The 57,671-nt window shown below is 63.7% G+C and carries 34 protein-coding genes (2 of these 34 running past the window's edge); 28 read left to right on the forward strand and 6 right to left on the reverse strand.

The window, feature by feature from the left end:
* The 18 genes from fsa to ACZ1JY_RS01375 all read left to right on the forward strand — a co-directional run.
* A protein-coding gene (gene fsa, locus ACZ1JY_RS01290; RefSeq protein WP_168905692.1) for a fructose-6-phosphate aldolase crosses the window boundary here: on the forward strand, positions 1-597 show its 3' portion. 57 nt of this gene lie to the left of the window's left edge; the window shows 597 of its 654 coding nt (coding positions 58-654); its start codon lies beyond the left edge, outside the window; the stop codon is at positions 595-597.
* Positions 598-624: 27 nt separating this feature from the next.
* The gene (gene cobT, locus ACZ1JY_RS01295; protein WP_465130106.1) at positions 625-2,439 is read left to right on the forward strand and encodes a cobaltochelatase subunit CobT; all 1,815 of its coding nucleotides are present in this window, start codon (positions 625-627) and stop codon (positions 2,437-2,439) included.
* A gap of 43 nt (positions 2,440-2,482) precedes the next feature.
* A complete protein-coding gene (locus tag ACZ1JY_RS01300) occupies positions 2,483-3,154 on the forward strand; it encodes a nitroreductase (protein ID WP_346766788.1) in 672 nt (223 codons plus the stop codon).
* Positions 3,155-3,162: 8 nt separating this feature from the next.
* On the forward strand, positions 3,163-3,834 hold the full coding sequence (locus ACZ1JY_RS01305; protein WP_465130107.1) for a nitroreductase: 672 nt from the start codon (positions 3,163-3,165) through the stop codon (positions 3,832-3,834).
* Positions 3,835-4,004: 170 nt separating this feature from the next.
* Positions 4,005-7,172: a CHAT domain-containing protein gene (locus ACZ1JY_RS01310; protein WP_465130108.1), complete on the forward strand. Its 3,168-nt coding sequence runs from the start codon at positions 4,005-4,007 to the stop codon at positions 7,170-7,172.
* Between the two features lie 3 nt (positions 7,173-7,175).
* Complete coding sequence (locus ACZ1JY_RS01315) at positions 7,176-9,221, forward strand: CHASE2 domain-containing protein (RefSeq protein WP_465130109.1); 2,046 nt, start codon at positions 7,176-7,178, stop codon at positions 9,219-9,221.
* Positions 9,208-9,975 (forward strand): hypothetical protein, encoded by a 768-nt coding sequence (locus ACZ1JY_RS01320; RefSeq protein ID WP_465130110.1) that lies wholly within the window; start codon positions 9,208-9,210, stop codon positions 9,973-9,975. The genes ACZ1JY_RS01315 and ACZ1JY_RS01320 overlap by 14 nt, the downstream gene beginning before the upstream one ends.
* A 3-nt stretch (positions 9,976-9,978) precedes the next feature.
* Positions 9,979-10,746, forward strand: a complete 768-nt coding sequence (locus ACZ1JY_RS01325; RefSeq protein ID WP_465130111.1) for a hypothetical protein — start codon at positions 9,979-9,981, stop codon at positions 10,744-10,746.
* Positions 10,747-10,991: 245 nt separating this feature from the next.
* Positions 10,992-12,734: a ShlB/FhaC/HecB family hemolysin secretion/activation protein gene (locus ACZ1JY_RS01330; RefSeq protein WP_465130112.1), complete on the forward strand. Its 1,743-nt coding sequence runs from the start codon at positions 10,992-10,994 to the stop codon at positions 12,732-12,734.
* A 131-nt stretch (positions 12,735-12,865) separates the two neighbouring features.
* A complete protein-coding gene (locus ACZ1JY_RS01335; RefSeq protein ID WP_465130113.1) occupies positions 12,866-28,339 on the forward strand; it encodes a beta strand repeat-containing protein in 15,474 nt (5,157 codons plus the stop codon).
* Between the two features lie 38 nt (positions 28,340-28,377).
* Positions 28,378-29,859 carry a cysteine--tRNA ligase gene (gene cysS / locus ACZ1JY_RS01340; protein ID WP_465130114.1) on the forward strand — a complete coding sequence of 494 codons (1,482 nt, stop codon included), beginning with the start codon at positions 28,378-28,380 and terminating at the stop codon, positions 29,857-29,859.
* A 64-nt stretch (positions 29,860-29,923) separates the two neighbouring features.
* On the forward strand, positions 29,924-30,862 hold the full coding sequence (locus ACZ1JY_RS01345; protein ID WP_168903133.1) for a D-2-hydroxyacid dehydrogenase: 939 nt from the start codon (positions 29,924-29,926) through the stop codon (positions 30,860-30,862).
* A gap of 162 nt (positions 30,863-31,024) precedes the next feature.
* Positions 31,025-32,680: an acetolactate synthase large subunit gene (locus tag ACZ1JY_RS01350; protein ID WP_118074138.1), complete on the forward strand. Its 1,656-nt coding sequence runs from the start codon at positions 31,025-31,027 to the stop codon at positions 32,678-32,680.
* Positions 32,681-32,802: 122 nt separating this feature from the next.
* Entirely contained in the window at positions 32,803-34,239 is a 1,437-nt protein-coding gene (locus tag ACZ1JY_RS01355; RefSeq protein ID WP_465130115.1) for an aldehyde dehydrogenase family protein, read from the forward strand.
* A 254-nt stretch (positions 34,240-34,493) separates the two neighbouring features.
* Complete coding sequence (locus ACZ1JY_RS01360) at positions 34,494-35,843, forward strand: cytochrome c family protein (RefSeq protein WP_240946569.1); 1,350 nt, start codon at positions 34,494-34,496, stop codon at positions 35,841-35,843.
* Positions 35,843-37,831, forward strand: a complete 1,989-nt coding sequence (locus ACZ1JY_RS01365; protein ID WP_118074136.1) for a heme-binding protein — start codon at positions 35,843-35,845, stop codon at positions 37,829-37,831. Before ACZ1JY_RS01360 ends, ACZ1JY_RS01365 begins: the two co-directional genes overlap by 1 nt.
* Positions 37,831-39,837, forward strand: a complete 2,007-nt coding sequence (locus ACZ1JY_RS01370; protein ID WP_465130116.1) for a hypothetical protein — start codon at positions 37,831-37,833, stop codon at positions 39,835-39,837. The genes ACZ1JY_RS01365 and ACZ1JY_RS01370 overlap by 1 nt, the downstream gene beginning before the upstream one ends.
* 11 nt (positions 39,838-39,848) lie before the next feature.
* Entirely contained in the window at positions 39,849-44,426 is a 4,578-nt protein-coding gene (locus ACZ1JY_RS01375) for an LVIVD repeat-containing protein (RefSeq protein WP_465130117.1), read from the forward strand.
* A gap of 76 nt (positions 44,427-44,502) precedes the next feature.
* On the opposite strand, the gene ACZ1JY_RS01380 is transcribed toward ACZ1JY_RS01375, so the two are convergent.
* A complete protein-coding gene (locus ACZ1JY_RS01380) occupies positions 44,503-44,886 on the reverse strand; it encodes a hypothetical protein (RefSeq protein WP_465130118.1) in 384 nt (127 codons plus the stop codon).
* On the opposite strand from ACZ1JY_RS01380, the gene ACZ1JY_RS01385 reads away from it, so the two are divergent.
* Both ACZ1JY_RS01385 and ACZ1JY_RS01390 read left to right on the forward strand, forming a co-directional pair.
* The gene (locus tag ACZ1JY_RS01385; RefSeq protein ID WP_465130119.1) at positions 44,885-45,076 is read left to right on the forward strand and encodes a hypothetical protein; all 192 of its coding nucleotides are present in this window, start codon (positions 44,885-44,887) and stop codon (positions 45,074-45,076) included. The two genes, ACZ1JY_RS01380 and ACZ1JY_RS01385, sit on opposite strands and share 2 nt — an antisense overlap.
* Positions 45,077-45,184: 108 nt before the next feature.
* Positions 45,185-45,883 carry a S24 family peptidase gene (locus ACZ1JY_RS01390; RefSeq protein WP_168903140.1) on the forward strand — a complete coding sequence of 233 codons (699 nt, stop codon included), beginning with the start codon at positions 45,185-45,187 and terminating at the stop codon, positions 45,881-45,883.
* Here the strand turns inward: ACZ1JY_RS01390 and ACZ1JY_RS01395 are convergent.
* Complete coding sequence (locus ACZ1JY_RS01395) at positions 45,880-46,317, reverse strand: acetyltransferase (RefSeq protein WP_465130120.1); 438 nt, start codon at positions 46,315-46,317, stop codon at positions 45,880-45,882. The two genes, ACZ1JY_RS01390 and ACZ1JY_RS01395, sit on opposite strands and share 4 nt — an antisense overlap.
* Positions 46,318-46,382: 65 nt before the next feature.
* Here ACZ1JY_RS01395 and ACZ1JY_RS01400 point away from each other — a divergent pair, with 65 nt between their 5' ends.
* On the forward strand, positions 46,383-47,063 hold the full coding sequence (locus tag ACZ1JY_RS01400; RefSeq protein WP_118074129.1) for an MBL fold metallo-hydrolase: 681 nt from the start codon (positions 46,383-46,385) through the stop codon (positions 47,061-47,063).
* Between the two features lie 67 nt (positions 47,064-47,130).
* Here the strand turns inward: ACZ1JY_RS01400 and ACZ1JY_RS01405 are convergent, their stop codons facing one another.
* A complete protein-coding gene (locus tag ACZ1JY_RS01405) occupies positions 47,131-47,523 on the reverse strand; it encodes an MAPEG family protein (protein WP_118074128.1) in 393 nt (130 codons plus the stop codon).
* Positions 47,524-47,768: 245 nt separating this feature from the next.
* Between ACZ1JY_RS01405 and rpmF the strand changes: the two genes are divergently transcribed.
* From rpmF to ACZ1JY_RS01430, 5 genes are all read left to right on the forward strand, one after another.
* Positions 47,769-47,948, forward strand: a complete 180-nt coding sequence (rpmF, locus tag ACZ1JY_RS01410) for a 50S ribosomal protein L32 (protein WP_039331452.1) — start codon at positions 47,769-47,771, stop codon at positions 47,946-47,948.
* Between the two features lie 25 nt (positions 47,949-47,973).
* Positions 47,974-49,077: a phosphate acyltransferase PlsX gene (gene plsX, locus ACZ1JY_RS01415; RefSeq protein WP_465130121.1), complete on the forward strand. Its 1,104-nt coding sequence runs from the start codon at positions 47,974-47,976 to the stop codon at positions 49,075-49,077.
* Positions 49,074-50,051 carry a beta-ketoacyl-ACP synthase III gene (locus tag ACZ1JY_RS01420; RefSeq protein WP_465130122.1) on the forward strand — a complete coding sequence of 326 codons (978 nt, stop codon included), beginning with the start codon at positions 49,074-49,076 and terminating at the stop codon, positions 50,049-50,051. Before plsX ends, ACZ1JY_RS01420 begins: the two co-directional genes overlap by 4 nt.
* A 140-nt stretch (positions 50,052-50,191) precedes the next feature.
* On the forward strand, positions 50,192-50,488 hold the full coding sequence (locus ACZ1JY_RS01425) for an integration host factor subunit alpha (protein WP_174544584.1): 297 nt from the start codon (positions 50,192-50,194) through the stop codon (positions 50,486-50,488).
* A 10-nt stretch (positions 50,489-50,498) separates the two neighbouring features.
* Positions 50,499-50,909: a MerR family transcriptional regulator gene (locus ACZ1JY_RS01430; RefSeq protein WP_465130123.1), complete on the forward strand. Its 411-nt coding sequence runs from the start codon at positions 50,499-50,501 to the stop codon at positions 50,907-50,909.
* Positions 50,910-51,087: 178 nt separating this feature from the next.
* Here the strand turns inward: ACZ1JY_RS01430 and ACZ1JY_RS01435 are convergent, their stop codons facing one another.
* From ACZ1JY_RS01435 to ACZ1JY_RS01445, 3 genes are read right to left on the reverse strand one after another with little or no spacing between them, the layout of a single operon-like run.
* Positions 51,088-51,765, reverse strand: a complete 678-nt coding sequence (locus tag ACZ1JY_RS01435) for a hypothetical protein (RefSeq protein WP_465130124.1) — start codon at positions 51,763-51,765, stop codon at positions 51,088-51,090.
* Positions 51,766-51,791: 26 nt separating this feature from the next.
* Positions 51,792-52,337: a SixA phosphatase family protein gene (locus ACZ1JY_RS01440; RefSeq protein ID WP_118074123.1), complete on the reverse strand. Its 546-nt coding sequence runs from the start codon at positions 52,335-52,337 to the stop codon at positions 51,792-51,794.
* Positions 52,334-55,057, reverse strand: coding sequence for an ATP-dependent DNA helicase (locus tag ACZ1JY_RS01445; RefSeq protein ID WP_465130125.1), 2,724 nt, complete (start codon positions 55,055-55,057; stop codon positions 52,334-52,336). The genes ACZ1JY_RS01440 and ACZ1JY_RS01445 overlap by 4 nt, the downstream gene beginning before the upstream one ends.
* A gap of 173 nt (positions 55,058-55,230) precedes the next feature.
* On the opposite strand from ACZ1JY_RS01445, the gene ACZ1JY_RS01450 reads away from it, so the two are divergent.
* Positions 55,231-56,058, forward strand: a complete 828-nt coding sequence (locus ACZ1JY_RS01450; RefSeq protein ID WP_168903146.1) for a flagellin N-terminal helical domain-containing protein — start codon at positions 55,231-55,233, stop codon at positions 56,056-56,058.
* A gap of 125 nt (positions 56,059-56,183) precedes the next feature.
* On the forward strand, positions 56,184-57,671 hold the 5' portion of the coding sequence (locus ACZ1JY_RS01455) for a lysine--tRNA ligase (protein ID WP_465130126.1). It continues 135 nt past the right edge of the window; 1,488 of the gene's 1,623 nt are visible here — the first part of the coding sequence; its start codon is at positions 56,184-56,186; its stop codon lies off the right edge, out of view.

Here is a 57,671-nt window from a genome sequence, read left to right on the forward strand (position 1 = left end):
GGCCTTCTCGATGGCGTGACCACCAACCCGACCCTGATTGCCAAGGCTGGCAAGGACTTCATCGAAGTGACCCGCGAAATCTGCGGTCTGGTCGATGGTCCGGTCTCGGCTGAAGTCGTGGCTCTGGACCACGAAGGCATGATGCGTGAAGCCGAGATCCTGCGGAAGATCGCCGATAACGTCTGCATCAAGGTGCCGCTGACCATCGACGGCCTCAAGACCTGCAAGGCGCTGACCAACGACGGCACCAAGGTCAACGTGACGCTGTGCTTCTCGGCCAACCAGGCGCTGCTGGCAGCCAAGGCCGGCGCAACCTTCATCTCGCCGTTTGTCGGCCGTCATGACGACAACGGCTTCGATGGCATGGACCTGATCCGCGACATCCGCCTGATCTATGATAACTACGCATTCGAGACCGAAATCCTCGTCGCGTCGATCCGCCACGGCGTCCATGTGCTGGAAAGCGCGCGGATCGGTGCCGACGTGATCACTGCGCCGCCCGCCGTGATCAAGGGCCTGTTCAAACATGTCCTTACGGACAAGGGCATCGAAGGCTTCCTTGCGGACTGGGCTAAGACCGGCCAGAAGATCGGCTGATACTTCTGACACACGGGCATTTGCGCATTGGCTGACGAAACTCCCCTCGACCGTTTCCGCTCGGTGCTGACCGGCACCGCGCGGGCGATCTCGCTCGATCCCGAGGTCGAGGTGGCGTGGACGGCCGATGCGCCGGTGCAATCAGGCCAGTCGATGCGTGTGCCGATGCCGGGGCGCTCGCTTCCGGCAGAGCAGGTTGCCGAAGCGCGGGGCCACGCGGATTCAATGGCCCTGCGGCTGCGACACCACAATGCCGCGCTCCATGGCCGCAATGCGCCGGCCGAAGCCTTGGCGCGGGCGTGCTATGATGCGGTCGAACAGGTCCGTTACGAATCGCTTGGTGCCAATGCCTATGCCGGAATGCGCGGCAATCTCGGTGCGGCGCTTGCCATGCGGATGGCTTCAGACCCGATCAGCCGCGCCGCCAAGCCGGAGGACGTGCCCTTGCCGACCGCGCTGGCGCTGCTCCTGCGCGAGAAGCTGACGGGGCAGGAGTCGCCCACATCAACCGACACTGGCATGGCGATGGTGCGCACCTGGATCGAGAGCAAGGTTGGTAACGACATTGAGGGGCTGGCCTTATCGCTGGATAACCAGCGTGCGTTCCAGCAACTCGCTCTCGACATGCTGCAGCACCTCGACCTCACGCAATCGGCGTCAGAACAGGACGAGGACACGCAGGAAGACGAAGGCGAGGATCAGGAAGACGAGGGCGAGGAAGAGCCGTCAAACTCCGACGATCAGGAGCAACAGCCTTCCGAAGTCGCAGGCGATACCAGCGAAGGCGACGAGGATTCGGAGTCCGAGCAGGAAATCGAGCAGGACGACGATGCCGCCGACTCCGACATGGCCGACGAAGGCGAAGAGGGCATGCTGCCCACGCGCCCGAACCGTCCATGGACCGACCTGCCAGAAAACTTCGACTACAAGAGCTACACAACGCAGTTCGACGAGGTCGTTTCGGCCACGGACTTGTGCGACGAGGAAGAACTGACGCGGCTGCGTGCCTATCTCGATACGCAGCTCAAGGGCCTGCAGGGCGTGGTCACGCGCCTCGCCAACCGGCTGCAGCGCCGCCTCATGGCGCAGCAGAACCGCTCGTGGGACTTCGACCAGGAAGAGGGCCTGCTCGATGCCGCGCGCCTTGCCCGCGTGGTGATCTCGCCCGGGCATTCGCTGTCCTACAAGATTGAGCGCGACGTTGAGTTCAAGGACACGATTGTCACGCTGCTGATCGACAACTCTGGCTCTATGCGCGGTCGCCCGATCTCGATCGCTGCGATCAGCGCCGACATTCTCGCGCGCACGCTTGAGCGCTGCGGCGTGAAGACTGAAGTGCTCGGCTTCACCACCCGCGCATGGAAGGGCGGGCAGAGCCGCGAGGCCTGGCTGGCCGGTGGCAAACCTTCCCAACCCGGCCGCCTCAACGATTTGCGCCATATCGTTTACAAGAAGGCCGACGAGCCTTGGCGCCGCGCGCGCAAGAACCTCGGCCTGATGATGCGCGAAGGCCTGCTCAAGGAAAACATCGACGGCGAAGCACTTCTGTGGGCACATACCCGGCTTCTGGCCCGGCCCGAGGATCGTCGCATCCTGATGGTCATTTCCGACGGCGCGCCGGTCGATGATTCGACCCTTTCGGTAAACAACGCCGGTTATCTGGAGCAGCACCTGCGCAAGGTGATCGACTGGATCGAGAAACAGTCGCCAGTGCAGCTTGTCGCCATCGGCATCGGCCATGACGTGACCCGCTATTATCGCCGCGCGGTGACAATCATGGACGCGGAGCAGCTCGGTGGCACGATCATCGAACAGTTGGCGGATCTATTCGAGGACGAGTAGGTCCAGCTTGACGACGCTTGTTTAACCGGGCAGTTAATCCGGCATGAGCACCATGACAGTCAGCGAGGCCGTTCTCTCCCGTCGTTCCATCCGGGCGTTCAAGCCCGATCCCGTGCCGCTTGAAACCCTGCGTCGCGTGATGGACAAGGCGCGCTGGGCGCCGTCGGGGTGCAACTTTCAGCCTTGGGAAGCGACCATCGTGACAGGCGCACCGCTTGCCGAGTTGCAGGCAAAGATGTTGTCGTCACCGATGCAGGATCCGATCGAGTATTCGTGGTCGGACCCCGAGGTCATCCCTGAATGCAAGGCGCGCCTTCATGCGGTGGGCGCTGCCATGTATCAGGCGATGGGCGTGGGACGCGCCGATGCGGATGCAAGGGCTGACTTCGTTCGCAACAATGCCACGTCTTTCGGCGCTCCGGCCGTGCTGCTGTGCTACTTCGACCGTCGCATGGGGCCACCGCAGTGGTCCGATGTCGGGATGTGGCTGCAGACGTTCATGCTGCTTCTGCGCGAAGAGGGGCTTGATTCCTGTCCTCAGGAATTTCTCTCGATGTATGCAAGGCTTATCAAGGAGTTCATTGGCGTTTCTGATGAAACCCACATTTTCTTCTGTGGCATCGCCATTGGCTATCGCGATGAAGGCAATCCCGTGAACGGCTTCAGTCGCGAGCGCGAACCGGTTGACGGCAACGTACGGTTCCTTGGCTTCTGAGTGGCTCCATGGATGTAACCGACGCAGTGCTGACGCGGCGATCGGTGCGCCGCTTCCGCTCGGATCCTGTCCCGCTCGATCTCTTGCGCCGTGTCCTCACGAAGGCTCAGAGGGCTCCATCGGGTGGCAACGTCCAGCCATGGAATGCCCACGTCATTTCGGGTGAGCCGCTCGTCCGGCTGGTCGAGACCGTAGGAGCCGTCATACCACTCGGCCGCAATGCGCATGCGCCCGAATACGCCATCTATCCGCCAGAGCTTGATGGTGCATACGAAGCGCGGCGCTTCGGTGTTGGCGAGGCGATGTACGCCGCGATTGGTATCGAGCGGGACGACAAGCGCGGGCGCCTGGCGCAGTTCATGCACAACTTCCAAGGCTTCGGTGCCCCGGCGCTCATGCTGGTCCATACACCACGCTACATGGGACCGCCGCAGTGGTCTGACATCGGAATGTGGCTGCAGACGGTCATGCTTCTGCTGCGAGAGGCAGGGCTTGATTCCTGCGCGCAGGAAGCGTGGGCAGTTTACCAGAAGCAAGTCCGGGAATGCGTCGCCATCCCCGACGACCACGTATTTTTCTGCGGGCTGGCGATCGGCTATCGCGATGAGGACGCAGCCATAAATTGTTTTGAAGTACCTCGCGCGGCGCTGGAAGAGGCTGTGACTTTTGAGGGCTTCTGACGCCTGACGGCGACATTTTGTCACACATCGTCGGGGTATCACTTGGCATTGCCGGGTTGACGCGCCTATGCTGTGGCAAAGGGCACAAGAGTCTTCGGGATACGCAGTTATTCGATGCAATGGTCTTGGCGTTCACGTGGATCGTGGAGGTCGGGCTGAGGGAGCAGGCGATGCGTAACCGACTGGCGAGCTTCGGAATCAGACTGGCGACGGGCGTTGCTGCGCTTGCGTTGGTGTGCGGCCCTTCGGTTGGGCACGCAGTGGCGGCTGAGGAATCGCTGCTCCTGCGCGACAGTTTCCCGCTCGGATCGGGTGGCAGCAAGGCGCTCTGCCAGGTCCAGTCACGCACGACGGATCAGGCCAACCGGTCGCCCCTGGACAGGACATGGGCCATCGTCTGCCGGGATTCGGCCCTGCCGGTCGGATATGTCTTTGCGCTGCGGCACGGACAGGATGACGAACTGGCCCGCCTTGCGGATCGGCGTCGCCAGAAAGTCACCTGCCAAGATGCAGGCCGCGCTTCAGTTGCCGGGCGCATGCGGATGGATTGCCGCTGGAACGATCCTGATCTGGCCTACGAAGTGGTGAGCGTGGCGAGGGGCAATACAACCTTCGTGGTGGAGGGCTTTTCCGCCTACCACGGTGCGCTCGATCTGGCTCTGCGCTCGATCTATGCCGATCGCCTGATCGACGAGCCGATCGAGATCGCCATGACCTCGATAAACGACACCGAAGCCTATGCCCGGATCCAGGCTCTGACGCTTGATCCGGCAACGGCGCTGGCAGAAGGCTATCGCCGTAACAATTCGGGCGATTACGCCGAGGCTGCGGCCTACTTCGAGACGCTCGACCAGCGGCAGGCGTCGACGGGCGATGTGCCGATCGACCGAGTCGAGTTCCTGGTGAACGCTGGGCTGCAACGTTCCAATCTTGGCCAGTTCGCCGAAGCCGACCGCCTGTTTGCAGAGGCTGGCGCCATGCCTGCCGGCAGCGGTGTGGTGGAGCGGCTGCGCCGCAATTACGAGGTAATCCACCTTCTCAACCAGGAGCGCTACGCTCAGGCACTTGAGCGGCTGGGGCAGCCCCTGCGCCAGACCAGCGCGATGGGGGCGGAGAGCTTGCGCGACACCATGGAACTTACGCCATCGGTCTCGCGACGCATCAACGCTTCGGACCTGACGGCCAATGCGATGGGACTGGTCGACGATCTGCGGCTGACAGATGATGAACGCGCGACGATCCTCGATGCACAGAGCCTCCAGTTGCGCGGCACGGCATTGCGTCTAGTCGGGCGGAAGGCCGAGGCTCGTTCTGCGTTGGAGCAAGCGCAGGCACGGGCTTTGGCAGTGCGCAATGGCCGCGTTGTCTCGATCGTGCGCATGCGTGCGCAAGTGTTGAACGAGCTTGCTACGATTGCCGAAGACGAGGGGCGGATGTCTGACGCAGAAGCGCTGTTGCGTTCTGCGCTCGAGATTGTCGGCGTACAATATCCGGAAACCCGCAGCATGGCAGCGGCCCAGGCTAGGCTGGCGGCTTTCCTCGTGCGTCGCGGGCGCCCTTCGGAAGCAGAGCCGCTTTACCGCCAGGTCGTGGCCCGTTCGGTCGAGCGCGAGAATGGTCTTTCCGGCCTGTCTCGGCAGATGGCTCCCTATTTTGATCTGCTTGCCACGCGAATGAATGGGGATGCGGGAACGAGCGATGCCTTCTTCCAGGCATCTCAAGTGCTGGTGCGTCCGGGCGTTGCCGAAACGCAGGCCGTGCTTTCGCGCGAACTGTCAGGCGGCAGCGACGAGGCCGCACGGCTGTTCCGGCAGTCCAACAGCCTGACGCGCGCCGTGGAACGCGCCCGCATGACCTATGCGGCCTTGCAACGGCTGGATGATGCGTCGGCCTGGACAGACGAGATTGCCGATGCTGCAAAACGGGTCAGCGAACTCGAAGCGCAGGAACAGGCAACCGTCATCGAACTTGCCAACTATGCCCGCTATCGCGTTGTGACGCAGCGGGTAATTGGTCAGAAGGAGCTCCAGGAAGGCCTCGCTCCGAACGAGGCCTACGCCAAGATGGCTGTTCTTGGTCCTGATGTGTTCGTGTTCTTTGCGAACAAGGACAAGGCCGTTGGCTATCGGGCGCCCATCACTGCGGCGGAATTGGAATCGTCGGTCAAGGCGGTCCGTGACTCGATCTCGCGCTTCGATGGCAAGCAATATGTAACCGGCACTTTTGCGGCAAAAGAGGCGGTAGCCGTCTACAAGGCCTTGTTTGGTCCTGTCGCATCGGACCTGCAGGCAGCCCGGCATCTGATCTTCGAACCAGACGGGGCGATGCTGAAATTGCCGATAAATGTGCTGATTGCCGACGAAGGTTCGGCACAGGAATACCTAAAGCAAGCCGAAAGCCCGGCCGGCGATCCCTTCGATCTACGGGCTGTTCAATGGCTTGCAAAGGACAAGCTTGTTTCCACTGCGGTGTCTGCACGGTCCTTCATGGATGCCCGCAAGCAGCCTGCTTCGAAGGCGCACGAGGCCTATCTCGGCATGGGCCGAAATGCTGCGGTTGTAGCATCGAGCGGGCAAGTCGGTTCGAGAGTGAGGGGGGGCGATGGGGCCGCAGGCAGCGATTGCGACTGGCCGTTGACGACGTGGAGCAGGCCCATCTCCGAGGCCGAGCTTCTCAAGGCCCGGATGCTGCTTTCCGGGCAGGGCACCGATCTGATGGTCGGTTCGGCATTTTCGGACACGGCGATCAAGGCGCGGGGCGACCTCGACAATTTCCGCATTCTTCATTTTGCAACACATGGCCTCGTTACCCCGCCACAGCCGTCGTGCGCGGCACGGCCAGCGCTTGTCACCTCATTCGGCGCGCAGGGGTCGGATGGCCTGCTCAGCTTTGCCGAGATATTCGATCTGAAGCTCGACGCTGACATGGTCATCCTTTCGGCCTGCGATACGGCGGGTGAAGCGGACGTGATTGCCACGCGCGAGACGGGCCTTGCCACGGGTGGCGGGTCAGCGCTGGAAGGACTGGTCCGCGCGTTCATCGGTGCCGGAAGCCGATCCGTCCTTGCCAGCCATTGGCCAGCGCCCGACGACTTCGACGCCACCGCGCGATTGATCAACGGTCTGTTTGCCGCTGCGCCCGGCACGGCCTCCGGAGAGGCCCTGCTCAAGGCGCAGCAGGCGCTCATGTCCGATGTCGATACATCTCACCCTTATTATTGGGCCGGCTTTGCGGTTATCGGAGACGGAGCCCGGCCGCTCGTGTCTCAGGGCGCGCGGATGGTTGCCATCGGGGGAAGTTCGGCCGTGGCGCCTTCACGGGTAAGGGAGGGAATTTAAGGCATGGCCAAAGAGCCGCGTGTGGTCAGTGAAGGACCGCGCGAGATTGGCAGGACGGCGCGGCGCAGCCTGTCGCAGCTTGGCTGGCAGCGCAGTTTCGTAGCGCTCATCCTGCTGGCGTTGGCCCTGTTCATTGCCCTGAACAGTTGGCGGCTGCCGCTTTTGCGTGATGCGGAAGCGGCGCTGTACGATTTGCGTGCAGCCAATTTCGCCCCACCGACCGATACCGACAAGCGTATCACGCTGGTCGTCTACACGGCCGATACAAATCGGGCGACGGGACAGATTTCTCCGGTCGACCGGACGATCCTCGCCAAAGCACTGGGGCAGATCGACCAACTGGGAGCGAAGGGCATCGGTATCGACGTCCTGTTCGACAGCCCGCAGGATGATGATGACCTCTTGAGGGCGTCGCTCAAGGGAATGAAAACGCCTGTCTTTCTGGCCTTTGCTGACAACCGCACCAATCCGGAGGCCATCACCTACGAGCAGGAGCAGGACCTGCGCGCCTTCATGCAAAGTGCAGGCGGGGCCATGACCAAGCCCGCCTCGATCCTGCTTGAGACAGATACGGACGGTGTTGCCCGCCGCTGGCCTCGGCAATATCCGGGGTTGCCGCCTTTGCTATCCATCGCCCTGACGCAAGGCAGTGCCGATGCCGATCCGCGCTTCGCCAGTTTTACGGGACCGATCCGCTATCGGGTGCCCTCGGCGAGCGACCGGCCAGTGTTCGACAAGATCCCGATCGATCTTGTGGCCGATCCTGAAACGGCGCCCTTGGTGGCGGACGCAATCAAGGGGCGCTACGTCCTGATTGGCGGGGACTTTTCGGATTTTGACCAGTTCGATACGCCCTTTACCCGGACCGGGAATCCCGTGACAGGCGAAACCCGCATGATTGGCGTCGAAGTCCACGCATCGATGCTTGCGCAACTGCTGGACAAGGCCTGGAAGCAGCGGCCCGCGATGGGGCTGAAGATCCTGGCTGGTATCCTCGCCGTCGCGCTGGGCGCTGCCACCGCCATGATCCAGACCCGCACCTGGGTCTTGGCGATCGGTGTGCTTGCGCAGTTTTCGCTGTTCCTGGCGGTGCCGTTCCTTGTGGAGCGGGCGGGCTTTGACACGCTTGACCTGCCGGCGACAGGCTGGCTGATCGGCTGGCTGATAGCCTATACCGCCATCAGTTCAGGCTTGCGTGCTATCAACGCAGCGCAGCGTGAGTTCGCGCAGGGCGCACTTGGCAAATACCTGCCTCGATCGGTTGCATCAGAGATCATGCGCAACCCGGACCGCCTCTCGCTGCACGGAGAAAAGCGCGAGATATTCTGCCTTTTCAGCGATCTAGAAGGCTTCACCAAGCTGACGCATGCAGTCGAGCCGGAAATGATCGCGCGCCTGCTGAACGACTATCTCGACCGGCTCAGTGCCGTGGTACTGGAGTATGGCGGCACGCTCGACAAGTTCGTCGGCGATGCCGTGGTCGCCTTCTGGGGCGCCCCGATTGCCTACCCCGATGACGGTGAGCGCGCGGTGAAGGCGGCATGGGCGATGTACCTCGCTGGCGAAGAGTTTCGCAAGTCGGTGCCGGAAGGCGTGCCCAAGATCGGACGGACCCGCGTGGGGGTACATTATGGCGAAGCGGTCGTCGGCAATTTCGGGGGGGAAGGGCGGATACAGTACACCGCTCTTGGCGATGCCATGAACACTGCTGCCCGGCTTGAGGGCGCTAACAAGCCGCTGGATACGCGCGTGCTCGTCAGCCGTGAAGCAGCCGAGCGGTCCGGGCTTGACTGGTTCCGTCCCATGGGGGCTGTGACGCTGCGGGGGCGAAAGACGCCTGTTGAAATCTTCGAACCGGTTCCGGACATGGCCGAGGAGCAGCGCGGGCTTGCGATCGCGGCGGTCGAGGCGCACGCGCAGGGAGACGCGGAACGTGTGAAAGCTCTCACAGACACAATTCTCGAATCGGTCCATGATGATGACGCGATGATGAATTTGATCCAGAGGTTGCGGCAAACGCACAAGGGAGAGAGTTATGTTCTTGGTTGATGGCAAGCAGTTGCGCGCCTTCGTGGCGGGCGCGTCGGCCATTGCCGGGCTTGCACTGGCAGGCCATGCCATGGCGCAATCGGTTGTGGTCCGGTCAACCGGACCTTCGGCAGGCGCCTATCCGCAGGGGCGCAAGTTGCCCGCAGGAGCGTCGGTCGTCCTCAAGTCCGGCGACCATGTAACGGTTCTCGACAAGGCCGGGACCCGGGTTCTCAACGGTCCCGGAACTTTCGCACTCAACGGCGAAGTCAGCCGCGATGCCGCAGCAGGCACGCAACTCGCGGCAATGATGGCCCGCGGCGGCGCCTCGCGCACGCGCACAGGGGCTGTCCGTGGCGCCGCCAGCGCTCCGGCATTGGCCACCCCGACCGGCCCGGAGAACGTCTGGTATATCGATGTGAGCAAGGGCGGAACCTATTGCATTGCCGACCCTGCAACTGTCGTGCTCTGGCGTCCTGAAAAGGTTGAGGAAGGCACGGGCAAGCTGCTTTCGCAGGACGGAAGCTCTGCGGATGTAACCTGGCGTGCCGGAAGCGCGCTCAAGGTCTGGCCGGCCGCCAGCGTGCCCGTCGTCGACGGGCAGACCTACACTTTCAGCAATGCTGTGGGCGCGCCGGTAAAGATCCGCACCGTGGTCATGACCAACGTGCCGACTGACGAACTTGAGGTGGCAGGGGCCATGGCGGACAAGGGCTGCAATGCGCAGCTCGATCTTCTTGCGAACCTTGCGCAATCAACCCAGGCCGGAGGCTGAACAATGCGCCGCAAGGGACTGGTTACGTTCAGCATTGCTGTTGCCTCAGCACTTTCGACAATAACGAGCGGCGCCTTCGCACAGGCCGTTGTCGTACGATCGACCGGTCCATCGGCCGCTTCGTACCCAAAGGGCAAGCGGCTCCCGGCGAATGTACAGGTCGTGCTGAAAGCCGGCGACGTGGTTACTGTTCTGGACAAGGCCGGAACGAGGGTACTCAGGGGTGTGGGCACCTTCACGCTCGACAATGCAGTGAACCGTGATCGCAGTGCGGCGGCGCTTCTGGCGCGGTCCCTCAGCAATCCTGCATCGGTCAGGGCGGGGGCCGTGCGCGGCGCCGGGGATACCTCGGGTGAAAACGTACTGCCTGTAAGCATCTGGCTGGCAGACACTAGCGAGGGCGGGAACGTCTGCGTTCCCCGTGGCAGCGACCTTTATCTGTGGCGAGAGGAAGCCAAGGCTCGAAGCTTTACCTGGCTCACCGAAAGTGCGGGCGGCGAGATGGTGCGCATGCAATGGCCGCCCAAGACCGTGGGCATCGCCTGGCCCAAGACCATGCTCGCCCCGCAGGAAGGGCGCACTTACCGCATCTATGATGAAACGGCGCCGGACAAGGCGGCGGAGTTCCGGATCGTCATGCTCGAACCTGAGGACGTTCCAGCCGATGCGGCCTCGTTGGGCACGCTGTTGCTGGACAACGGTTGCAAAGCGCAATTCGATTGGCTTGCGGCGACGCTTGCAGAACCGGACATACAAGAGCAACATCCATAGTGGAACTACTTAGGGTGATTCTCCACCACAGGTCATTCCCAACGTTACAGAGCCTTACCGGGCCAACAAGTTAAGTCATCACGGGTCGCGCCTGTGGAGATTCGACTCAAATGGCCGATCCTGTTGCTGCTTTGCCCTTCCTCGGGGGCACGATACCAGTTCGTTTCCGAGACAAAGCCCGGTTTTTCAGGCTTCGCGGGACGGCTGCGGCAGGCCTGTTTCCCCTTCTGACCCTGTCTCTTTCGGTGAGCGCGGCGCTCGCCCAGTCGGTCCCTCCGGGCAACGTCCAGCCTCCTACGCGCGAAGAAATTCAGCGTGGCGTGGCAGAAGGAACGCTCAATCGGAGTGGCCCGGTCACGGTCGACACGTCCGAAGTCGAACGCGCGCCATGCCCTCTCGCTGCTCCTGATTTCGCCGGGATCCGCTTCAAGCTTTCGGCCGTCAACTTTACCGGCATGCAGGATCTTCCGGGCTTCGACCTGGCGGATAGCTACGCCGAGTTCGTCGGAATGGAGCAGCCGGTATCGGTGATCTGCGAAATTCGCGATCGCGCCGCAACCAAGCTGCGGCAGGCCGGATATCTCGCCGCGGTGCAGGTACCGCCGCAGAAAATCGATGGAGGAACGATCCGGCTGGATGTGCTCCTTGCCCATCTCAAGCGGGTACAGGTCAAAGGTGATGTGGGGCGGTCGGAACAGGCGCTCCTCAGGTATCTCCAGAAGCTTACCAGAGACCCGGTTTTCAACACTCGTCGCGCAGAGCGTTGCCTGCTGCTGGCCAAGGACCTGCCTGGCATGGATGTACGCCTGGCGCTTCGCCCGCTCGAAGGATCACCGGGCGAAGTCGTTGGCGAGGTTTCCGTAAGGAGGGTACCAGTCTACGCTGAACTCGGACTGCAGAACTACGGTTCTCACGCAGTCGGTCGGTACAGCGGTCTCGCCAGGGTGCAATTCAACGGGCTGACCGGGCTGGGCGATTCCACCACAGCCAGCTTCTTTGCCACCACCGACCTTCATGAGCAGAAAGTGCTGCAACTCGGCCACGAAATGCGCCTTGGCGGGGAAGGCTTCGCTCTTCGCGGGGACTTCACCTACGGTTGGACCAATCCGACGGTGACGGACACGCGGGCCGATTTCCATTCGAGGACATTGTCGGCATCACTGGAAGGCAGCTTTCCGCTCATACGGTCGCAGGCATACAACCTGTCGATTGCCGCAGGGGGACAGATATCCAACCAGGATCTCGACTTCGGCAGCATTCCGCTGAACCGCGATCGCTTGCGGGTAATTTACGCCAGGGCCGATGCCAACGGGATCAGCCGACCGAGCCTGACAGGCCGCGACGGCTTCACACCGTTCGAACCACACTGGTCATGGGGACTGACCCTCGAAGTTCGACATGGGCTTGACGTCCTCGACGCCACCAAGGGCTGCGTCGGTGCCAATGCGCCCAGTTGCCGTGGCTTCGGAAAGGTCACGCCGAGCCGGATCGAGGGCACTGCAAAGGGCTTTGTCCTGCGAGCCTCTGGAGTTTTCGATTATCGTCCGGTGCGCAAGGTCACGCTCAGCATTCAGCCCCGTGCGCAATACTCGCCCGACAAGCTCCTCTCCTACGAGGAGTTTTCCGGCGGTAACTACACCGTCGGCAGAGGATATGATCCGGGCGCAGTGATCGGGGACAGCGGCGTTGGCGTGCGCGGCGAAATCCGCCTGGGATCGCTCTTGCCCAAGGTTGCCGGTGGCAGTGCTTTCCAGCCTTACGCCTTTGCCGACGCGGCATGGGTGTGGAACAATGACGCCGCGTTCGACGGGCTCGATCCGCAGAAGGTGATTTCTGTCGGCGGCGGCCTGCGGGCCGCGATCAAGGACTCCATTCGCCTCGATGCCGGCGTGGCTGTGCCATTGCACGATCCGCTTGGATTGGACGTCAAGGGCAAGGCCCGTTTCATGCTCAATCTTTCGTTCCAGCTCCTGCCGTGGAGGCTGTGATGGCCCGTACGCTTACAAGCCCGATGCATAAGTCTCGCAAGGTTTCACTGGCCCGGCTTTTGTGCGGAATCTCATGTGGGGCTGCATCCCTCGCTCTTGCCACGGCACCCTCACAGGTGAGGGCGCAGGCGGTGCAGGGGACGGCAACGGTCCAGTTCGGCGCGAGCGCTCCTGTCTTCAACGGCACGAATACCGATACCATCTTCGTCAGCGCGAACGAGGCGTTGATTGACTGGGCGATCAACAGCCCGACCGGCGAGTTCCTGCCCGAGGGCATGACCTTGCGGTTCAATGCCGACACCGGCACGCCCTTCACCGTACTCAATCGTGTCACGGACACAGCTACAACCGGTCCACTGTCGATATCCGGAACAGTCTCGTCAGATCCGCTTGGCAGGATCTGGTTCTACAATGCCGGCGGTTGGGTGGTCGGGTCGAAGGGTGTCTTCAATGTCGGCAGCCTGATCCTCACGTCGCTGCCGATCACCGTCGACCCGGCGACATCTGGTGGCACTCGTCTTTACGGCGACAAGAACGAGATACGCTTCGGTTCTGCCCTCGATCCAAAATCGTCGGTCTCGATCCAGTCGGGCGCGCAGATCAATGCGACGCTGTTCAACAGCAGCTACGTTGCCCTTGTCGCACCGCGGGTTGACCAGGCTGGCACGATCAAGGTGAACGGTTCCGCCGCCTTCGTTGCCGCAGAAGCGGCGACCTTGACAATCAACAATGGGCTGTTCGACATCGTTGTCGACAGTGGGTCGGCTGACGATACGGGTGTCTCCCATACCGGCAGCACGACGCGGGCGGCAAACAGCTCCTCTACCGACAGCAACCATGGTGTCTACCTCGTAGCCGTTCCCAAGAACCAGGCGATGACTGCCATTGTCTCCGGGCGGATGGGATATGACAGTGCGACGACCGCCGCTGTGGTAGACGGTTCGGTCGTACTCTCGGCAGGGTATAATGTTGCATCAGGCCGCGTCGATCCGAATGCTGTCGTGGGCGACGATGCTTCCCTTGCCATCTCGAACCTGACGATCGGATCCAAGGGATTCGCCACTTCGCTGCTTGGTAGCGCCAGTGGTGGCATTGCCATTGACGCGACCACGGCATCGACGGTCGTCAATGGCAGCGCGGCATTCGACGCGCGCGGCGATCTTTCCGCCACGATTGACAACGACAGGTCCATATCTGTCGAGGGCGATCTGTCGCTGACTTCGGCGAATGGCGCCAAGGCTGGCAACGTGGCGGTGTCTGTTGCCGGAGATGGCGGTCTCTTCGTAAGCGGAGGCCTGAGCCTCGCGTCCACCGCAACCGGGGCGATCCAGACCGACCCGTCGAACGGCGATGCATTGCTGCCGGATTCCTTGGGTGACGACGCGGTCGCCGGCAATGTCTCGCTGACTGTCACCAACGGCAGTGTCTTCGCGACTTCGACTTCCTTGCTGAGCGACGCAACATCCGGACTCGGCGCCCTCTCGACTGGGAGCGCTACTTCGGGATCAGCGAAGATCGTGGTTTCCGCGCCCGCCGGTTCAACCAGCAACAGTGTCTCCTTCGGCGATCTCACCATCTCGTCTGCCGCCAGCCACGGCTTTTTCAGCCGTCAGCAGCCGGTCAGCGGCGGCAATGCCACATCTGGTGAAGTATCTCTGTCAGTGTCCGGGGGGACTTATTCGTCCCGTTCACTCTCGCTTTATTCGGATGCGATCACCTATTCCGTTAGCGACCAGTCGCCACTTGATGCCACTGCGGGCGCAGTATCCGTCAGTTTTTCCGATATCCCGACGCGGTTTCAGACCGGTTCGATCTACGTGTCGAACTATGCCTCGGCCAGCGATGGCGGCGTTGTCTCGCTCGGCAACGTGTCACTGTCGTTGGACAATGCCAATGCAGGGACCGCGCTTGTCACCAACAACGGCACTCTCCTCGGTCCCGTCTCTCTCGGATCGAGTGCTTACGGCGATCTGATCAACCCCAACACGGTATGGCTAAACCTCACCAACAACTCCCAACTCGATACCCTTGACGCGAGTGTCTATCTGTCGGCGAGCGGGAGTTATGCATCGGGAACACAGCGTTCAGCCAATGTCTCTTTCGTGAGCGATGCCAGCACGCTCAATGCAGGATACCTGAGCCTGTCCTCTGATGCGAGCTCCTACGAGAGCGGCGTAGATAGCCAATCCGGCGCTGTGACTGCGATCTTGCGCAATGGCTCTTCGGTAACATCGAGTTCTGGCACATACTTGCGCTCGCAGGCGATCGGCGGAAGTGGCTTCGATGGTGGCAGCGGTACGGGTGGCGCCGTCGGCTTCACCCTTTCCGATTCATCCTATTCTGGCGACCTGTCGTTGCGTTCGACGGGTAGCGCGGGCCGAAGAGGCGACATCGCCGGCCTCTCCGGTGTCGGGACAGGAGGGGATGTCTCGTTCACCCAGTCTGGCAAGACGGCGTCGTTCACCGGTTCGCAGGTCACTGTGTCCAGTCTCGGCCAAGGGGGGGCGGCGTTTGAATCCGCCCGCACCGGTTTGGGCTCGCAGGTCGGTGATGGCGCGAGCGGAATTGGTGGAACTGCAACTTTCACCATCACGGATGGCACATTTGCGGCGAGCACGCTCGTCGTCAGCGCAACCGGTGAAGGTGGCAATGGCCAGAACGCGGCTGGCGGGGGGCCGGGTGCCGGTGGCCTCGGTCTCGGTGGTTCGGCAGCGCTGAACGTCACGGGTGGATTGGTTTCTGTACCCGATATTACTGTCACGGCATCGGGTTACGGTGGCGACGGGGCGTTCGCGGATTTCGACATTGACGGCGGCGTTGGCGGGGCTGGCACTGGCGGTGAAGCATCGGCAACCATCACTTCCGGAACGATCCGCACGGATTCCCTCCTGGTCGAGGCCAATGGCAACACGCCGATTTCGGACCCGATCTTCGGCGGTATCAGTTACTTCGGGAATGGCGGTTACGAATTCGGTGGAACGCTGCAGCCGGGACGGGGCGGGCTCGGCACCGGCGGGGTGGCGCTCGTCACGATCGATGGCGGCTCCTTGTCCGCGACTGTGCCGTCTCGCGATGTCCCGCTACAGGTCCAGGTAAGGGCTACCGGCAGCGGCGGGCTTGGCGGTTACTCCTATGGGTCCGGTACTCCCCAGTACTCCGGTTCCGGAGGAGACGGGGGCGGCGGAACTGCTACGCTCCGATATCTCTCTGGTGTGTTCGATGCCGGCATCATCGGAGTCGATGCGACCGGTAGTGGCGGACGCGCCGGAAACTTCATTAACGATGCCGAGGATGCCTTCTTTGGCGGAAGTGGCGGCAGCGGTACCGGCGGCACGGCAACATTCGAAATCGCTGCAGATTTCGGCGCTTCCACATCTCTCGGCGATCTCCGCACCGTTACGGTATCCGCCGACGGTATCGGTGCCATCAGCGAAACTGGCACCAACGGGGGTACTGGTGGCAATGGTACTGGCGGCACTGGCCGTCTTCTGGTTGCCGCCGGCACGACAGCACTGGGCGATCTCACCATAACTGCCGAGGGCAGGGGGAGCGATGGTGGCGATGGGAAATCCGGAGGCAATGGCGGACGAGGCGGTGCGGGCATCGGTGGCGTGGTCGAGGTTGTTTCCGACGGTCTCGGTGCAAGATTAACTGTAACCGGTGCCGCATTGTCTGCGGCAGGCGTCGGTGGAAACGGCGGCAATGGCGGGGCCGACGCCGCCACCGCAGGTAATGGCGGAGCCGGCGGCTTGGCCATAGGCGGGGAAGTTGCGTTCGCGGCGGCAAACCTTGGCACGCTCACGGTTTCAGGCCCCGCGATCGAGGCATCCGGTCGAGCCGGAAATGGCGGGCTTGGCGGAAACTCTGCGCTGGTCGGCGGCGTCGCACAAGGCAACGGCGGCAACGGGGCTGACGGTTCAGGAGGCGCCATCACCGCTACGGCATCCGGTGGCGGCAGCCTTGCATTCGATGGTCTGGCCCTGATCGCCAGCGGTCTAGGCGGTGCCGGTGGTGGCCGCGTGGATGGCAGCAGCAGCGGTACGCCCGGCCCCTCGATCGGCGGCACGGGCGGCCGCGGCAGCGGGGGCCTGATTGCTCTCAATTCGACGGGTGCCGATTCGAGCATTTCTTTCGGCAGCTTGACGGCAACCGTCGACGGCACTGGCGGCGCCGGTGCTGATGGAGCCGGATCTACGGCCTCAGGCGATGGGACGGCTGGCAGCGCGGGCGGTGATGGTTTTGGTGGTGCATTCAGCCTGCTCGCTGACCTCGGAGGCTCGATCACAATCGCCGAGGCAGATGGCGGACTGGCGATTGCGACTTCAGGCTTTGGCGGCAACGGTGGGCGAGGCGTCGATGCAACCGGATCGAGCGGAGGTTCCGGCGGGAATGGCGGCGCTGCGGGGGCAGGTTCGGGGGGCACCATCGCGCTTTCGGCCAACGGGCTTGGTGAGGCTTCGCTGGGATTGTTCGGCGGCACGACCCTCACCGCAAGCGGCGTCGGCGGCAGAGGCGGTGCAGGCGGCAACGGTGCCTCGGCGAGCGAAACTGGAGTCGCGGGTGGCAATGGCGGCAATACCGGCCTCGCCCAGTCCGGGGTCGGTGGAGCTATTTCCATCCGAGCGGAAGGCGGAAAGCTCGGGTTCGGCGATCTTACTGCTTCGGCGGTTGGCACCACGCAGTTCAGAAACCTGGCTGGACTGGGGGGCAATGGGCCAGGCGGTGCAGGTATTCGTGGTACCTCAACTACCGTTGCGTCCGCAGGCGGAACGATCGCGTTCTCGGCGAGCGACGATATCGACGGTGGCCTCGGGCAAGTAACGGCTGGCGCCGTAATCGCAGACGTCACGAGCAAGCAATTGTTCGTCGATCTCGGCTTCGGCTTCAACACGATACCTGGCAGCATATCGCTGTCAAACTCGGCGACTGCGGCTGGCGGCGGTCTGCATTTTGGCAGCTTCAGGGGTGAAGCGTCTGGTTTCCCTGCGAACCTGGATCCGACGATTGGTATTTCCGTCACCGCCGGCGCAATTGCGGTCGATGCTGACCTGACGCTGGCTTCTGGCGGCAACATCGCCATCACCCTCTCCGATGGCGCTTCGCTGACCGCGGATACTGCGCTTGTGCTGGGTGATACCGGTATCGTGGTAAGTGGCGAGGGCGATGGCCGCTTCTCGGCCCGCACGATAAACCTTCTGTCGTTCGGTTCGATCGGAATCGTCAGCAATGGCTGCGCTACGGCGGTCTGCCGCCCAGTCGAGGCCAGCGGCAGTCTCGGATTGGAAGCGTCTGGCGATTTCAGCCTTTCCGGTCCGGCCGAACTGGCAGGTCTGGGCAATCTCGAAGTCTACGCGGGCGGGAACATCACCGGCGATGCCGGCAGCGGATACTATTCGAATGGCAACGTCGCGGTACGAGCCGGAAACGATGCCACGATCCGCAACATCTCGGGCGCAAATGTCATCGCCGAAGCTGGTGCGGTGCTCGATGGAGATTACTTTTACGTCGATGGCTTGCTGACCCTTGGCGAGGCTTCGGGCGGCGGCCGCTTCGACGCTTCGGGCAGTCTCGATCTCAACAGCGGCGGAACCGTCCTGACTCTGGATGGCACCGCCTTCACAGCCGGAGCGGGCATTGGCGTCCGGTCCGGTAATGATATCCGGATTGGCGGGAACAACAGCTTCCTCGCCAACACCGGGCCATCATCGGTCCCCGAACGCGTGATTTTTGCAGCGGGCGGCCAGCGGATCGATTACAGCCTCGTGCCCTCCAACATCGCTACGCTGTCGATCGGGGCAGGTTCGGCAATAGATGCTGGCACAGGCGGCGTCGAGATTTCCGGCGCTGCCATCGATGCTCGTCTGGCAAGCTTTGCCGGAGCATCGTTCCGCGCGGATGTCACCGGAGCAATATCGGCATCGTCGATCCGCCGAACCGATGGCGATGCGCTTGATGCGGATTGCCTCGAGGGCGCGATCTGCATCGGAGACGTGAACTCCGCTGACTTCGTCAGCATCGGTGACGGAGACTTCAAGGCCTTCGATATCCGCTCCAACGGCGCGATATCAGGCAAGTCCGTCGTGCTTTACGCGACCAGTGACATAACCATCGGCGGTCCCGAGGTTTCAGCACAGATTACAGCGGTCGATGGCCTTTCGATCACGTCCGAGGAAGGTGGCATCGCTGTTCTTGGCGGTTCATCGCTGCAAGGGGGCTTCATCAGCCTGACAGCCGCTGCCAACCTGTCGGGCACCGGGAATATCGAAGCGACGGTCAGCGACATCGGACTTGCGATCGAAGGTGACATTGATGCCGCATCTCTCGTTGCGGCACGTGAGCTGACTTCGGCAGTCGCAGTCGGCGGCGAAACCGAGGAGAGCTTTGCTGCTGCCGGTGCGCTGCGCACAGGCATTCTCTCGCTCGGCGCAACCAGCGCAGTTTCAGCCACAGCCGAAATCCGCATCGGCTCCCTCTCATTGGCTGGCTTTGACGGCACTTTTGATGCGGCAACTTCGCTTCATGTGGGTACGGCGTCCGACGTCGGCAACCTGTCCCTCACTGGTGGCACCGCCGTCACGTTCGGCGATCTTGTGGTCGGCGGTGATCTGTCGATCGATGCGCCGTCAATCGAAGGCACAAGTGCGAGTGCAGGTGGCCTGCTTTCCATCACCGGCGATGACCTTGTTGCCGACCAGCTTGAGTCGGCGGGCGATCTGTCGATCACGATCGTAAATGAAGCGATCCTGGGTTCCGTCACGTCAACCGGTGGCTCGGTATTCATCGACCCGGCGCTGCTGACGTTCGATGCGATCGCTGCCGACGGTGGCATCACGCTCGCAGGCGGGACAATCACCGGCGGCACGCTCGATGCGGGTACCAGCATCGCCGTGACCGCGACCGGCGCACTGACGCTGGCCTCGGTCACTTCGGGCACGACGATGACGCTCGGCGCCGACAGCCTGCAGGCAGGCGCACTCGACGCTGGCGGCGATCTCGCGCTCACCGTGACCAACGGCGCGGTGCTGACTGGTGCGGTGACGTCGGGGGGCAATGTCTCGGCAGGGTTCGGCACGCTCGACTTCACCACGCTCGATGCCGGTGGTCGGGTGAGCCTCGAAGGCGGCGATCTTGCCGGCAGCAGCATTGTCGCGGGCACCAGCCTGACCGCTCTGCTGGACGGGACCTATGCGGTGGCCACGGCAAGCGCAGGCACCGACCTTGCTCTGCAGGCGGCGAGCGCCAGCGGCACGTCGCTGGCCGCGCTGGGCAATCTCGATGCCACGGTGAGCGGCCTTGCCGGTGTCACCGGTTACACCGCAGGCGGCGATCTGACGCTCACTGCGCGCACGCTCGATGCCGCGACAATCAGCGCCGATGGCCTGATCGCGGGCAATGTCAGCGGCACGGCGACGCTGGGCTCGGCCATCGCCGGAACCACGCTCGACTTTACCGCAGCCAGCCTCACGGCGACGAGCCTGCAATCGGCAGGCGACGTGACGCTGACGGTTGCCGATACGGCAGCACTGGGGACGGTCACGTCAACCGGCGGCTCGGTGTCCATCGACCCGGCGCTGCTGACGTTCGATGCGATCGCTGCCGATGGAGGCATCACGCTGGCAGGCGGGACGATCACCGGCGGCACGCTCGATGCGGGCGCCGGCATCGCCGTGACCGCGACCGGCGCGTTGACGCTGGCCTCGGCCACTTCGGGCACGACGATGACGCTCGGCGCCGACAGCCTGCAGGCAGGCGCGCTCGACGCTGGCGGCGATCTCGCGCTCAGCGTGACCAACGGCGCGGTGCTGACTGGTGCGGCGACGTCGGGGGGCAATGCCTCGGCAGGGTTCGGCACGCTCGACTTCACCACGCTCGATGCCGGTGGTTTGGTGAGCCTCGAAGGCGGCGATCTTGCCGGCAGCAGCATTGTCGCAGGCACCAGCCTGACCGCTCTGCTTGGCGGGACCTATGCAGTGGCCACGGCAAGCGCAGGCACCGACCTTGCGCTTCAGGCGGCGAGCGCCAGCGGCACGTCGCTGGCCGCGCTGGGCAATCTCGATGCGACGGTGAGCGGCCTTGCCGGTGTCACCGGTTACACCGCAGGCGGCGATCTGACGCTCACTGCGGGCACGCTCGATGCCGCGACGCTCAGCGCCGATGGGCTGATCGCGGGCAATGTCAGCGGCACGGCGACGCTGGGCTCGGCCATCGCCGGAACCACGCTCGACTTTACCGCAGCCAGCCTCACGGCGACGAGCCTGCAATCGGCAGGCGACGTGACGCTGACGGTTGCCGATACAACAGCGCTAGGGACGGTCACGTCAACCGGCGGCTCGGTGTCCATCGACCCGGCGCTGCTGACGTTCGATGCGATCGCTGCGGACGGCAGCATCACGCTGGCAGGCGGGACGATCACCGGCGGCACGCTCGATGCGGGCGCCGGCATCGCCGTGACCGCGACCGGCGCGTTGACGCTGGCCTCGGCCACTTCGGGCACGACGATGACGCTCGGCGCCGACAGCCTGCAGGCAGGCGCGCTCGACGCTGGCGGCGATCTCGCGCTCAGCGTGACCAACGGCGCGGTGCTGACTGGTGCGGCGACGTCGGGGGGCAATGCCTCGGCAGGGTTCGGCACGCTCGACTTCACCACGCTCGATGCCGGTGGTTTGGTGAGCCTCGAAGGCGGCGATCTTGCCGGCAGCAGCATTGTCGCAGGCACCAGCCTGACCGCTCTGCTTGGCGGGACCTATGCAGTGGCCACGGCAAGCGCAGGCACCGACCTTGCGCTTCAGGCGGCGAGCGCCAGCGGCACGTCGCTGGCCGCGCTGGGCAATCTCGATGCGACGGTGAGCGGCCTTGCCGGTGTCACCGGTTACACCGCAGGCGGCGATCTGACGCTCACTGCGGGCACGCTCGATGCCGCGACAATCAGCGCCGATGGGCTGATCGCGGGCAATGTCAGCGGCACGGCGACGCTGGGCTCGGCCATCGCCGGAACCACGCTCGACTTTACCGCAGCCAGCCTCACGGCGACGAGCCTGCAATCGGCAGGCGACGTGACGCTGACGGTTGCCGATACGGCAGCACTGGGGACGGTCACGTCAACCGGCGGCTCGGTGTCCATCGACCCGGCGCTGCTGACGTTCGATGCGATCGCTGCGGACGGCAGCATCACGCTGGCAGGCGGGACGATCACCGGCGGCACGCTCGATGCGGGCGCCGGCATCGCCGTGACCGCGACCGGCGCGTTGACGCTGGCCTCGGCCACTTCGGGCACGACGATGACGCTCGGCGCCGACAGCCTGCAGGCAGGCGCGCTCGACGCTGGCGGCGATCTCGCGCTCAGCGTGACCAACGGCGCGGTGCTGACTGGTGCGGCGACGTCGGGGGGCAATGCCTCGGCAGGGTTCGGCACGCTCGACTTCACCACGCTCGATGCCGGTGGTTTGGTGAGCCTCGAAGGCGGCGATCTTGCCGGCAGCAGCATTGTCGCAGGCACCAGCCTGACCGCTCTGCTTGGCGGGACCTATGCAGTGGCCACGGCAAGCGCAGGCACCGACCTTGCGCTTCAGGCGGCGAGCGCCAGCGGCACGTCGCTGGCCGCGCTGGGCAATCTCGATGCGACGGTGAGCGGCCTTGCCGGTGTCACCGGTTACACCGCAGGCGGCGATCTGACGCTCACTGCGGGCACGCTCGATGCCGCGACAATCAGCGCCGATGGGCTGATCGCGGGCAATGTCAGCGGCACGGCGACGCTGGGCTCGGCCATCGCCGGAACCACGCTCGACTTTACCGCAGCCAGCCTCACGGCGACAAACCTGCAATCGGCAGGCGACGTGACGCTGACGGTTGCCGATACGGCAGCGCTAGGGACGGTCACGTCAACCGGCGGCTCTGTGTTCATCGACCCGGCGCTGCTGACGTTCGATGCGATCGCTGCGGACGGCAGCATCACGCTCGCAGGCGGGACAATCACCGGCGGCACGCTCGATGCGGGCGCCGGCATCGCCGTGACCGCGACCGGCGCGCTGACGCTGGCCTCGGCCACTTCGGGCACGACGATGACGCTCGGCGCCGACAGCCTGCAGGCAGGCGCGCTCGACGCTGGCGGCGATCTCGCGCTCACCGTGACCAACGGCGCGGTGCTGACTGGTGCGGTGACGTCGGAGGGCAATGTCTCGGCAGGGTTCGGCACGCTCGACTTCACCACGCTCGATGCCGGTGGTCTGGTGAGCCTCGAAGGCGGCGATCTTGCCGGCAGCAGCATTGTCGCGGGGACGAGCCTGACGGCGCTGCTTGGCGGGACCTATGCGGTGGCCACGGCAAGCGCAGGCACCGACCTTGCGCTTCAGGCCGCGAGCGCCAGCGGCACATCGCTGGCCGCGCTGGGCAATCTCGATGCGACGGTGAGCGGCCTTGCCGGTGTCACCGGTTACACCGCAGGCGGCGATCTGACGCTCACTGCGGGCACGCTCGATGCCGCGACAATCAGCGCCGATGGCCTGATCGCGGGCAATGTCAGCGGCACGGCGACGCTGGGCTCGGCCATCGCCGGAACCACGCTCGACTTTACCGCAGCCAGCCTCACGGCGACAAACCTGCAATCGGCAGGCGACGTGACGCTGACGGTTGCCGATACGGCAGCGCTAGGGACGGTCACGTCAACCGGCGGCTCTGTGTCCATCGACCCGGCGCTGCTGACATTCGATGCGATCGCTGCCGACGGCGGCATCACGCTGGCAGGCGGGACGATCACCGGCGGCACGCTCGATGCGGGCGCCAGCATCGCCGTGACCGCAACCGACGCACTGACGCTGGCCTCGGCGCAGGCGGTTGAGGGCATGGCGCTGTCCGGCGCGACGATCGATGTGGGCCTGCTGGTTGCGGGGACGACAATCGATCTGACCGGCACCAGCAGCGTGAACATCACGACCAGTGCCAGCACCGGTGGCGTCGGCGCGATCACCATTGCGGCACCGACGATCACATTTGCATCGCTGGAGAGCAGCGCGGTCACGCTTGCGGGCGGGACGATCACCGGCGGCGATGTCAGTAGCGACGCGCTGACCGGCACTGCCAGCGGCACACTGACCCTGCACGATGTCTTGACAGGCAGGCTTGACCTGACCGCTCAGGACATCGTGGTGCGCAGTGTCGTGGGCGGGACCAGCGGTCCGGGCTACGACATGTCGCTGAACGCCACGGGCACTATCACCGCCGCGTTGATCCAGAGCGGCAACGACCTGTTCATCTCGGCGGCAACGCTCGATGTGACGACGCTCGATGCCGTGCGGGACCTGACCATCGAGGTGACGGGCGGGGCGACGCTCGGCGGGGTTACGGCGGGACGCAATGCGGGCATCACTGCCGGTAGCCTTGGCCTCGACCTGATCGAGGCGGGGGCCGTCACGATCGGCGTGACCGGCAATGCCGCGCTGGGCAGCGTCCACGCACCAACCGGCACGGTGGCGATCACCGCCGGGACGCTGGCGTTCGACGATGTCGCATCCCTTACGACAACCAGTCTCACGGCAGGTGCGATCACCGGCAGCCTTGTCGAGGCGGGCACGCTCCTGACCGTGCGGTCGGCAGGCGATGTCGGCCTTGGCGATGTGTTTGCAGGCTCGCTGGATCTGAGTGCTGGCAACCTGCAGATTGCCAACCTGTTGACAGACAGCGCTGCGCTTGTGCGTGTCGATGGCACGGCGAACCTCGATCTGGCGAGCGTGGGCCAGCTCGACTATCGCGCCACGACCTTGCGGTTCGGGACAATCGACACGCCTGGTGGAGCCATCCTTGTCGGCAGCAGCGTTGCGGGCGATGCCGTCAATGCTGGAACCACATTGTCGATCACCGCGACGGACCTCACGGCGACGAGCCTCGTGGCGGCGGGCGACGTGACGCTGACGGTTGCCGATACGGCAGCGCTAGGGACGGTCACGTCAACCGGTGGCTCGGTATTCATCGACCCGGCGCTGCTGACGTTCGATGCGATCGCTGCCGACGTCGGCATCACGCTGGCAGGCGGGACGATCACCGGCGGCACGCTCGATGCGGGCGCCAGCATCGCCGTGACCGCAGCCGGCGCGATGACGCTGGCCTCGGCCACTTCGGGCACGACGATGATGCTCGGCGCCGACAGCCTGCAGGCAGGCGCACTCGACGCTGGAACCGCTATCGGTATCGCGACTAACGGTCGCGTCTCGCTGACGGATGTACGGGCAGGAGGTGCCATTTCGATTGGTGCGGCAGACCTCGATGCGCTCAACCTGACCGGCGATGGCAACTTGTCTTTGACGATCAGCAACAGCGCAGATCTCGGCACCGTGAAGGTGCTGGGGACGTTCAACCTTTCCGCTGCATCTTTGACGCTGGGTACGAGCAGGTCCGGCCGGGACAGCATGCTGGCAATTTCCGGGAATGCCCAGATCGGCAGCATCTTCGCGGGCTTGGCTGATACCGGTCAGAATCTCGTGCAGGTCGTGGTGCAGGCGCTGGGCAACTCATACACCGGCGGGCAACTGCTCCCGGTGTTCGATGTCGTGCAGGGGCAGACCTTTACGGTTTCATCATCGACGAATGACCTGTGGAGCGCTGGCGCGCTGCCGCGCTTCTCTGACGCGGATGGCTTGATCGCGTTCCGCCTGGCTACTGCCCAAGACGATTCGGGCGTCCAACCCGGGACGCAGATTGGCGGAGCATTCGGTTCGTTGACCATCGGCAACTTCACGGCGCCGTTCGGTGCGCTGGTGGGCGAGGTCGCAGGACAGAGAGTTCTTGTCGGCGCCAACGGCACGATCACGGCGCCGGCCACGGGAACCCTTTCGGTCGGGTACTGGGATTCGAATGCGGGCGACAATACTGGCAGCATAGCCTTCAATTTCGGCCTGGGGGCGGGGAGCGGTGGCACGGCCATGAATCCGGCCAGCGTCACCGTGACGGCCGGTTCAAATCTTACGATCGGCACCGCTCAGGCCACTTCTGCCATCACTCTTGATGCTGGCGGCGGACTTCAACTCGGTGGGGCTGATGCAGGGACTGCGTTGTCGTTGGTCGGCACCACGATTGATGCCGGAACGCTGACAGCGGGGACCGACATCACGATTGCCAGCGCCCGAGCAAGCGTGATCGACACCGCCACTGCGGGCAGGCTGTTCACAGCCGCGACCGGTGCGCTTGACTTCAATCTGGTTGATGCTGCGAGCGATGTGCAGATCCGTTCGCTCACCGGCACGCAGGGCGGTGATTTGATCTCGGGCGCGAACATCACCATCGATGGCGATGGCAAGATCGTGCTTGGCCATGCCACAGCTGCCGATACAGTCACCATCGCAACCGGAGACGCGCTTTCCTACGGCAGCGTCGAGGGAGGCAGTGTGATCATCGGTGCCGCCTCGGCAAGCGGTGGCGCGATTACGGCTCGCGCGGGCAACCTCCGTATCGACGTGTCGGGCAATCTGACCACCGGCCAGCTCGTTGCGAGTGAAACGATCGACCTGACTGCCCGCGACGTTACACTTGCCAGCGCGCAATCCGGCGCAGATTTCTCTGCCAATGTCCGCTCGCTGAGTGCACAGGTTCTCGGCGCTTCCGGCAGCCTTACCCTGGCAGGTTCGGGCACGGTTGAAGTTGGCACGGCAACGGCGGGCACGGGTCTTGAGGTGACGAGCCGGTCACTGACCTTCATCCGCATGTCGAGCGGGGGAGCGCTTGACGTCTTCACCGATGGGAACGTGGCTGGCGGGGATCTCGTCGCCACCGGGCAGATCCGGATTGCGACCGGGACGGGCAGTTTCACATATGGCAGCATCGAGGGCGGGGGCATTGCGATCGGTGGCCGAACGGTTTCGGGCGGTGCCCTGACGGCACGCACCCAGGATCTCGTCATCGCAGTGAGCGGTGATGCAAGTTTGGGCACGATTGATGCCGCAGGAGACGTCGACATCGAGGCCCGGAACCTTGGTTTCTCGACGATAAAAGCTGGTGGCGCGTTCCGATCCGCCAACACGGCGATGACGGGAACTTCCATCGCCGCAGGAGGTGACATAGAGCTCTCGACAGAGGGTAATCTTGCATTGTCGGCGTTGTCTGGAGCATCCGCGCGGATTTCTTCCCGCGGAATCGTCAACGTTTCCGGCCTGCAACTGACGGGCGCGATCAGCGTCCAAGCCGATGCCGTAGGCCTTGCCTCCTTGGGCAACCTGCAGATCGTTCGCATCCGTGCCGATGCTGGTAATGTCGACCTCTCGGCAAGCGGCTCGATCCGCGGTGGCACAATCGAAGCTGTGGGCGATATCGCTCTGCTGGCCAGCAACGGTGATGTCGTGATCAGCCATCTTTCTGCTGGATACGCCGACGCCATGGGCGGTTCGCTACGCACGCTTGGCACTGTCACTTCCGGGGCCACCGGCCAAGGCAACATCGATATCGTCGCGAGCGGGGATATCGTCATCAACGACGTGGCCGATGCGGCGAAGGCCTTCACCATGAATGCCGGCAACACCATCCGGCTCAACGGGCTGGCCACCGGTGTGACGATGGACTTTACTTCGGCCGATCTCGAGATCGGCGCCAGCGGGCGCCTCGGCGAAACCGCGCACACCGACGCGATCACACTGCGCAACACCGGCCAGGGGGCGCTGAGGCTGGGCGACAACATCGCTTCGACGGTGAGCGGCTATGCCATCTCGCAAGCCGAATTCTCCCGCATCCGCTCGCGCGGGAACCTCACCATTCGTGGTACGCAGCAGATGCTCGTTGGAGACCTTGCGGTTGTTGCGCAGGCTGGCACGGTGCAGGGCCAGATTGGTGAGACCGGCGCCTTGTCCTTGCGTTCCAACGGTCTGATCTCGTTCTTCGGCGCTCTTTCGATCAGCAACGCTGCGGGCAACACCCTGTCGGTCAGTAGCAGTGCGGACGGGATCTACCTTGATGCTACAACGGGTTCGATCCGCCTTCTCGAAGGCGAGACGCGAGGCGGCTCGCTCCTCCTGTCGGGCAGCGGGATCGCAATGGTCACGCGCACAGCGCTCGAGGACATTGCGCAACTGACTGACACCGCGCTGATCACTGACCGCCTCGGACTGAACGACGGCGTCAGCGATGGCCGGACTCTGGTAGAAGCTGATGCGATCACGCTGCGGTCTGACGAACAGGTCTTTATCCAGAACACCTCGCTCGGTACTCGCCTGGATGACCGCCGCGGACTTGTCGCGAACAGCCTGACCATCGGTTCGCGTGACGGTGGCCAGCTCGACATCGTGATCAATGGCATCGTCAACGGCCAGACTGGTGTCGATGCAATCGAGCAGATCTCGTTCGACGAAAGCTTCACCGATCTTTCCTCGGTCAACGGCTGCGTGATCGTCAATGCCAACACCTGCAACAAGCTGCCATTCGAGATCATCGAGCTACGCGATCTCGTCGAGGAAGTGCTGAAGACCGACCCCGAGGACAGCGCGCTGCAGGTGACCGACAGCTTCACCAAGACCACGCTCATCCAGCTCAACCAGATCGCGCCAGCAGGCTTCGAGCCGCTGATCGACGAGCCGGTAACCGGCACGGGCAATGACGATCTGCTGGGTGAGGCGCGCGAAACGGGCGAGTGACTTGACCTGATGCGGGGGGGCGGGGCAATGGCTGATCCATGTCAGTCCACGGCCCCGCTCCCTTCGCGCCCTCTGCACCGCTCAAGCTGTTCAACAGCCTGACGCGCCAGCTTGAGGAATTCCAGCCCGTCCACGCAGGCGAGGCGCGCGTCTATTCCTGTGGGCCGACGGTCTACAACTACCCGCACATCGGCAACATGCGCGCCTATGTCTTCGCCGACATCCTTGGTCGCACGCTGTCGTTCAAGGGCCTGAAGCTCACCCACGTTATCAACATCACCGACGTCGGCCATCTGACCGACGACGCCGACGATGGCGAGGACAAGATGGAGAAGATGGCCCGGGCGCAGGCGCAGTCGATCTGGGACATCGCGCAGCACTATACCCAAGCCTACTGGGAGGACGTGAAGGCGCTCAACATCCGCCAGCCGGCACGGTGGACCATTGCCACCGAATACGTACCGCAGATGATCGCCTTTGCCGAGAAGATCGCGGCCAGGCACTGCTACGAACTCGACAGCGGCCTCTATTTCGACGTCTCGACCGTGGCCGACTACGGCCGCCTTGCCCGCGCCCAAACGGAAGACGGCGAGGGCCGGATCGAGGCCGTAGAAGGCAAGCGCAACGCCGCTGACTTCGCGATCTGGCGCAAGACGCCGCCGGGTGAGAAGCGCCAGATGGAATGGGATTCGCCATGGGGGAAGGGCGCTCCCGGCTGGCATCTTGAGTGTTCGGTCATGTCTGGCGAAGTGCTCGGCTTCCCGTTCGATATCCACACCGGCGGCATTGACCACCGCGAGATCCATCACCCCAACGAGATTGCGCAGAACCAGGCATTCTGCTGCACAAATGGATTGGACCTCCCCGCCAATTCCGGCGCGCGGGTGTGGATGCACAACAATTTCCTCGTCGAACGCTCGGGCAAGATGAGCAAGTCCAGCGGCGAGTTCTTGCGGCTGCAGCTTCTGATCGACAAGGGTTACGCGCCGCTGGCCTACCGCCTGATGTGCTTGCAGGCCCATTATCGCAGCGAACTGGAGTTCTCGTGGGAAGGGCTCTCTGCCGCTCTCACGCGCCTCAAGCGCATGCTGATTGCAGTGGGCCAGCTCAAGGAGCGAGCCGGGGAGGGAGGAGCCCAGCCCGGTCCGCGCTTTACGCCCTTCCTCGAACGCTTCGATGCAGCTGTGTCGGATGATCTCAACACCCCGGTCGCGCTTACCGTGTTCGAAGAAGTGCTCGCGCTGAAAAAGGTCGACGCCTCGGAAAAGCTTGCCGCGCTGGCAGCGATGGACGCCGTGCTCGGTCTCGGTCTGCTGTCGCTCGATCGCAAGGCGCTTCGCCTCAAACCCAAGGGTGTCGAGATCGCGGAGACCGAAATCGAAGCTGCTCTCGAAGCCCGCAAGGCCGCGCGGGCGGACAAGGACTTCGCCCGCTCCGACGCCCTGCGCGATGACCTTGCCGCCAAGGGCGTGGAGGTCATGGACGGTGACGCGCTCGGTTGGGAATGGAAGCTCGTCTGAACGGGTTTCAATTCGCAATCGATAGGCTAAGTCTCTCGCAAATGTTTTCGGGAGAGAGTTAAGCATGACCGTCCTCGTGATGAACGCCATGGCAGCGCCGCTGATCGAGCCGCACCTGCCCGACTGGGTCGAGCCGCGCTATTTCCGCAGCGCCGAGGAATTGTTCGGCCTGGCTCCCGAGGCGGAGATCGGCTGGTTCGACCTTTACCAGCCCGGCGGCATGGACAAGGCGATCCGGCTGGCGACACGGCTCAAGTGGCTCAACTCGGTCTATGCCGGCGTCGATTTCTTCCCTCTGGATGTGCTTCGCGAACGCGGCGTGATCCTCACCAACGGTACCGGCATCAACGCCATCACCATCGCCGAATATGTCGTGATGGGCATGCTCACCGTGGCCAAGGGCTACCGCGAAGTCGTGCGCTCGCAGGACCGGCACGAATGGCTGCTCGACAGTCCCGGCAAGGTCGAACTCGCCGGCAGCCGGGCGCTGATCCTTGGCTATGGCGCCATCGGCCAGAAGGTGGAGCGCATGCTGCAAGGCTTCGATGTTGACGTGGTGAAGGTACGACGGTCGCAGGGAGAGGGCACGCTCGGTCCCGACGAGTGGCGCAGTCAGCTCGGCACCTTCGACTGGGTGATCCTTGCCGTGCCCGCCACGCCCGAAACCGAAGGCATGATCGGCGCGGCAGAGATTGCCGCGATGAAGCCCGGCTCCACGCTGGTCAATGTCGCAAGAGGCAGCGTCGTCGATCAGGAAGCGTTGATTGCGGGCCTGAAGGAAGGCCGCCCGGGTCACGCCTTCCTCGATGTCGTCAGCCCCGAACCCCTGCCGGCGGATCACCCGCTGTGGGACGTGCCCAATGCCCACATCACCAGCCATCTATCCGGCCGTGCGCAGACCCGGATGTTCGAGCGTTCGGTCACGCGTTTTCTCCAGAACCTCGCCCGCTTCCGCGCAGGCGAGCCGCTCCAGCCGCAGGTCGATCTTTCGCTCGGCTATTGACGGCGGGGCGTGACAGCGGCGCGCACCTTTGATAGCCATGCGGGCAAGGGCAGGCGCGGGGGCCATAACGACACGCGCCGGGAACTTGCCTTGTGGTCGCATCCGAGTTGGGGAGGGTAACGCAGCCTTGGCCGCGCGTTCCCGTTGATGGAGCGACCAAAAATGGCCGAAGGCAAGAAGGCGTCAGACCTGTTCATCGAGTGCCTTGAGGAAGAAGGCTGCGAATACATTTTCGGCGTTCCGGGCGAAGAGAATCTCGATTTCCTCGATTCGCTGTCACGCTCGAAGAAGATCAAGCTGATCCTCACGCGCCATGAACAGGGTGCCGGCTTCATGGCCGCCACTTACGGCCGTCACACCGGCAAGACCGGCGTCTGCATCGCGACGCTTGGGCCGGGCGCCACCAATTTCGTCACGGCTGCGGCCTACGCCACGCTTGGCGGCATGCCGATGCTGATGATCACCGGCCAGAAGCCGATCAAGAAGTCGAAGCAGGGCCGCTTCCAGATCCTCGACGTCGTCTCGATGATGGGGCCGATCACCAAGTTCACCCATCAGATGGCCTCGTCTGACAACATCCCCAGCCGCGTGCGCGAAGCCTATCGCCTCGCCGAGGAGGAGAAGCCCGGCGCAACGCATATCGAACTGCCAGAGGATATTGCCGACGAGCACACCGACTCCGTCCCACTCAAGCGCAGTCTCGTCCGCCGCCCCAACGCCGATGCCAAATCGGTCGCGCAGGCCGTGCACGCCCTGCAGAATGCCAAGGCTCCGGTTCTGGTCATCGGTGCGGGCGCGAATCGCAAGATGACCGGGAAGATGCTGCGCGAGTTTGTCGAGAAGACCGGTATCCCGTTCCTCACCACACAGCTCGGCAAGGGCGTGATCGACGAACGGCATCCGAAGTTTCTTGGCTGTGCCGCGCTTTCCGCTGGTGACTTCGTCCATCGCGCGGTCGAGGATGCCGACCTCATCATCAACGTCGGCCATGACGTGATCGAAAAGCCGCCGTTCTTCATGCGCGAAGGCGGCACGCCGGTCATCCACGTCTCGACGAAGACGGCAGAGGTCGATCCGGTCTATTTCCCCGCCATCGAGGTGATCGGCGATATCGCCAACGCCATCTGGCAGATGAAGGAAGCGGTCGAGCCGAACCCGGCCTGGAACTTCGATCACATGCTGGCCTATCGCGCCGCCGAGGTCGCCCACACCGCACCGCTCGCGGCGGATGCCCGCTTCCCGATCTTCCCGCCGCACCTCGTGCAGCAGATCCGCGATGCCCTGCCTGAGGACGCGATCATCTGCCTCGATAACGGCGTCTACAAGATCTGGTTCGCGCGCGGTTACACGGCCTACCACCCCAACACCGTGCTGCTCGACAATGCGCTGGCCACGATGGGCGCTGGCCTGCCCTCTGCAATGATGAGCGCGATGCTCTATCCCGAGCGCAAGGTCATGGCGATCTGCGGCGATGGCGGCTTCATGATGAACAGCCAGGAGATGGAAACCGCGGTCCGCCTTGGTCTCAACCTGACCGTGCTGATCCTCAACGACAGCGCCTATGGCATGATCCGCTGGAAGCAGGCCAATATGGGCTTCGAGGACTTCGGCCTGACCTACGGCAACCCCGATTTCGTGAAGTACGCCGAAAGCTACGGCGCGCACGGGCATCGCGTCACCAGTTCCGAACACCTCAAGGAACTGCTCGCCCATTGCCGCGATACGCCGGGCGTCCACCTCATCGATTGTCCGGTCGACTATTCGGAGAACGACCAGATTCTCAACAAGGATATCAAGGAACTGTCCAAGGCACTTTAGGGTTCAGGCGATTCATCATGTCGTCACCCCGGGCTGGACCCGGGGTCCCGCTTTCCCCCTGCGGCGGTTCGATAAATAGCGGGATCCCGGGTCAGCCCCGGGATGGCGTTGGAGGTTATCAAGTGTCACAGCTCAAGGACGTCTACCCGCTCTATCTCAACAACAAGGCCGTGCAGCCGAACACCGATCTTGCGGTGACCGACAAGTTCACCGGCGAAGTCGCTTTCCGCACTGCGCTCGCCACGCCCGAGGTGATCGATGAAGCCATTGCCGGTGCCGTCCGCGCGGCTGAACCCATGGCCAAGCTGGCGTCCTACGAGAAGCGCGACGTGCTCGACCACTGCGTCCGCCGCTTTGCCGAGCGCAAGGACGAACTGGCCTATGCCCTGTGTGTCGAGGCCGGAAAGCCCATTGCCGATTCCGAAGGTGAGGTCGGTCGCCTGATCGACACCTTCCGCATCGCCGCCGAAGAAGCCACGCGCAACTACGGCGAAGTCCAGCCGCTCGATATCAGCCCCCGTGCCAAGGGCTACATGGGCATGTGGAAGCGCGTGCCGATCGGTCCGTGCAGCTTCATCTCGCCCTTCAACTTCCCGCTGAACCTCGCCGCGCACAAGATTGCCCCCGCCATTGCCATGGGCTGCCCGTTCGTGATGAAGCCCGCGTCGCTCACCCCGCTGGGCGCGATCATCATGGGCGAAGTGCTGGCGGAGTGTGATGTCCTGCCGGAAGGCGCATTCTCGATCCTGCCTGCCAGCCGCGATGGCGCCGATCTGTTCACGACCGATGACCGGCTCAAGCTCCTTTCCTTCACCGGCTCGCCGGGCGTCGGCTGGGAACTCAAGGCCAAGGCGGGCAAGAAGAAGGTCGTCCTCGAACTCGGCGGCAACGCAGCCGTGGTGGTCGACAAGGACGCCGATCTCGAACACGCGCTGGCCCGCATCATCTTCGGGGGGTACTACCAGTCCGGCCAGTCGTGCATCCACGTCCAGCGCGTGATCATCCACGCCGACATCTACGACCAGTTCCGCGACATGCTTGCCGCCAAGGTCAAGACGCTGAAGTCCGGTGACCCCAAGAACCGCGATACCTTCATCGGTCCGATGATCTCGGCCAAGGAAGCCCAGCGCCTCAAGACCTGGATCGACGCTGCAGTCGCCGGTGGCGCCAAGCTGCTCGCGGGCGGTGGCTGCGATGGCAACATGCTCGAAGCCACCCTGCTCGAAGGCTGCAGCCGTGATATGGACGTCTATACCGAAGAGGCCTTCGGTCCCGTCGTCATCCTGTCGAAGTTCACGGATTGGGATGCCGCGCTCGAGGAAGTGAACGACAGCAAGTTCGGGCTCCAGGCCGGTTTGTTCACGGCCGACATCCACAAGGTCATGGACGCCTGGGACAGGCTCGACGTCGGTGGCATCGTCGTCAACGACGTGTCCTCCTATCGCGTCGACAACATGCCCTACGGCGGGGTCAAGGATTCCGGCCTGGGCCGTGAAGGAATCCGCTTCGCCATGGAAGACATGTCCGAGATCCGGAACATGGTCATCCGCAGGAAGTGATTTCCGATGCAGAAAGATGCCAGTCTTTTCGATATGTTTCCAAAGTTTCTGATTAGCCACTTGAACCAAGGGGTAAGAGTGTCCTAACCTGAAGTTCAACGGGGTCGCATTGCAGCACTTCCGGCAAGAGCTATCGCACAAGGCAAAAGCCGCGCGATACGCAGGGCCGGTGGGGACGAGGGGCAATGCTGGGTACTATCTTGCGAATCAGGCAGCTCGCGGCAACTTGCCGGGCCCTACCGCGTTCCGCTGCCATGGCGATGGCGTTCTGCCTTGCCATGGCCGGAGCCGCGCTTGGTGCGTCGTCCCTGGTTTCACCATCGCTGCAGGCTCAAGGGACCGCTCCGGCGGTGCTGCGCGGCCACGTCGGTGTCGCGTCATGCGCAGGCTCTACCTGCCATGGCCGCAGCGTCGCCGATGGCGCTGTCGTTCGGCAGGACGAGCTCATGCGCTGGCAGGAAGATTCCTCGCCCTCGGGTGCGCACAGCCGTGCATGGCGCGTGATCCAGGAACCGCGCGGGCAGGCCATCGTCAGGCGGATGGGGCTCGATGCGGCTGGCGTTCAGCGTGAATGTGCCGGTTGCCACGCCTCGCCGGGTTCGGCGCGTCCTTCCGATGGCGTCGATTGCGAAGCGTGCCACGGCGCCTCGGGTGGCTGGCTCTCGTCCCACTACACCGTCGGCGCCAGCCACGCCCGCAACGTCGCCCAGGGCATGACCGATCTGACCCGCCCGCAAGTCAAGGCGCAGGTCTGCCTTGACTGCCATTTCTCGGGCGACGCCAGGGGGCAATTCATCGCCCACCGCATCATGGCCGCTGGCCACCCGCGCATCTCGTTCGAACTGGACCTGTTTACCACGCTCCAGCAGCACCATGATGAGGACGCCGACTACGTTCAGCGCAAGGGCGGCAAGACCAACTCGATGCGCATGTGGGCCGTGGGGCAGGCTGAGGCCGTGAAGCGCAGCCTCGAACTCTACAGCCAGCCTGCTCGCGCCATGGATGGCATTTTCCCCGAGTTCACGTTCTACGATTGCCACTCCTGCCACCGCCGCATTTATGATGGTGAGGACGGAAACGTCACGGCAATCCGCAATCCCGGCCGCCCCATCGATCTCGGCACGCCACCGTATAACGACGAGAACATGATCATGCTGCTGGCGGCGGCACGGGTCATCGCGCCCGATGCCGCTGCCACGTTCGACGCACGGGCCAAGGCTTTCCACAAGGCGATGCTGGCCAACCGTGCCGAAACCGTCGCCGCGGCCCAGGCACTGCGCCAGTCTGCCGATGCGCTTTCTGCGCGCTTCGCCTCTGCCAGCTTCACGCGGGAGCAGACCTTCGCGATCATGGATTCGATTGCCAGCGACGCCATCGGCGAACGCTACACCGATTACGAAGGCGCGGTGCAGTCGGTCATGGCGGTCGACACGCTGCTCAACGGTCTCGTCAATCAAGGCATGGTTTCAGCAGGTTCCGCCAGCGGTCTGCGCGTGCAGATCAACCAAGCCTATGCCGCCGTGCGTGATCCGAACGGTTTCCAGCCTCTCGCATTCCGCCGCGCTCTGGGCAGCGCGGTACGATCCATCCGGAGCCTTCGCTGATGCGCATGCCGTTGGCTTTCCGGCAGACTACCGCCGTCGCACTCGCGCTCTCTCTCACCTTGTCTGGGTGCGGCGGCGGTGATTCAGGCTCGGGCGGGACATTTACGCCGACGCCTACCCCGACATCGTCTTCGCGCTTCTTCGCCGATCCCGCGCAGGAAGCCCTGACTGCCGCCGAAGTCCAGCAGATCATTGCGCAGGCGGTGGGAGAGGCGAAGGCGCTCAACTACCCGGCAATCATCGCAGTGGTCGATCGTGTCGGCAACGTCCTGGCCGTTTTCCGCATGAACGGGGCGGCAACGCGGATGATCATCAGCCCGCGCACCGCCACGGGCGAGATTTCGCCGCGTGAAGTCGACGCGCAGGGGCTTGAGGTCGAAGCGACGATGGGAGCCATTTCGAAGGCTGTCACCGCTGCGTACCTTTCGTCGAGCGGCAACGCCTTTTCCACCCGCACGGCCAGCATGATCGTGCAGGAGCATTTCCCGCCGGCGCCTAATACGCCGGGGCTTGAATCCGGCCCGCTCTTCGGCGTGCAGTTCAGCCAGCTGCCCTGTTCGGACCTTTCCGCCCGCTTCGCAACGGGCAACGCCGGGAGCGGGGCCTTCATCGGTCCCAAGCGCGCTCCGCTGGGGCTCGCGGCCGATCCGGGAGGACTGCCACTTTACAAGAACGGAGTCGTCGTTGGCGGCATCGGCGTGATGGCGGACGGCGATTACGCTTACGATCCCGATGTGACCGATGTTGATGGCGATCCTGAAGAATTCATGGCGCTCGCCGGCATTCAGGGCTTCGCACCGCCGGCTGAAATTCGCGCCGATCGCATCCCGGTGGATGGTTCCACCCTGCGCTTTGCGGATGCGCGGGTCGAAGGCCTTCACCCGCTCCAGACCAGCTTTTCCGCAATCAACAACTCGGCTGGCACTCTCATCCCGGTGCGTGGCTACTATGACGGAACCGCGGTTCTCGCCGGAACGCCCTATGGAACCGAAGCGAGCGGCATTCGCCGTGCCACTTCCAGCGAGTTCTCGCTTGCTGATGCCTACGTGCTCAGCAACGGTTCTGGCGTAAACCGCTATCCCATCAAGCCCGGGACCGATTCTGCTGCGGTCGGCACGCCTTTGACTGCGGCCGAAGTGCGTGCCGTGCTGGAAGAAGCCTTCACGATCATGACGCGCGCCCGCGCGCAGATCCGCCGCCCGCTCGACAGCCGCGCACAGGTCTCGATTTCCGTTGTCGATACTTATGGCGAAGTGCTCGGCCTGGTCCGCGGCCCGGATGCACCGATCTTTGGTATCGACGTGTCGCTGCAGAAAGCTCGCACCGCAGCCTTCTTCTCGAACCCGGTCGCAGCCGAACAGCTTCTCGCCAATACCGATGCGGAAATCCCGGCTTTCGTTCAGCGCGCCCGCGATTTCCTCGGCGATCAGACTGCATTGACCGGGAAGATCGCCTTTGCAGACCGTTCCGGCGGCAACTTGTCGCGTCCGTTCTTCCCGGATGGCGAGGTAGGGCGTCCCCACGGCCCGTTCTCGCGCCCGATCACCGATTTCAGCCCGCTTGCCACCGGTCTGCAGATCGCGCTGGTCAAAGCGAACCTGCTCCAGCACGCGGTCTTTGTTGAAGGCTCACTCAACGCGCGCGATGTCGTGCAGCGTTGCACTGCAGTGCCGGATACGCCGACCGGCAAGAAGCGTCTGGCCAATGGTATCCAGATCTTCCCCGGCTCGGTTCCGATCTACCGCAATGGCAAGCTGGTCGGCGCTATCGGCATCTCCGGTGACGGTATCGATCAGGACGACATGATCGCATTCCTCGGAACGCACAATGGCGGTGCCAAGGCGGGCACCATCGGTAATGCGCCAAAGGAAATCCGCGCCGATACCATCGTCGTGCCGGTCGGGCAGGGCGTTCGCCTGCGCTATGTGAACTGTCCCTTCGCGCCGTTCCTCGACACCACCGACCAGAATGTCTGCGAGGGCAAGTGATGCAGCAGGTCGCTCTCCTTCTCGCACCGGTCCTCGGCATCACCACGCCGCATGTCCAGCCGGCGCCGCTGACGTTCTACTTGCAGGACGCGTCAGGATCGGCGCCAGGAACTGCCGAACCCCAGCAAGCGCCGACGGTTGACAGCAAGGCGCCGTTGCCCGGTGGCGAGACCGACGCCGACGGCGCATTGATCGATGGACGCCGCCGTCCCGGTTTCAACAAGCAGCTTCCCGAGAAGGTCGAGCAGGACAATCCCGGTGCGGTCAATGCCCCGCCGCCCGAAGCCTTCTACGACAAGTACGATGGCGAAGGACCTGTGGGCGATCTCGGTCTGGACGTCTCCCTGCCTGACCGCTGGCGCATCATGTCGTCGCTCTGCCCGCAGAAGGACAGGGCAACCGGCAAGAAGGACCGCTCGCTCTACACGCTATTTCCGAAGCTCGAATATGTCTGCCATTCGCAGCTCGATCCGTTCCATCACAATCTGCTCAAGGGCGATCGTCCGCTTGCGCGCGGCAAGCGTCCCGGTTTCCTGAAGGGGGATGACTGGTACCTGCTGGCGGGCGCGGTTTCCGATACCGTGGTCGAACCGCGCAGTTTCCCGATCCCGGTTGGCAACCAGACCACGACCAACCCCGGCGAGATTGACACCTTCGGTCGCAGCCACAGCCTGGTCCTGTCGCAGACCTTCATCGCCAGCCTTTCCCTGCTCAAGGGCATGACGGCCTACAAGCCGCCGGTGATCGAGTATCGCATCGCCGTCGCCGCGAACCTCAACCACGTCCAGGTGCCGGAGCGGCGCGTCCTGTTCGTTGAACCGTCAAAGGGCACCAGGCGCACCGATGGTTTCATTGGCCTGCAGGAAGCCTTCATCGACTACCACATCGGCCGGTTTGATACGAAGCGCTACGATTTCGTCTCCTTGCGTGCCGGCATCCAGCCGATGCAGTCGGACTTTCGCGGGTTCCTGTTCAACGACAACCAGTTGGGCGTGCGCCTCTTCGGCAACCGTGACAACAACCGCGTGCAGTTCAATCTCGCCGCGTTCTGGCGGCTGGAGAAGGAAACCAATTCGGGCCTGAACGATGTCAGCCGGGCGCCGCGCAACGATTGGGTGTTCATGGCGAACCTCTATCGCCAGGACTTTCCCTTTGTCGGCCTGACCAGCCAGCTCTCGGTCACCTACAACATGAACCGTGAACGCAACGAGATCACGGTCGACACCAACGGCTTTCCGGTCCGGCCCGCCCTGATCGGCGATCTGCGCGGCCGCGAGTACGACGTTGTCTATCTGGGTTACGCGGCTGACGGCCATATCGGTCGCCTCAACATCACCGCGCAGGCCTATGCCGCGCTGGGTGAGGACCGGAATAACTTCCTCACCAGCCGCGCGGCCGAGATCAAGGCATTCATGGCCGCTGCCGAAGTTAGCTACGATTTCGACTGGACCCGCGTTCGTCTCTCGGGCCTTTGGGCCAGTGGCGACAGCGATCCTTATGACAAGACTGAAGGCGGCTTCGATGCCATCTTCGAAAATCCTCAGTTTGCCGGCGCTGATACCAGCTACTGGATCCGCCAGACGATTCCGTTCGCAGGCGGCGGCCGCAATATCTCGGTCAACGGTCGCAACGGCATCCTGAACTCGCTTCGCTCATCGAAGGAGCAGGGTCAGTCGAACTTCACCAATCCCGGCACCATGCTCGTCGGGCTCGGCACCGATTTCGATCTGACGCCCACCGTGCGCGTCTCGACCAACGTCAACCACCTGTGGTTCGAGAACACCAAGGTGCTGCAAGTCCTGCGCAACGAAGGTTCGATCCCGCGCGACATTGGCTGGGATGCTTCCGTCTCGGCAATCTGGCGGCCCAACGCCTCGCAGAACCTCGTCTTCCGCCTTTCGGGCGCCGTGCTCGATCCGGGGGCGGGCTTTGACGATCTCTTCGCCCAGATGGGCAAGGCAAGCCGCTTCTATTCCGTCCTCGCCAACGCGACTTTGGCCTTCTGATGACCCAGCCCATGACCGACACGCGCAGCTTCCGCAAACTCTCGCTGGCATGGCTGACCGCGGCACTTGCCGTGCTGCTGATCCCGAGCGCCCTTTACGCTTCGGGTGAAGAGAAAGCCCAGAAGGTCACGCATACCCGCGCCCCTGCTGCGCCGCGCGGCCAGCCCGGTGATACCGTCGAGGAACAGTGGGCCTACGTTGACAAGCAGAACGCAGGCTGCGTCAGCTGCCATACCAAGAGCGACCATCGCACCATGCACGCCAGCCCGGCCGTGGTGCTGTCCTGCGCCGATTGCCACGGCGGCAACACCAAGGTCATGGCGGACCGGTCATGGAACCGCAATTCGATCGATTATGTCGCGGCCATGAAGGACGCGCACGTCCTGCCGAAGTACCCGGCCGCATGGGGCTGGCCTTCTTCAGCCAACCCGAAGCGTTCCTACGCGCTCCTGGGCAAGGAAAGCCCCGAGTTCATCCGCTTCGTCAATCCGTCGGACTATCGCGTCGCCCGTGATTCCTGCGGCGCCTGCCACATGCAGATCATCGAGGCATCCGAACGCTCGCTGATGTCCACCGGCGCGATGCTGTGGGGCGGTGCGGCCTATAACAACGGCATTGTCCCCTTCAAGAACTACATGTTCGGTGAAAGCTTCACCCGCAATGGTGAGCCTGCCCTGCTCAAGTCGGCCTCGAAGGAGATCGGTGCGGACGGCAAGCCGATGTGGGGCACGGTCACGCCGAAGGAAAAGGCGCGCGGCGCGCTGCCGGTCATGTATCCGCTGCCGCGCTGGCACACGATTCCGCCGGGCGACGTGTTCCGCGTGTTCGAGGACGGCGGTCGCACCATCAACCCGCAGTTCCCCGAAATCGGCCTGCCCAACTCCACAGGTCTGATCCAGCGCCTCGACGAACCGGGGCGTCCTGATCTCAAGCAGTCCAACCGCGGCCCTGCCACGGGCCTGCGCGTCGCCATCCCGGTGCTCAACATCCACAAGACGCGCCTGAATGACCCGTTCCTGTTCCAGATGGGCACCAACGATCAGCCGGGCGACTATCGCTCCTCGGGCTGCGCGGCGTGCCACGTCATCTATGCGAATGACCGCGAACCGCGCCACTCGCTGAACTACGGCAAGTGCGGGCGGGACGGGCAGACCATCACTGCCGACCCGACGATCAATTCCCTGCGCGAAGGTCAGCACCGCAAGGGCGCTTACGGCTCCTACGACGCCGAAAAGGAAGAGCATCACGACAAGGTGCGCGGCACCGTGCTCGGCGGCAAGCGCGCCTATCTCGGCGGCGACCGGACCGATCCCGAACAATCGGCCGACATGGAAGGCGATTGCGCCCGCGCAATCACCTCGGCCGAACAGCTGGTCTATTCACCCGGCAAGGGCGTCGCGCCGCACGGCTCTATGGACCATGACAAGATGGACCAGGTTTCGGCCCACGCCATGGCCGGGCTTGACGCCAAGGGGCACCCGAAGAAAGATGCCCATGGCGAAGATGCGCACGAAGGCGCTGGCCCTGTCGCCATGCAGGATCGCGAACGCGGCCACCCGCTGGTCCACGCCTTCACCCGCGCCATCCCGACCGCGCAGTGCATGAACTGCCACATGCACCAGCCCAACATCTTCCTGAACTCCTACCTCGGCTACACGATGTGGGACTACGAATCCGACGCGCCGAGCATGTGGCCGGGGCCTGAGAACCGCGCGCCAAAACCTGCCGGCATGTCCGATGCGGACTACGCAAAGACCTTCAAGAAGCAGTTTTACCCGAACATCGACGAACAGCGCGAAGTGCTGGACCGCAATCCTGAGGGCGCGTCGACCCGCGGCCTGTGGCGCGATGTCGAATTCCTGCGCAACGTCTATGACCTGAACGACAAGCTGGAACGCACCCAGTTTGCCGATTATCACGGCCATGGCTGGAACTTCCGCGCCATCCTCAAGCGCGACCGTCGCGGCAACCTGCTCGACGATGAAGGGGATATGTCCTCCTACGGCACCGACAAGGCGCACATCATCTCGCCTGACGATCCGGAAAAGTTCCGCAAGGCCGGCGAGGGCAAGTTCGTCGAACCGGGTGAGAGCAATCCCGGCAAGGCCGTCCACATGATGGACATCCACGCCCAGATCGGCATGCAGTGCGCCGATTGCCACTTCTCGCAGGACAGCCACGGCAACGGCATGATCTATGGCGAGGTTGCCAATGCGGTCGAGATCGGCTGCAAGGACTGCCATGGCACGCCCGACAACTATCCGACGCTGCTGACCTCGAACATGGCGGCCCCTGAAAAGGGCAACAACCTTGCCCTGCTGCGCAACGCCGATGGCCAGCGCCGCTTCGAATGGTTCAACGAGGCCGATGGCCGTCGCGTGCTGATCCAGCGCTCGATCATCGATCCCAACCTGTCGTGGCGCGTCAGCCTGGTGAAGGATTCGGTCGACGCGCGCTTTGCCGGCAAGATGGACGCCACCGGCAAGCCGATCTTCAATCCCAAGGCCGCGCGCGCCAAGCTGATGGCAAAGTCTGCCTCGGACGACGGGGTCTACAAGTTCGGCACCGGCGTTGCCAAGGAAGCGCGCGCCCATCGTGACGACGATATGGCCTGTTTCACCTGTCACCTGTCGTGGACCACCTCGTGCGCTGGCTGCCATTTGCCGATCGAGGCGAACTGGAAGTCGGCTACCCACAAGTACGAGGAAGACTACACCCGCAACTACGCGACCTATAATCCCCAGGTTGCGCGCGATGACATGTTCCAGCTGGGCAAGCACCAGCGCAACAAGTCGTCGGGTTCGGATCCGGTGCAGTATGATGCCTCGGGCAATCCGGTCTCGGGCAAGGCGATAACCGCGCCGATCCGCTCGACCTCGGCGCTGATCCTGTCGTCGACCAACATCAACCGCGAACGCATCTACGTGCAGCAGCCGCCAATTTCCTCGATCGGCTACTCGTCACAGGCTTTCGCGCCGCACTTCCCGCACACCGTTCGCAAGAACGAGACCAAGCAGTGCACCGATTGCCACGTCAGCCAGGACGAGGACAACAACGCCACGATGGCGCAATTGCTCTTGCTCGGCACCAACTACGTCAACTTCGTCGGCATGAATGCCTGGTTCGGTCTCGACGGCGGTTTCGAAGCTATCCGCGTCACCGAATGGGACGAACCGCAAGCGGTGATCGGCTCCTACCTGCATCGCTATGCCTATCCGGATTACTGGAAAGCTCACGTCGAGGATAACGGGCGCGAACTGAAGAACTGGACCCGCGGCAAGATCGTCGATGGCAAGCTTTCGGGTGAAACCACCGGGCAGGAACAGTTCGCCAACGTGGTGGAAGGCACCAAGGACGCGGTCCGCTGCCTGCAAATGCGCGGCGAGTACATGTACGTAGCCGAGGGCAAGGGCGGATTCCGCGCCTATGACATCGCCGCGATTGGCAACAAGGGCTTCTCGGAACGCATTGTCACTGCGCCGTTCTCGCCCTTGGGCCACGATACCCATGTCGCCACCACCAACGCGACCTGCATGGCCCTGCCGACCAACCAGTCGATTGCGCCCACGCGCAACACGCCCGAACTGCGCGGTCTTAATCAGGAGCAGCCGTTCTCGCCGATCTACAGCTATGCCTTCATCACCGATGCGGTCGAAGGTCTGATCGCGGTCAACGTCGATACGCTGGCCGACGGCGAATTTCGCAACAACTTCTTCAACCGCGCGCTGACCTTCAACCCGGACGGCGTGCTGACCGGTGCCCGCCATATCACTCTGGCCGGTGACTATGCCTACATTGTCACCGACAAGAATCTGGTGACCGTCCACCTGCCCAAGCCGTGGTCTTCGCAGAAGCCGTGCGAAGTCAGCGAGAAGAAGGGCGGCGAGACCTGTCTCGATCCGCGCATCACCTCGGTCGTGCCCCTGCGCGATCCCCGCGCCACGGCGGTGCAGTTCCGCTACCTCTGGGTGACGACGGCCAATGGCCTCGAACTGATGGACATCACCAACCTCGCCCAGCCCAAGGCCGTGCCCTCGGCTACCGTGCCGCTGGCCGACGCTCGGCGCGTCTACCTTGCGCGCACTTATGCCTATGTCGCGGCAAAGTCGCAGGGCTTGGTCATCGTCGACATCACAGCGCCAACGCGCCCGTCGATCTACACCAACTATACCGCCGACGGGCAGCTGAACGATGCCGAGGACGTGATCGTCGCTTCGACCAACGCCTCGCTCTTCGCCTATGTCGCCGATGGCCGGAACGGGATGAAGGTGCTGCAGCTTACATCGCCCGCCAGCCAGCCGAACTTCTACGGCTTCTCGCCCGAACCCAAGCCGGAGCTCATCGCCTGGGCTCGCACACCGACACCGGCCCTGGCTCTGTCAAAGGGGCTGGATCGCGATCGCGGCGTGGACGAGACCGGCGGCCAGATGGCTGTCTTCGGCCGCCTTGGCTCCCGCCCGTTCACGCGGCCGGAGATGGAAGAGCTGTTCCTTAACAGCAAGGGCGATGTCTTCCGCGTGTCCAACGCTGTGGACATGAGCCTGTGGGTCGGCGCCAAACCGGCGCCGCTGCTCGCGAAGACGAACTGATCGGTTGGAGAGGAGAGCGGGTGCCTTGAGCGCTTGTGCCTTGCGTCCAGGCGCTTGAGAGCACCCGCCGATCTCTTCAGTCCTCGTCAAGCAGCAGGAGCTCGCACTCCACTTCCATGAGCGGCGCGGGCAGTATCTCGTGGTCCACCCGGGTTACTGCGGCATCCGCCACCAGACGCCCGCGCAGCTTGAACTCGTGCTCGGGCAGGACCGCGATGAAGTTCTCACCGTCACTAACTGCCTCGCTGCCGGCAAAGCGCAGGACCAGCCGATGCCGCGCACCCGAGAACGTGATGCTCGCCCATGGTGTCTCGTCATGGCTGATCACCTCGGCATGCGGCCCGCTGATCTCGCGCACGGTCCGCAGAAGGCGCTCCGCCGTCGACGGGCGAGGGGTGAGCGGGGGAGGAATGGTTTCACAAAGCGCGTTGGTCTCGAAAGCGTGAGGATCAAGCAGCATGGACATTCCCTCCGAAGTTGTTCATGAAATGTTCTATGCGTTCCACCGTTCCGGAACGCGGCTCCCGGCCATTGCGCAGGTCCCCGACAAGACGGGGATCGCGGGCGGCAAGGCGGCCGAATTTGGTGACCGGCATGCCCGTCTGGCGAAGGAAGCTCTCGATCTTGCGAAGCAACATGGCGTTTCTTGACCTCCAGCTGCGGAGTCGCGGAGACGACTCGAAATAGGATTTTTCCTATGTTGATCTCCAAATCCTACAATGCTAGGAAAAGTCCTTCGAAATCGGAGTAAGGCGAAGATGGTCCCGGCAGACAACGAATCCGACGACGGCGCGCGCGCTCGTCTTGTCAGCCTTGCCACGCAGCGCGGCGTCAGCCTCTCGGCGCTCTCGGCGCTGATCGGTCGGAACACGACCTATCTCCAGCAATTCGTCCGCAAGGGCAGCCCGCGCAAGCTCGAAGAGAATGACCGCCGCACGCTGGCCGAATTCTTCGGCGTTCCGGAAAGCGAACTTGGCGCCTCTCCCCGCGGCGGTGTAATTACCGCCGGGCAGGGGGCACCGCGTGGCGTCACACCCCCTCGGGCCATTGCCGCCGAATGGGCTGACATTCCCCGCCTGCCGCTGGGCGCGTCAGCTGGTCCCGGCACGCTCCCGGCAGAGGAAATTCCCTCCGGCCGCCTGCGCTTCAATCACCGTTGGCTCAAGGGGCAGGGGCTCGAGCCGGCAATGCTCTCGGTGATCGAAGTCGAAGGCGATTCGATGGAGCCAACCTTGCGCGATGGTGACGAGATCCTCGTCGACCGCACCCCGCGCCCCTTGCGCGCGGGGATCCATGTGATCCGGCTCGATGACGTGCTGCTGGTCAAGCGCCTCGAATCCGGCCCTGGCGGCATGGTTCGGATCATCTCCGACAATCCCGCCTATCCCCGTCTGGAGCGCCTGCTGAACGAGGTCGAACTGGTCGGCCGCGTCGTCTGGAAAGGCGGCCGACTCTAGCCGCGCAATTCCATGACGATCAGCGGATAGGGCCGCCCTTGGCCGTCCACCTCCTTGCGGCCGATCTCTCTAAAGCCCATCCGGCGGTAGAAGCCGCGCGCGCCTGCATTCTGCTCGTTGACCTCAAGGCGCCGCGCTCCAAGAACCCGCGTGGCATGTTCGATCAAGGCTTTGCCAACCCCTTGGCCATGGCAGGCAGCATCAACGAACAGCGCTTCGATGCTCCCATCGTCCACGATCATGAAGCCCAAGGCACGGTCGCTCGCATCTACAGCGAGCGTCATGGGCGTAACGGGAAGAAAGTCCGCAACTTCCGCACCGATCGCCAGCCGGTCTTCAGCTGAAAGGAAATCGTGCGTGGCGTCCACGGCACAAGCCCAGATTTCCAGCGCTCGCTCGCCATCTTCAGGTCGGGAAGGGCGTATCGATATCATCGGGCAAGCTTAGGCACCGGACCGAAGCATTGCAATTGCGGTGCCTTCGCTCCAAATCGGCAGGCATGACCGAAGCCGCCACACAAACCGCCGCGCAGCCGCCCTTCAAGGTCGCGATCATCCCCGTCACGCCTTTGCAGCAGAACTGCACGCTGGTCTGGTGCACCAAGACCATGCGTGGTGCATTCATCGATGCCGGAGGCGATCTCGACAAACTGCGCAAGGCGATCGAGATGACCGGCGTCACAATCGAGAAGCTGCTCGTCACCCACGGCCATCTCGACCACTGCGGCAGCGTCGGAATTTTCGCGCGCGAACTCGGCGTGCCGATCGAAGGCCCGCAGGAGGCGGACCGCTTCTGGATCGCGCAACTCGATGAAGATTCGCAGCGCTGGGGCATTCCCGCCGAGGTGTTCGAGCCCACCCGCTGGCTCAACGATGGCGACAAGGTCACGGTTGGCGAAGTTGAGCTCGACGTGATTCACTGCCCCGGCCACACCCCCGGCCATGTCGTGTTCCATCACGCGCCGTCGCAGGTGGCAATCGTCGGCGACGTGCTGTTCCAGGGGTCGATTGGCCGCACCGATTTCCCAATGAGCAATCATCAGGACCTGATCGATTCGATCACGCAGAAGCTCTGGCCGCTCGGCAACGACGTGACCTTCGTTCCCGGCCACGGCCCCAACAGCACGTTCGGCCGTGAACGCCAGACCAATGCCTATGTCAGCGATTATGCCCTGAGCTGAGGAATATCCCCTCCCGCACGCAGGAGGGGCTGGGGGTGGGCATGTCGCTGCACCACCCCTGCAGCTGTCACATGTCCAAGGCGATCGACACCGCCCAGACGCCAAGTCCAAGCTGGGTCAGCATGGTCGTGAGCGTGCCGACACCGCGCAGGAAGCCCAGCGGCCCGCCGTCCATGCCGATGCCGTGACCGACGCGGCCCAGCAGATAGACCGCCGCCGCGCCCATCAGGTAAGGATTGCCAGTCCGCGCAAGCTCGACTGCCGCGATCAGCACGAGCACTATGGGCGTGTTTTCGACAAAGTTCGCCTGCGCCCGCATCCGCGCGATCAGGTCCATGTCGCCGCCATCGCCGATGCTGATCTTCTTGGCGGCGCGAACCATGCCGCAACGGATCGAAAGCCAGATGTTGATCGCCGCCGCGGCCGCAGCCGCGCACAGCGTGATTGGCAGTATAAGCATGCTTTCAGGTACTCCCCCTTGTGTTTGTCCGTCCTGGGATCTGGGGCCGAGGCTAGCGCGGGCGCGCTTGCAAAGCACCAGAAAATCCGTATAGGCGCGCCTTCGCCCAGTGATTGGCGAATCCCGTGTCTGTCTGGCGTCCTTCGCCGCGTACGGGTCCTGCCGCAAACAGGGCTTGTGCGATGGACCGGTTTTCCCTATCGCGCCCGCAACAAAACTACGCAATTCTAAGAACAGGTGCCGAGATGGCCGTCCCCAAAAGAAAGACTTCGCCCTCACGCCGTGGCATGCGCCGCAGCCATGACGCCCTCAGCGTCGAAGCGTTCCACGAATGCTCCAACTGCGGTGAACTCAAGCGCCCGCACAACCTGTGCAACGCTTGCGGTCACTACAACGGTCGCGAAGTCATCGCCGTCGGGCTCTAAGCCTTAAAACGGGGGGACTGAGGACATGAGCCTGCCGCGTATCGCCGTCGATGCGATGGGCGGTGATGAGGGCGTGCGCGTGATGGTCGAAGGCGCGGCGCTTGCCCGTCGTCGCCATGACCGTTTCAAGTTCCTCCTCGTTGGTGACGAGGGCCGCATCAAGCAGGCCCTCGAAAACCACCCCAATCTTCGCGAGGCTTCGGAAATCCTTCACGCGCCCGACGTTGTGTCGGGTGACGAGAAGCCGACCCAGGCCCTCCGCCGCGCCAAGACCACGTCGATGGGTCTGGCGATCAACGCGGTGAAGCAGGGTCATGCCGGCGCTGCTGTCAGCGCGGGCAACACCGGCGCGCTCATGGCCATGGCCAAGCTCGCCTTGCGCACCATGCCCGGCATCGATCGCCCCGCGCTTTCGGCCCTGCTGCCGACGCTTGGCGAGCACGACCTGATTATGCTCGATCTCGGTGCCAACACCGATTGCGATGCCCGCAACCTCGTGCAGTTTGCGATCATGGGCGCGGCTTATGCCCGCATCGTCAACGGCCTTGAATCCCCGCGCGTGCGCCTCCTCAACATCGGCACTGAAGAGACCAAGGGCACCGATTCCCTGCGCGATGCCGCCACCCAGCTCAAGGCGCTTGGCGAAGACCTCGCGCTCAGCTTCGATGGATTTACCGAGGCCGACAAGCTTTCGCGCGGCGATTGCGATGTCGTCGTTACCGATGGCTTCTCCGGCAATATCGCATTGAAGTCGATGGAGGGCGCGGCCCGCTTCGTCGCCGATCTGCTCCGTCGCAGCTTCTCCTCGTCGCTGCGTTCGAAGTTCGGCTTCCTGATTTCGCGCCCGGCAACCGAGCTGCTCAAGCACCATCTTGATCCCAACAACCACAACGGCGCGGTCTTCCTCGGCCTCAACGGCGTGGTTGTGAAAAGCCACGGCAGCGCCTCGGCGCTCGGCGTCGCCAATGCCGTCGCCGTCACCGCCCGCCTGCTGGAGGAAAACCTGACCGAGCGTATCGAAGCCGACCTCGCGCGCCTTGGTGCCGAGACGATCAGGACTTCTGGCCGCACTTCCGGTCGCTCTGGCCGCAGCGTGGCCCCTGCCGCAACCGGTGAGGACGCGGCATGACCCTACGTTCGATCATTCGCGGCAGCGGCTCGGCGCTGCCACAGCGCTGCGTCACCAATGCCGAAATGGCGACCATGGTCGATACGACCGACGAATGGATCGTTGAGCGCACCGGCATTCGCCAGCGCTATCTTGCAGGGGAGGGGGAGACCACGTCCACCCTCGCCACTGCGGCTGCCCGTCGTGCGCTCGAAGCGGCTGGCGTGGATGCTACGAAGGTCGATCTGATCGTCCTTGCCACGGCAACGCCCGACCAGACCTTTCCGGCCACCGCCACCATCGTCCAGCACAACCTTGGCTGCAACGGTGGCATCGCGTTCGATGTCGCGGCGGTTTGCTCGGGCTTTCTTTACGCCATGGCCACTGCGGATTCGATGATCCGTACCGGGATGGCCAAGTGCGCGCTGGTGATCGGCGCCGAGACTTTCAGCAAGATTCTCGATTGGGAAGATCGCACCACCTGCGTTCTGTTCGGCGATGGTGCCGGCGCTATCGTGCTCGAAGCGCAGGACGTTGACGAATCCGATCCCGATTCTCCTGGCGTACTGGCCTCGCGCCTCCACGCCGATGGTGCGCACAACGAACTGCTCTATGTCGATGGCGGTCCGTCAACAACCGGTACAGTCGGCAAGGTCCGCATGAAAGGCCGCGAGGTTTTTCGCCACGCTGTGACCAATCTCGCCAATGTGCTGCGCGAAGTGCTTGAAACCACGGGCCACGATGCCGGCGAGATTGACTGGGTCGTGCCGCACCAGGCCAACTTCCGCATCCTCGATGCCACTGCGCGCAAGCTTGATCTTCCGGCTGAAAAGGTGGTCGTCACAGTCGACCAACATGCCAACACCAGCGCTGCCTCGGTGCCGCTCGCCTTCGATGTCGCGATGCGCGATGGCCGCATAAAGCAGGGCGATCTGGTGATGTTCGAAGCCATGGGCGGCGGCTTCACCTGGGGCGCCAGCCTCGTCCGCATCTGACGGACTCGATCTGACGGACTCGGGCCGGCCCACGTCGAGCCAGTCTTATCGTTCGCAAGCAATGGATTGCATTGCGTTCCGCAGAATCAGCGTTATTGTCATTCCCCTTGGCGTCTTCTGACTTCTGGGGGGAATAAAGGATGCGTTCTGTAGGTACATTGACCCGGGCCGATCTGGCCGAAAGCATCAACCGTCGCGTTGGGCTGTCGCGCGCGGATTCGCTCGAAATGGTTGAATCCATCCTGCAGCACATGTGCAATGCACTGGCTGAGGGTGAAAACGTGAAGATTTCGGGCTTCGGCACCTTCCTGCTGCGCGACAAGGCGGAGCGGATCGGCCGCAATCCCAAGACCGGCATCGAAGTGCCGATCACGCCGCGCCGCGTCCTCAGCTTCCGCGCCAGCCAGATGCTGAAGGACCGCATCGGCCAGGGCTGATCGCCAGCGGATGAGCGTCCCCGAACTTCCCGATGCCGGACCTGGCCCGGACGACGGTAAAGACCCGGCAGCTTTCCGCACCATCGGCGAAGTGGCCAAGGCGCTCGGCATCCGTCAGCACGTCCTGCGCTATTGGGAAGAGCAGTTTCCCATGCTCCGCCCGCTCACCCGAGCGGGCGGCCGCCGCTACTACCGCCCCCAAGACGTCGCCCTCATCACCGAGATCCACCGCCTCCTCCACAAGGAAGGCTTCACGATCAAGGGCGCAAGGCAAGCACTGCGGGGGAAGAAGGGCGCGGCTGCACCTGCAGCACCAGCGCCAGAACTGGCACCAACCACGACGGACAACCAACCCGCCGCCCCACTCCTGACCTACCTCCAATCCATCCGCGACCGGCTGGCCGCTGCGCTGGAAGAGTAGGCGGGGTCATAAAATAGCAAGCCATGTGCCGAGCGTAGCGCACGCAAAATTCGATTGGCAGATCACCTCGTTATCGAAAACTGCTGCTCCGCACCCGGAACTGGGTGTGAATTTCGCTCCCTCCTGGGGGCGGGGCGCTAGCGTTTGTGCTGAAAAAGGCTTGTCACAGCGCCGTTAGCTATGTCGGTGTCTGTCTCCGTCTCTGTCGCCAGATCAGATAGCCAGAACCTGAGATCACAATAACTCCGATTGCCCCCAACAACGCTACCTGTTTAATCGAGTTTTCAGTGCGACGGGTTGAGGGTATTGTTCGAAAGATCAGTTGCTCAGCAGGGTTGAGGTTGGCGTAAATATCAACCTGCTTCCCCGCCAAGACTTTGCTAACATTATTTGAAATGCTGCTTGTAAAAGGTAACATGAACGGGCCAGAACAAGGTGGTTGAAAAACTTGCCGAAGGTCTGCGCGCTGGCTGGACAGTATCGGAAAAACCGATCCTAGCCATGGGAGGCTTTCCTTATCTGGATCCACCACCGCAAACAGGGCAGGATCCGTTATAAGAAGTTCCTCAGGAAGCGCGAACGTTGAGTTCGGCCAATAAAGTTGGATGTCACCCGCAGCATCGCCCCTGAGCAACTTTTCGACGCGGACTGTGATTAAGCCATATTCAGTCGGAATATTCGTATCGCTGGCTGTCACGATTTCATAAGATAAGACTCTGCCGCTGAAAATAGCATCTGCCTCTCTTATGTCTGCGAGTGAAAAACTGCCACTTGTAATGCAAGCAGTTGCAACACTTGGAAGCGAAAGTAGGCTCAAGAAGGCAAAGCCGAACCCAATGAAAGCCCGCTCAAACATGCAGGAACATCTTGTTTGGCATAAACTCAATCCACCAACACCGGACCCAACGTCGGGTCCAGATCCCGCGGCCGCTTGATCTCCACCAGCCTTGCGCAACCCTCAGTCACGTCCGCCCAGTCGTCCACATCAAGCTCCATCACCGCAAAGGTCGCGGTCGGGAATTTCTCTTCCACCACTTCGCGCAACGGGCTGGACCCGTCATCGGGCACGAGGTCGAAGATCAGGTCCTCCAGCCCCGGATTGTGCCCGATCATCAGCACGCTCTTGGGATCGCCGGACAATTCCTTGAGCAGGTCGATCAGCGTCGCCGAACTGGCAAGGTAGATGCGCCGGTCCCATTCGATCTTGAACGTGCACTTCCACGCCTTGCTGCATTCCTCGACAGTCTCGGCGGCGCGCACGGCGGGGCTGGCGATCATGCGGTCAAACGTACGCCCGGTATCGCGGATATACTCGCCCATCGCCCGCGCACCGCGCTTGCCCCGCTCGTTGAGGGGGCGGTCGAAGTCCCGCGCGCGCGCATCGCTCCAGTCCGATTTGGCATGGCGGAAAAGGGCCAGTGTCTTCACGAAATCCCCTCGCGCGGTGTCTGTGCACTCTCGCGTCCAGAAACACCGCCACTCACGCTTTGTAAAGCCACATCCAGCGTCACGCGCCGGATCGGCGTGCCTGCCGGAAAGGCCGAGAGCAGCCGCGAGGGGAAGGCCGAGGACAGCACCACGAAGTGCCCCTTGTCCCCCGCCGAACGGATCAGCCGCCCGAACGCCTGCGCCAGACGCGCCCGGATGATTCTGTCGTCATAGGCCGAGCCGCCGCCCGCCAGCCTGCGCGCGCGGTGCAGGATCGAAGGCTTGGGCCAGGGCACCTGCTCCATCACCACCAGCCGCAGCGAATCCCCCGGCACGTCCACCCCGTCACGCAGGGCATCGGTGCCGAGCAGCGAGGCGCGAGGATCGTCGCGGAAGATGTCGACCAGCGTGCCGGTGTCGATCGGATCGACATGCTGCGCGAACAGCGGCAAGCCGCCGCGCGCCAGCCGGTCGGCAATCCGGCCATAGACCGCGCGCAGCCGCCGGATCGCGGTGAACAGCCCCAGCGCCCCGCCGCCCGCCGCCTCGATCAGCCGCCCATAAGCCGCCGCCAGCGCCGGAATGTCGCCCTTGGGCACGTCGGTCACGATCAGCACTTCGGCCTGGGACGCGTAGTCGAACGGGCTGTCTGCCGTGAACAGGCGCGGGGCGATGTCGAGATGCGGCGCCCCGCTGCGCTCCACCGCGCTCGACCAGTCATCGCCATCGCGCAGCGTCGCCGAAGTCATCATCACCCCGTGCGAGGGCGCCAGCACGGCATTGGCAAAGGGCTTCATCGGATCGAGGTAATGCCGGTGCAGCCCCACGTCCCATTCGCGCCCGTCCGACCGCTCGACCGCGATCCAGTCGACAAAATCGGGATCGCCCGGACCGCCCAGCCGCGCCAGCAGCGCAATCCACCCCGCAATCAGATCGCTGCGCCAGCCAATCGCACTGCGCGCGCCCTCGATCCGTGCCCGCGCCGGGCCGTCGAGCCAGTCCGGCCCATCCTCGACAATCGCCTCAAGCCGCAATCCCAGCCGCACCAGCGGCTTGCGCAAGGCTTCCAGCGCCTCCTGCGCGCGCCCCGCCACCTCAATGAACCCGCCATCCAGCTGCGCGATCTCGGTCTCCAGACCATAGCCCGCTTCCTGCCCGCCGCTCTCGTCGCGCGCATAGGCCAGCGCGCGCGCTGCGCTCAGCAGCGCCTCCAGCGGCCCCGATGGCGTCCCTTCCACCACCCGCGCCAGCCAGCCTTCGGAGGGCAGGGCCTCAGCCGCCTCGCGCGCCTGCGCAATCGCGCGCTCGCCTTCCTCGTCGTAGCTCGCCACATCGGCCAGACGCGCTGAAAGCCCGCGCCGCCGCCCGCGCGATTTGCCCTCCGGCCCGATCACCCAGCGCCGCAGCTCGATCGTCTCCGCCCCGGTCAGCGCTGCCGAGAAGGTCGAATCCGCCGCCTCGAACACGTGATGCCCTTCGTCGAACACGATCCGCGTCGGCCGCTGCGCTGCATCGCGCCCGCGCGCGGCGTTGACCATCACCAGCGCATGATTGGCAATCACCAGCTCCGCATCGGCAGAGGCCCGCGCTGCGCGTTCGATGAAGCACTTCCGGTAATGCGGGCACCCGGCATAGACGCACTCGCCGCGCTGGTCGGTCAGCGCCGCGATGCCGCGCTTGCGGAACAGCGTGCCCAGCCAGCCCGGCAGGTCCCCGCCGATCATGTCGCCGTCCTGCGAATAGGCAGCCCAGCGCGCCACCAGTTGCGCCAGGATCGCCGCTCGCCCGGCAAAGCCACCCTGCAGCGCGTCCTCCAGATTGAGCAGGCACAGGTAATTCTCGCGCCCCTTGCGCACCACCACCGGCGGCTTGCCGTTGCGCGTCGCAGGAAACGCCCGCCGGCTCTCGCGCCGCAGTTGCCGCTGCAGCGCCTTGGTATAGGTCGAAACCCACACCGTTCCGCCCGATTGCTCCGCCCACAGCGAGGACGGCGCGAGATAGCCGAAGGTCTTGCCCGTGCCAGTCCCCGCCTGCGCCAGCACGACATGCGGCTGACCCTGACCCTGCCGCGGCGCGAACATCCGCGAAGCCTCGCGCGCATAGTCCTGCTGCGTCGGTCGCGCCTCGGCCCCGGCGCCGGTCAGTTCGGCCAGCCGCGCTACCACCGCCGTCTCGCCCAGCACCACTTGCGCCGGCTGGGGCCGCTCGGCCGTTTCTTCCCACTCCGGCAGCTTGGCGAACAGCCACCGCTCCGCCCGGTCAGGCTTGCGAATGCGCGGGGTCAGCAAGGTCGCCCAAGGCCAGCGCATCCGCACCAGCGATTGCAGCGCCGTCCACGCGCCTTCGCGCTCGGCCCAGTCCGCACTCTCGCATGTGGCCAGCAAGGCCTCTGCCGCCTCCTGCAACAGCTGCGGCACCTTGTCGTCACCCGTCGGCTCGTCCAGCCCCAGCGCATGGGCGAGCCCCTTGGGCGTCGGCACCATGAAACGGGCGGGGTGGACGAAGGCGAACAGCTCCAGCAGATCCAGCCCGGACAGGTCCGGATAGCCCAGCCTGCTCGCCACCAGTGGTGCATTCAGCATCAGCAGCGGCGTATCGGCCGCCGCCACGATCGCCTCGCCTTTGCCAAGGCCGCGCGTGGCAAAGCCGTCGCGCAGCCAGCACCCGCCATGGCTTGCATGAATCGCTGGCAGATTGAGGGCAGGGCGCTCCGTCACCATTGTGCGTTAGAACAGGAATGGAACACCGGGCAAGCCTGCATGGCACCAAAAGCAAACCTTTCACCGTGATTTGCCACGACCCTTAATACCTGCGTCCGCCCGCCGTCCTTCTCCACAGCAACCAATACCGGCGTGTCCAATCAGATGCTCCGGCCCATAGTGGAGAATGGGAAATGGCAGTCATCAACACGAATATCAGCGCGGTACGCGCGACCAATGCCTCGAACTCGGCCAACAAGATGCTTGGCACCGCGATGGAGCGTCTGTCGACCGGCAAGCGCATCAACGGAGCCAAGGACGATGCCGCAGGCCTCGCCATCAGCACGACCATGACCTCGCAGATCAAGGGCATGGGCCAGGGCGTGCGCAACTCGAACGACGGCATCAGCCTTGCCCAGACCGCAGACGGTGCGCTCAACGAGGTCACCGCGATGCTGCAGCGCATCCGCGAACTGGCCGTCCAGTCGGCCTCGGGCACCTATCAGGACGCCACTGACCGCGTCTACATGCAGAGCGAAGTCGATCAGCTGACCGCGCAGGTCGATCAGATCATCACCAACACCAATTTCAACGGCGTGCAGCTGTTTGATGGCAGCGTTACCTCGATCACGATCCAGGCTGGGTCCGATGCTTCGGACCAGGTCATCCTCGAGATCGCCGACCTCACCACGCTCGCTGCCTCGGGTGGTGCTGCCGGCTCCTACGACGTGTCGACGGCCACCGCGGCCAACACCCTGCTCGGCACGCTGGACACGGAACTGGACTCGATCTCCGGCGCCCGTTCGCTGCTCGGTGCCGGTCAGAACCGTCTTGAATCGGTAATCAACAACCTCAACGACAACATCACCAACCTCTCGGATGCCCGCTCGCGCATTCTCGATACCGATTATTCGGCGGAAACCACCGCGATGGCCAAGGCCCAGATCCTTTCGCAGGCATCGACGGCCATGATTGCCCAGGCCAACCAGGCCCAGCAGAACGTGCTCTCGCTTCTGAAGTAAGCCTCCCTCAGAAGCCTCCACGGAAGGGCGGGATCGCGGATGCGCGGTCCCGCCCTTTCGTCGTCCGGTTATTCGCCGCCTTTTCACTTGCGCGCGCCGCCCCCACGCGCAAAAGGGCGGGCACCATGACAGACGCAATCAGCACCGCCGCCCAGACCTCCAAGGCTTGGCCCTTCGAGGAAGCCCGCAAGCTCATCAAGCGGTTCCCCGGCGGCAAACGCGATGCGAGCGGAGCGCTCGTGCCCGTCCTGTTCGAAACCGGCTATGGCCCGTCGGGCCTGCCGCACATCGGCACCTTCCAGGAAGTCCTGCGCACCACGCTGGTCCGCCGCGCCTATGAAGTGCTGACCGCCAATGAATCAGGGCAGGGCCATCCCACGCGCCTCGTCGCCTTCTCCGACGACATGGACGGCTTGCGCAAGGTCCCTGACAATGTGCCGAACAAGGCGCTGCTCGATGCCCACCTCGGCCATCCGCTCAGCCGCATTCCCGATCCGTTCGAGAAGTTCGAAAGCTTCGCCCATCACAACAACGCCATGCTGCGCGATTTTCTCGATCGCTTCGGCTTCGATTACGAGTTCGTCTCGGCCTCCGATCGCTACAATTCCGGCGCCTTCGACGAAGCATTGAAGGGCGTGTTGCGCAACTGGCAAGCGATCATGGACATCATGCTCCCCACCTTGCGCGAGGAACGCCGCAAGACCTACTCGCCGGTCCTGCCGGTTTCGCCGACCACCGGCGAAGTGCTGCAAGTGCCGGTCGAGGTGGTCGACGCCGAAGCCGGCATCGTTCGCTTCACCGACAGCAACGGCGAGACCATCGAGCACACAGTCCTCGGCGGCTGGTCCAAGCTGCAGTGGAAGGTCGATTGGGCCATGCGCTGGGTCGCACTGGGCGTCGATTACGAGATGTGCGGCAAGGACCTTACCGACAGCGTCACGCAGTCCGGCAAGATCGCGCGCGTGCTCGGCGGCCAGCGCCCCGAAGGCCTGATCTACGAACTCTTCCTTGATGAGAAGGGCGAGAAGATCTCGAAGTCCAAGGGTAACGGCCTGACCATCGAGCAGTGGCTCGAATATGGCAGCGAGGAAAGCCTCGGTTTCTACCTTTTCCGCGAACCCAAGAGCGCCAAGTCCCTCCACGTCGGCATCATCCCCCGCGCGGTCGACGAATACTGGCAGTTCCGCGAGAAGATCCCGACCCAGCCGATCGAACAGCAGCTGGGCAACCCGGTGTGGCACCTGCTGCGCACCAATGGTCCGGCGCAGGGTGAGGGCGACAAGCTCCCGGTCACCTACGGCCTGCTGCTCAATCTCGTCGGCGTGCTTGGCGCGCTGGCAACGCGCGATCAGGTCTGGTCCTATCTCGGCAACTATGTCGAGAATGCAGACCCCGCAGCGCACCCCGCGCTCGATGGCCTCGTCACCCGCGCTCTGGCCTACAACCGCGATTTCATCGCCCCGACGCTGCAACGCCGCAAGCCCGAGGAGAACGAGGCCAGGGCGCTCGCCGCGCTCGACGAGGAACTCGCCGGCACGTCGGACGATGCCACCGCAGAGGAACTGCAGAACATCGTCTACGAGATCGGCAAGGACCCGCACTACGGCTTCGAG

This window comes from Novosphingobium sp. BL-A-41-Hi4B-X5A (assembly GCF_055521705.1).

Excerpts from the sequence above, each read along its gene's own strand:
- ACZ1JY_RS01375 (WP_465130117.1), top strand. The coding sequence starts at position 39,849 with ATGACCGACACGCGCAGCTTCCGCAAACTCTCGCTGGCATGGCTGACC.
- ACZ1JY_RS01450 (WP_168903146.1), top strand. The coding sequence starts at position 55,231 with ATGGCAGTCATCAACACGAATATCAGCGCGGTACGCGCGACCAATGCC.
- ACZ1JY_RS01445 (WP_465130125.1), bottom strand. The coding sequence starts at position 55,057 with ATGGTGACGGAGCGCCCTGCCCTCAATCTGCCAGCGATTCATGCAAGC.
- ACZ1JY_RS01380 (WP_465130118.1), bottom strand. The coding sequence starts at position 44,886 with ATGCTGCTTGATCCTCACGCTTTCGAGACCAACGCGCTTTGTGAAACC.
- ACZ1JY_RS01305 (WP_465130107.1), top strand. The coding sequence starts at position 3,163 with ATGGATGTAACCGACGCAGTGCTGACGCGGCGATCGGTGCGCCGCTTC.
- ACZ1JY_RS01405 (WP_118074128.1), bottom strand. The coding sequence starts at position 47,523 with ATGCTTATACTGCCAATCACGCTGTGCGCGGCTGCGGCCGCGGCGGCG.
- ACZ1JY_RS01315 (WP_465130109.1), top strand. The coding sequence starts at position 7,176 with ATGGCCAAAGAGCCGCGTGTGGTCAGTGAAGGACCGCGCGAGATTGGC.
- ACZ1JY_RS01360 (WP_240946569.1), top strand. The coding sequence starts at position 34,494 with ATGGCGATGGCGTTCTGCCTTGCCATGGCCGGAGCCGCGCTTGGTGCG.
- ACZ1JY_RS01385 (WP_465130119.1), top strand. The coding sequence starts at position 44,885 with ATGGACATTCCCTCCGAAGTTGTTCATGAAATGTTCTATGCGTTCCAC.
- ACZ1JY_RS01370 (WP_465130116.1), top strand. The coding sequence starts at position 37,831 with ATGCAGCAGGTCGCTCTCCTTCTCGCACCGGTCCTCGGCATCACCACG.
- ACZ1JY_RS01365 (WP_118074136.1), top strand. The coding sequence starts at position 35,843 with ATGCGCATGCCGTTGGCTTTCCGGCAGACTACCGCCGTCGCACTCGCG.
- rpmF (WP_039331452.1), top strand. The coding sequence starts at position 47,769 with ATGGCCGTCCCCAAAAGAAAGACTTCGCCCTCACGCCGTGGCATGCGC.
- plsX (WP_465130121.1), top strand. The coding sequence starts at position 47,974 with ATGAGCCTGCCGCGTATCGCCGTCGATGCGATGGGCGGTGATGAGGGC.
- ACZ1JY_RS01325 (WP_465130111.1), top strand. The coding sequence starts at position 9,979 with ATGCGCCGCAAGGGACTGGTTACGTTCAGCATTGCTGTTGCCTCAGCA.
- ACZ1JY_RS01390 (WP_168903140.1), top strand. The coding sequence starts at position 45,185 with ATGGTCCCGGCAGACAACGAATCCGACGACGGCGCGCGCGCTCGTCTT.
- ACZ1JY_RS01425 (WP_174544584.1), top strand. The coding sequence starts at position 50,192 with ATGCGTTCTGTAGGTACATTGACCCGGGCCGATCTGGCCGAAAGCATC.
- ACZ1JY_RS01320 (WP_465130110.1), top strand. The coding sequence starts at position 9,208 with ATGTTCTTGGTTGATGGCAAGCAGTTGCGCGCCTTCGTGGCGGGCGCG.
- ACZ1JY_RS01430 (WP_465130123.1), top strand. The coding sequence starts at position 50,499 with ATGAGCGTCCCCGAACTTCCCGATGCCGGACCTGGCCCGGACGACGGT.
- ACZ1JY_RS01435 (WP_465130124.1), bottom strand. The coding sequence starts at position 51,765 with ATGTTTGAGCGGGCTTTCATTGGGTTCGGCTTTGCCTTCTTGAGCCTA.
- ACZ1JY_RS01300 (WP_346766788.1), top strand. The coding sequence starts at position 2,483 with ATGAGCACCATGACAGTCAGCGAGGCCGTTCTCTCCCGTCGTTCCATC.
- ACZ1JY_RS01345 (WP_168903133.1), top strand. The coding sequence starts at position 29,924 with ATGACCGTCCTCGTGATGAACGCCATGGCAGCGCCGCTGATCGAGCCG.
- cysS (WP_465130114.1), top strand. The coding sequence starts at position 28,378 with ATGTCAGTCCACGGCCCCGCTCCCTTCGCGCCCTCTGCACCGCTCAAG.
- ACZ1JY_RS01420 (WP_465130122.1), top strand. The coding sequence starts at position 49,074 with ATGACCCTACGTTCGATCATTCGCGGCAGCGGCTCGGCGCTGCCACAG.
- ACZ1JY_RS01395 (WP_465130120.1), bottom strand. The coding sequence starts at position 46,317 with ATGATATCGATACGCCCTTCCCGACCTGAAGATGGCGAGCGAGCGCTG.
- ACZ1JY_RS01310 (WP_465130108.1), top strand. The coding sequence starts at position 4,005 with ATGCGTAACCGACTGGCGAGCTTCGGAATCAGACTGGCGACGGGCGTT.
- ACZ1JY_RS01400 (WP_118074129.1), top strand. The coding sequence starts at position 46,383 with ATGACCGAAGCCGCCACACAAACCGCCGCGCAGCCGCCCTTCAAGGTC.
- ACZ1JY_RS01350 (WP_118074138.1), top strand. The coding sequence starts at position 31,025 with ATGGCCGAAGGCAAGAAGGCGTCAGACCTGTTCATCGAGTGCCTTGAG.